This is a genomic window from Shewanella zhangzhouensis (assembly GCF_019457615.1).
GTDB classification, from domain to species: Bacteria; Pseudomonadota; Gammaproteobacteria; order Enterobacterales; family Shewanellaceae; genus Shewanella; species Shewanella zhangzhouensis.
This window is the reverse complement of record NZ_CP080414.1, coordinates 3,026,780-3,084,450: the sequence shown is the minus strand read 5'-3', so window position 1 is coordinate 3,084,450 and position 57,671 is coordinate 3,026,780. Positions and strand designations below refer to the sequence as shown.

47 protein-coding genes and 1 other RNA gene (2 of these 48 running past the window's edge) are annotated in these 57,671 nt (G+C 50.4%); 29 read left to right on the top strand and 19 right to left on the bottom strand.

Annotated elements, in window-relative coordinates; translation table 11 throughout:
- Together K0H63_RS13445 and K0H63_RS13440 are read left to right on the top strand one after the other, a co-directional pair.
- Positions 1-714: the final stretch of a S8 family serine peptidase gene (locus tag K0H63_RS13445; RefSeq protein ID WP_220065118.1), read on the top strand. Its footprint begins 867 nt before the window's first position; the window shows 714 of its 1,581 coding nt (coding positions 868-1,581); its start codon lies beyond the left edge, outside the window; it ends in the stop codon at positions 712-714.
- Positions 715-968: 254 nt separating this feature from the next.
- Positions 969-2,522, top strand: coding sequence for a POT-type proton-dependent oligopeptide transporter (locus K0H63_RS13440; protein ID WP_220065117.1), 1,554 nt, complete (start codon positions 969-971; stop codon positions 2,520-2,522).
- Positions 2,523-2,716: 194 nt separating this feature from the next.
- On the opposite strand, the gene K0H63_RS13435 is transcribed toward K0H63_RS13440, so the two are convergent.
- Positions 2,717-3,439, bottom strand: a complete 723-nt coding sequence (locus tag K0H63_RS13435) for a YebC/PmpR family DNA-binding transcriptional regulator (protein ID WP_220065116.1) — start codon at positions 3,437-3,439, stop codon at positions 2,717-2,719.
- A gap of 420 nt (positions 3,440-3,859) precedes the next feature.
- Here K0H63_RS13435 and K0H63_RS13430 point away from each other — a divergent pair, with 420 nt between their 5' ends.
- Entirely contained in the window at positions 3,860-4,036 is a 177-nt protein-coding gene (locus K0H63_RS13430; RefSeq protein WP_408733392.1) for a TIGR02922 family protein, read from the top strand.
- A 130-nt stretch (positions 4,037-4,166) separates the two neighbouring features.
- On the opposite strand, the gene K0H63_RS13425 is transcribed toward K0H63_RS13430, so the two are convergent.
- Positions 4,167-4,745, bottom strand: coding sequence for a TetR/AcrR family transcriptional regulator (locus K0H63_RS13425; RefSeq protein WP_220065115.1), 579 nt, complete (start codon positions 4,743-4,745; stop codon positions 4,167-4,169).
- Positions 4,746-4,874: 129 nt separating this feature from the next.
- On the opposite strand from K0H63_RS13425, the gene K0H63_RS13420 reads away from it, so the two are divergent.
- Positions 4,875-5,918, top strand: coding sequence for an alkene reductase (locus K0H63_RS13420; protein WP_220065114.1), 1,044 nt, complete (start codon positions 4,875-4,877; stop codon positions 5,916-5,918).
- 61 nt (positions 5,919-5,979) lie between these two features.
- Here the strand turns inward: K0H63_RS13420 and K0H63_RS13415 are convergent, their stop codons facing one another.
- Positions 5,980-8,355: a Lon protease family protein gene (locus K0H63_RS13415; RefSeq protein WP_220065113.1), complete on the bottom strand. Its 2,376-nt coding sequence runs from the start codon at positions 8,353-8,355 to the stop codon at positions 5,980-5,982.
- Between the two features lie 289 nt (positions 8,356-8,644).
- On the opposite strand from K0H63_RS13415, the gene K0H63_RS13410 reads away from it, so the two are divergent.
- The gene (locus K0H63_RS13410) at positions 8,645-10,900 is read left to right on the top strand and encodes a sensor domain-containing protein (protein ID WP_220065112.1); all 2,256 of its coding nucleotides are present in this window, start codon (positions 8,645-8,647) and stop codon (positions 10,898-10,900) included.
- A gap of 57 nt (positions 10,901-10,957) precedes the next feature.
- Entirely contained in the window at positions 10,958-12,181 is a 1,224-nt protein-coding gene (locus tag K0H63_RS13405) for a DEAD/DEAH box helicase (protein ID WP_220065111.1), read from the top strand.
- Positions 12,182-12,281: 100 nt separating this feature from the next.
- Here K0H63_RS13405 and K0H63_RS13400 read toward each other — a convergent pair whose 3' ends face one another.
- Genes K0H63_RS13400 through K0H63_RS13390 form a run of 3 tightly spaced genes read right to left on the bottom strand, consistent with a single transcriptional unit; the run spans position 12,282 to position 15,262 of the window.
- The gene (locus K0H63_RS13400; protein ID WP_220065110.1) at positions 12,282-13,337 is read right to left on the bottom strand and encodes a porin; all 1,056 of its coding nucleotides are present in this window, start codon (positions 13,335-13,337) and stop codon (positions 12,282-12,284) included.
- 13 nt (positions 13,338-13,350) lie between these two features.
- A complete protein-coding gene (locus tag K0H63_RS13395; RefSeq protein ID WP_220065109.1) occupies positions 13,351-13,719 on the bottom strand; it encodes a cytochrome c3 family protein in 369 nt (122 codons plus the stop codon).
- Positions 13,720-13,729: 10 nt separating this feature from the next.
- On the bottom strand, positions 13,730-15,262 hold the full coding sequence (locus K0H63_RS13390) for a flavocytochrome c (protein WP_220065108.1): 1,533 nt from the start codon (positions 15,260-15,262) through the stop codon (positions 13,730-13,732).
- 173 nt (positions 15,263-15,435) lie between these two features.
- Between K0H63_RS13390 and K0H63_RS13385 the strand changes: the two genes are divergently transcribed.
- From K0H63_RS13385 to K0H63_RS13375, 3 genes are all read left to right on the top strand, one after another.
- A complete protein-coding gene (locus K0H63_RS13385) occupies positions 15,436-17,250 on the top strand; it encodes a sensor histidine kinase (protein WP_220065107.1) in 1,815 nt (604 codons plus the stop codon).
- On the top strand, positions 17,243-17,848 hold the full coding sequence (locus tag K0H63_RS13380) for a response regulator transcription factor (protein ID WP_220065106.1): 606 nt from the start codon (positions 17,243-17,245) through the stop codon (positions 17,846-17,848). The genes K0H63_RS13385 and K0H63_RS13380 overlap by 8 nt, the downstream gene beginning before the upstream one ends.
- A 162-nt stretch (positions 17,849-18,010) precedes the next feature.
- Entirely contained in the window at positions 18,011-18,259 is a 249-nt protein-coding gene (locus K0H63_RS13375; RefSeq protein ID WP_220065105.1) for a DUF3297 family protein, read from the top strand.
- A gap of 65 nt (positions 18,260-18,324) precedes the next feature.
- On the opposite strand, the gene K0H63_RS20120 is transcribed toward K0H63_RS13375, so the two are convergent.
- Together K0H63_RS20120 and K0H63_RS13370 are read right to left on the bottom strand one after the other, a co-directional pair.
- A complete protein-coding gene (locus K0H63_RS20120) occupies positions 18,325-18,459 on the bottom strand; it encodes a hypothetical protein (RefSeq protein WP_258405580.1) in 135 nt (44 codons plus the stop codon).
- A gap of 29 nt (positions 18,460-18,488) precedes the next feature.
- A complete protein-coding gene (locus K0H63_RS13370; protein WP_220065104.1) occupies positions 18,489-18,641 on the bottom strand; it encodes a hypothetical protein in 153 nt (50 codons plus the stop codon).
- Between the two features lie 116 nt (positions 18,642-18,757).
- Here K0H63_RS13370 and K0H63_RS13365 point away from each other — a divergent pair, with 116 nt between their 5' ends.
- Entirely contained in the window at positions 18,758-19,483 is a 726-nt protein-coding gene (locus K0H63_RS13365; protein ID WP_220065103.1) for a hypothetical protein, read from the top strand.
- Between the two features lie 33 nt (positions 19,484-19,516).
- Here the strand turns inward: K0H63_RS13365 and K0H63_RS13360 are convergent, their stop codons facing one another.
- The gene (locus K0H63_RS13360) at positions 19,517-21,250 is read right to left on the bottom strand and encodes a cyanophycinase (RefSeq protein WP_220065102.1); all 1,734 of its coding nucleotides are present in this window, start codon (positions 21,248-21,250) and stop codon (positions 19,517-19,519) included.
- Between the two features lie 422 nt (positions 21,251-21,672).
- Between K0H63_RS13360 and K0H63_RS13355 the strand changes: the two genes are divergently transcribed.
- Genes K0H63_RS13355 through iadA form a run of 3 tightly spaced genes read left to right on the top strand, consistent with a single transcriptional unit; the run spans position 21,673 to position 26,881 of the window.
- Complete coding sequence (locus K0H63_RS13355) at positions 21,673-24,210, top strand: TonB-dependent receptor (RefSeq protein ID WP_434086767.1); 2,538 nt, start codon at positions 21,673-21,675, stop codon at positions 24,208-24,210.
- A 50-nt stretch (positions 24,211-24,260) separates the two neighbouring features.
- Entirely contained in the window at positions 24,261-25,709 is a 1,449-nt protein-coding gene (gene yfcC, locus K0H63_RS13350) for a putative basic amino acid antiporter YfcC (protein ID WP_220065100.1), read from the top strand.
- Complete coding sequence (gene iadA / locus K0H63_RS13345; protein ID WP_220065099.1) at positions 25,709-26,881, top strand: beta-aspartyl-peptidase; 1,173 nt, start codon at positions 25,709-25,711, stop codon at positions 26,879-26,881. The genes yfcC and iadA overlap by 1 nt, the downstream gene beginning before the upstream one ends.
- Positions 26,882-27,396: 515 nt before the next feature.
- On the opposite strand, the gene K0H63_RS13340 is transcribed toward iadA, so the two are convergent.
- On the bottom strand, positions 27,397-28,071 hold the full coding sequence (locus tag K0H63_RS13340) for a hypothetical protein (protein WP_220065098.1): 675 nt from the start codon (positions 28,069-28,071) through the stop codon (positions 27,397-27,399).
- A gap of 127 nt (positions 28,072-28,198) precedes the next feature.
- On the opposite strand from K0H63_RS13340, the gene K0H63_RS13335 reads away from it, so the two are divergent.
- Positions 28,199-29,623, top strand: coding sequence for a hypothetical protein (locus K0H63_RS13335; protein ID WP_220065097.1), 1,425 nt, complete (start codon positions 28,199-28,201; stop codon positions 29,621-29,623).
- 146 nt (positions 29,624-29,769) lie between these two features.
- On the top strand, positions 29,770-30,384 hold the full coding sequence (locus K0H63_RS13330; protein ID WP_220065096.1) for an inovirus Gp2 family protein: 615 nt from the start codon (positions 29,770-29,772) through the stop codon (positions 30,382-30,384).
- Positions 30,385-30,462: 78 nt separating this feature from the next.
- On the opposite strand, the gene K0H63_RS13325 is transcribed toward K0H63_RS13330, so the two are convergent.
- The 5 genes from K0H63_RS13325 to radC all read right to left on the bottom strand — a co-directional run bounded on the left by K0H63_RS13325 (position 30,463) and on the right by radC (position 33,703).
- Positions 30,463-31,188, bottom strand: coding sequence for a lecithin retinol acyltransferase family protein (locus K0H63_RS13325; protein ID WP_220065095.1), 726 nt, complete (start codon positions 31,186-31,188; stop codon positions 30,463-30,465).
- 212 nt (positions 31,189-31,400) lie between these two features.
- Positions 31,401-31,961 (bottom strand): tyrosine-type recombinase/integrase, encoded by a 561-nt coding sequence (locus K0H63_RS13320; RefSeq protein ID WP_220065094.1) that lies wholly within the window; start codon positions 31,959-31,961, stop codon positions 31,401-31,403.
- A gap of 155 nt (positions 31,962-32,116) precedes the next feature.
- Positions 32,117-32,536, bottom strand: coding sequence for a DUF2787 family protein (locus K0H63_RS13315; protein ID WP_220065093.1), 420 nt, complete (start codon positions 32,534-32,536; stop codon positions 32,117-32,119).
- A 62-nt stretch (positions 32,537-32,598) separates the two neighbouring features.
- Positions 32,599-32,961, bottom strand: a complete 363-nt coding sequence (locus K0H63_RS13310; protein ID WP_220065092.1) for a hypothetical protein — start codon at positions 32,959-32,961, stop codon at positions 32,599-32,601.
- A 268-nt stretch (positions 32,962-33,229) separates the two neighbouring features.
- Complete coding sequence (radC, locus tag K0H63_RS13305; protein ID WP_203324384.1) at positions 33,230-33,703, bottom strand: RadC family protein; 474 nt, start codon at positions 33,701-33,703, stop codon at positions 33,230-33,232.
- Between the two features lie 198 nt (positions 33,704-33,901).
- Here radC and K0H63_RS13300 point away from each other — a divergent pair, with 198 nt between their 5' ends.
- From K0H63_RS13300 to mads8, 9 genes are all read left to right on the top strand, one after another.
- A complete protein-coding gene (locus tag K0H63_RS13300; protein ID WP_220065091.1) occupies positions 33,902-34,111 on the top strand; it encodes a helix-turn-helix transcriptional regulator in 210 nt (69 codons plus the stop codon).
- 174 nt (positions 34,112-34,285) lie between these two features.
- The gene (locus K0H63_RS13295; RefSeq protein WP_220065090.1) at positions 34,286-34,435 is read left to right on the top strand and encodes an AlpA family transcriptional regulator; all 150 of its coding nucleotides are present in this window, start codon (positions 34,286-34,288) and stop codon (positions 34,433-34,435) included.
- A 612-nt stretch (positions 34,436-35,047) separates the two neighbouring features.
- Positions 35,048-37,102, top strand: coding sequence for a methylation-associated defense system DNA methyltransferase MAD2 (gene mads2, locus K0H63_RS13290; RefSeq protein WP_220065089.1), 2,055 nt, complete (start codon positions 35,048-35,050; stop codon positions 37,100-37,102).
- A complete protein-coding gene (mads3, locus tag K0H63_RS13285; RefSeq protein WP_220065088.1) occupies positions 37,099-38,394 on the top strand; it encodes a methylation-associated defense system AAA family ATPase MAD3 in 1,296 nt (431 codons plus the stop codon). Before mads2 ends, mads3 begins: the two co-directional genes overlap by 4 nt.
- 2 nt (positions 38,395-38,396) lie before the next feature.
- Positions 38,397-39,059 carry a methylation-associated defense system protein MAD4 gene (gene mads4 / locus K0H63_RS13280; protein WP_220065087.1) on the top strand — a complete coding sequence of 221 codons (663 nt, stop codon included), beginning with the start codon at positions 38,397-38,399 and terminating at the stop codon, positions 39,057-39,059.
- The gene (gene mads5, locus K0H63_RS13275) at positions 39,056-40,471 is read left to right on the top strand and encodes a methylation-associated defense system restriction endonuclease subunit S MAD5 (RefSeq protein ID WP_220065086.1); all 1,416 of its coding nucleotides are present in this window, start codon (positions 39,056-39,058) and stop codon (positions 40,469-40,471) included. The genes mads4 and mads5 overlap by 4 nt, the downstream gene beginning before the upstream one ends.
- A 9-nt stretch (positions 40,472-40,480) precedes the next feature.
- Complete coding sequence (gene mads6 / locus K0H63_RS13270; RefSeq protein ID WP_220065085.1) at positions 40,481-44,614, top strand: methylation-associated defense system protein kinase MAD6; 4,134 nt, start codon at positions 40,481-40,483, stop codon at positions 44,612-44,614.
- Positions 44,611-46,257: a methylation-associated defense system protein MAD7 gene (mads7, locus tag K0H63_RS13265; RefSeq protein WP_220065084.1), complete on the top strand. Its 1,647-nt coding sequence runs from the start codon at positions 44,611-44,613 to the stop codon at positions 46,255-46,257. The genes mads6 and mads7 overlap by 4 nt, the downstream gene beginning before the upstream one ends.
- Complete coding sequence (mads8, locus tag K0H63_RS13260) at positions 46,254-51,764, top strand: methylation-associated defense system ATP-binding protein MAD8 (RefSeq protein WP_220065083.1); 5,511 nt, start codon at positions 46,254-46,256, stop codon at positions 51,762-51,764. Before mads7 ends, mads8 begins: the two co-directional genes overlap by 4 nt.
- Before the next feature lie 230 nt (positions 51,765-51,994).
- On the opposite strand, the gene K0H63_RS13255 is transcribed toward mads8, so the two are convergent.
- The 3 genes from K0H63_RS13255 to smpB form a co-directional block, all read right to left on the bottom strand.
- Positions 51,995-53,212 carry an integrase domain-containing protein gene (locus K0H63_RS13255; protein ID WP_220065082.1) on the bottom strand — a complete coding sequence of 406 codons (1,218 nt, stop codon included), beginning with the start codon at positions 53,210-53,212 and terminating at the stop codon, positions 51,995-51,997.
- 184 nt (positions 53,213-53,396) lie between these two features.
- Positions 53,397-53,752: a transfer-messenger RNA gene (gene ssrA, locus K0H63_RS13250) on the bottom strand.
- A 96-nt stretch (positions 53,753-53,848) separates the two neighbouring features.
- Positions 53,849-54,331 (bottom strand): SsrA-binding protein SmpB, encoded by a 483-nt coding sequence (gene smpB / locus K0H63_RS13245; protein ID WP_203324372.1) that lies wholly within the window; start codon positions 54,329-54,331, stop codon positions 53,849-53,851.
- Positions 54,332-54,511: 180 nt separating this feature from the next.
- On the opposite strand from smpB, the gene K0H63_RS13240 reads away from it, so the two are divergent.
- Positions 54,512-54,946: an SRPBCC family protein gene (locus K0H63_RS13240; protein ID WP_220065081.1), complete on the top strand. Its 435-nt coding sequence runs from the start codon at positions 54,512-54,514 to the stop codon at positions 54,944-54,946.
- The gene (locus K0H63_RS13235; protein ID WP_220065080.1) at positions 54,936-55,274 is read left to right on the top strand and encodes an RnfH family protein; all 339 of its coding nucleotides are present in this window, start codon (positions 54,936-54,938) and stop codon (positions 55,272-55,274) included. The genes K0H63_RS13240 and K0H63_RS13235 overlap by 11 nt, the downstream gene beginning before the upstream one ends.
- A gap of 131 nt (positions 55,275-55,405) precedes the next feature.
- On the opposite strand, the gene K0H63_RS13230 is transcribed toward K0H63_RS13235, so the two are convergent.
- The gene (locus K0H63_RS13230; protein ID WP_220065079.1) at positions 55,406-55,897 is read right to left on the bottom strand and encodes an outer membrane protein assembly factor BamE; all 492 of its coding nucleotides are present in this window, start codon (positions 55,895-55,897) and stop codon (positions 55,406-55,408) included.
- 313 nt (positions 55,898-56,210) lie between these two features.
- Between K0H63_RS13230 and K0H63_RS13225 the strand changes: the two genes are divergently transcribed.
- The 3 genes in view from K0H63_RS13225 to K0H63_RS13215 are tightly spaced (at most 54 nt apart) and all read left to right on the top strand, a layout consistent with a single transcriptional unit that may run on beyond the window.
- On the top strand, positions 56,211-57,002 hold the full coding sequence (locus tag K0H63_RS13225; RefSeq protein ID WP_220065078.1) for an SAM-dependent methyltransferase: 792 nt from the start codon (positions 56,211-56,213) through the stop codon (positions 57,000-57,002).
- Between the two features lie 54 nt (positions 57,003-57,056).
- Positions 57,057-57,272 (top strand): hypothetical protein, encoded by a 216-nt coding sequence (locus tag K0H63_RS13220; protein ID WP_011760495.1) that lies wholly within the window; start codon positions 57,057-57,059, stop codon positions 57,270-57,272.
- Positions 57,273-57,671, top strand: partial view of a GGDEF domain-containing protein gene (locus tag K0H63_RS13215; protein ID WP_220065077.1) — the beginning only. 1,551 nt of this gene lie beyond the right edge of the window; 399 of the gene's 1,950 nt are visible here — the first part of the coding sequence; its start codon is at positions 57,273-57,275; the stop codon falls past the right edge of the window.

The window sequence follows — 57,671 nt, the reverse complement described above, 5'->3', positions numbered from 1 at the left end:
AGTCAGGTGGAATTGTCTGCGCCTGGCGTAGGCGTGCTTTCTACCCTGCCCATGGAACAGGCAGAAGTGGCCAGTGTGACTGTCGGTGCTACTGAATTTGAGGCCATCGCCATGGAGGGCAGCCCCTATGGCAGCGAGACCGCCATGCTTGCCGACTGTGGGATTGGCGACAGTATCTGTAATGCGTCCGGGCAGCTTTGCCTGATAAGTCGCGGCAATATCAGCTTTGCCGATAAGGTACAGAACTGCGCCGCAGGCGGTGGACTTGGTGCCATCATTTATAACAATGTCCCGGGCGATCTCTACGGCACCCTTGGAGGTGTAAACACCACAATTCCTTCTGTTGGGGTGTCGGATACCACAGGTGCCGCCTTGCAGCAGACCATAGGTGGGGTTGCCACCCTCAATGTCACTCAGGGGAACTACGCCATGTTCAGTGGCACTTCCATGGCAACGCCACATGTTGCCGGTGTGGCGGCGCTGGTTTGGGGGCTGCACATCAATTGCAGTAACACCGAAATTCGCTCGGCATTAAGGGCTACAGCTGAAGACCTGGGGCCAACAGGACGGGATGACGCTTACGGTTATGGCTTGGTTCGCGCTTCGGCGGCACATGACTACCTGATAGCCCACCCGTGCTCCGGTGACCAGGGGACTGGCGGAGGCTCAGGAACCGGTGGCAGTTGCAAGGGGAAAAACAAGCAATGTAACTGACAGCCACATAGCTGTATCAGTCTGCCCGATGTACTGAAACGGCAGCATTGCACCACCTTCTCCACATTGCGCGTGGCCCTGCAGCCACGCGTTTTTATTCGCGTTTACCTTGATGCCGCAGCACCCAAATTAGGCTTGGTTTGTGGTTGAATAATCGGGTTTTCTTAAGCATCACACACTGACCGGCAGCCCGGTGCATTCCATCTTTAAACCCTGTAGGATTGGGCAATTGGTAACCAATTTTAAGGGAAGAGATGACAACTACAACAGGGCAATGGCCAAAACAAATCCCCTACATTATTGCCTCCGAAGCCTGTGAGCGGTTCAGCTTTTATGGCATGCGCAACATTCTTACGCCGTTTTTGATGACGGCACTGCTGCTGTCTGTGCCTGAGCATCTCAGGGCCGGTGAGGCCAAGGATGTGTTTCACTCCTTTGTGATTGGTGTGTACTTCTTTCCACTGCTGGGTGGCTGGATTGGGGACAGGCTCTTTGGCAAGTACAACACCATCTTGTGGCTGTCACTGCTGTACTGCGTTGGCCATGCGTTTCTGGCCATTTTTGAGGACAGTAAAACCGGTTTTTATACCGGCTTGTTTTTGATTGCCCTGGGCTCGGGTGGGATAAAACCCCTGGTGTCCTCTTTTATGGGCGACCAGTTTGATCAGAGTAATAAGTCATTGGCCCAAAAAGCGTTTGACATGTTTTACTTCACCATCAATTTTGGCTCCTTCTTCGCCTCTTTGAGTATGCCCTTGCTGCTGAAACATTTCGGTGCCGCAGTTGCCTTTGGTATTCCCGGGGTGCTGATGTTTATCGCGACCGTCTTTTTCTGGGCGGGGCGTCACCGCTATGTGCATATGCCCCCAGAGCCTAAAAATCCCAACGGTTTTTTGCCTGTTATCAAAACGGCGTTACTCAGTCCGGGCGCAAATCGCTTTGGTCTGGCGCTGGCACTGATGGGCTCTGTGCTCGCGGTGATTGCCCTTGGGTTTATGCCGTCACTTGGACTGGTGACCTCTTTGTGTCTGGCGCTCGTGCTGCTGATGGGGTTTGTGGGCAGCGGCGCTTCCATGCAGCTGGACAGAGCCAGGGCTCGCCATGGCGATGAGGCTGTGGAAGGCGTCAGGGCAGTGATGCGGATACTTGTTTTGTTTGCGCTGGTTACACCATTCTGGTCGCTGTTCGACCAAAAGGCATCCACCTGGATTTTGCAGGCCAATGAGATGACCAAACCCGAGTGGTTTGAACCGGCCATGATGCAGGCATTGAATCCACTGCTGGTGATGATCCTCATCCCGTTCAATAACTTTGTGTTGTACCCGACACTCGAGGGCTGGGGTTTCAGGTTAACGGCGCTGGGCAAAATGGCGTCTGGCATTGCCTTTTCCGGCCTGTCCTGGGTGGTGATAGGCAGCATTCAATTGATGATGGATGGCGGCAGCGCCGTTTCCATTGTGTGGCAGGTGTTGCCCTATGCATTGCTCACCTTTGGTGAGGTGCTGGTGTCGGCCACCGGGCTTGAGTTTGCCTACAGTCAGGCTCCAAAGCCCATGAAGGGCACCATCATGAGTTTCTGGACCCTGTCGGTGACCGTGGGTAACCTCTGGGTGCTGCTTGCCAATGCCAGCGTGAAGGGGCAGGGCATGACCGACTGGATTGCCGGTACAGGACTGTCGGTAACGGCGTTTCAGATGTTCTTTTTTGCGGGTTTTGCTTTGGTGGCCGCGGCCGTGTTTGCCCTGTATGCCAGAAATTATCGAATGCAGGACCATTACCGCGAGGCAGCACAAGTCTCAGCGGTCTGAGCCTCGGCAAATCGATGAGGAAAAGCGCTTGTGACCTGACTCGCTTGCCTGGCATAGCGACAGGCTCACAAGCCAAGCGTAAACAGTGATATCACAGTGATTGAAGACACTGACGTCATTGAAGGCCTGGTCATCTGACAGGCATAAAAAACAAAAAACGCAGCCATCTGGCTGCGTTTTTCATGTTTGAGATCTTACTCGATGATATTGGCGTTGTGGTAAACGTTCTGGACGTCGTCACAATCTTCCAGGGCAGCGATAAACTTGTCGAATGTCGCCACATCTTCCCCGCTGACATCGGTTTGGGTTTGAGGTACGAAGCTGATTTCTTCGACTTCAAAGTTGATGTCGGGCATGGCATCGGTGAGGGCGTTTTTGGCCTTGAAGAATTCGGTGTGTGGGGCATAGACGCTGATCATGCCGTCTTCGCTTTCCACGTCGCTCACGTCTACATCAGCCGCCATCAGGATTTCGAGAATTTCTTCGTCGTTATCACCGGCAAATACAAACACGGCCTGGTGGTCGAACATGTGAGCCACAGTGCCCGGACCGCCCAGCTTGGCATCGTTTTTCACAAAGGCCTGACGTACTTCGGTAAAGGTGCGCTTACCATTGTCGGTCAAGCAGTCAACAATCACCATGCAGTTACCCGGACCAAAACCTTCATAGCGGGCAGTATCATAGTCTTCTCCACCGCCACCCCTGGCTTTGTCGATGGCACGCTCAATCACGTGAGCCGGTACCTGGTCTTTCTTGGCGCGATCGATCAGACGACGCAGTGACAGGTTGCCATCGGGGTCAACGCCGCCACTCTTGGCGCACACGTAGATTTCTTTCCCGTAGCGTGAATAAATCCTGGTCTTCTGAGTGGCGGTTTTCGCCATGGATTCTTTGCGGTTTTGATATGCTCTGCCCATCTTGTTTTCTCGTTAACGCACAAAAAAATTTTTCGGATTCTATCAGCTTTGTTGACAGTTGTGCACCCGCTAAGCTAACGAGGTGGGTGATGCTAAACGTTTGTTGCATCACGAATGCGGAATTTGATGTATCAGTCTGCTGTACAAGTATTGCGCTTGGTTAAAAATTGTAGTGATATGTTAATTCAACTGGTGGCTAATTTGGCCGCCGTCCATCAAAGACGGGATGCTTTGATGCCATACTCGGCCCTATTGAGTGCGCTGGAAAGCGTGACTCAGGAATGAAGGAAGTAACTCTATATGCAAGGCGGTACATTAGAACAACAGCTTGCCGATACGGCAAACGACTTGCTTGACCTGGAAGCCTCTCAGGGCGTCACTGTCACCGTGCTCTATTACGATGCACCGGCAGGCCTCATCATGCACAACGCTGTGCTGACGGGTTTGCCTGTGAGTGAGACGGGGCGTGTGATGATCCCTCAGTCTTTCAGAAACGGGAAATCCATCATCGTTGTGCTGGAAGGGGAGTGCAAAATACTCAACTCCCTCGGCGAGCGGGTGTATGCCCAAAAGAGCCTCGGCCTCGACGTGGACTGAGGGTTCGCTTCCAACAAAAAATCCCGGCAGGTCCGGGATTTTTTGTGTCTGTTATGCAGCAGTTTCAAGCGGTGATGCTGTTAGCCCCTTTTGTCACTGGTTGGGGGTGCCAATGAACCGTCCTCTATGTTCAGGCGCAGCTGTCCATCCGTAACTTTACCGCCAAGCGTTTAAGGGTTTGCGCCGAAGGGTGTGTTTGCGCCAGCGTGCGCAGGCCATAGATCCCCATCACCAGGTATTCAGCCCGTTCCATTGCCGTTTGGGTGTTGGGGATTTCACCGCTGTCCATGGCGCGCTGAAACTGGGCCGCCAACCCTTGCTGGCAACTTCCCAGACTTTTGCACAGGAGCGCACTTATCTCACTGTCCTGCTCGGCGAGTTCATTCAATGACTTGGTCAGCAAACAGCCCTTGTCGGCGCCGCACTGGCATTCGGCCACCAGGTTATCCAGATAGGCATCGAGCCCGGCAACAACGGAGCCTGACTCGGGGAAGAACGCCTGAAACTGTGCGGTGCGATCGGCCTGATACTGGCCAATGGCTGCCAACAACAAGCCTCTTTTATTTTCGAAGGCGCAGTAAATTGATCCCGGATGTAACCCGGTGGCGCGGGTTAAATCCTGCATGCTGGTTTTGCTGTAGCCCTTATGCATAAAGGCTTGCATGGCTTGGCGGAGCACTTGCTCGCGATCAAATTCGGCGCTGCGCATTCTGGATTCCTGTGGTTGGGATGAGGATAGGGTAACAGACTTTTTTGAATGTATGTTCAAAAAAGTTCTTGAATGTATGTTCAAGAATGATTATTTTGAATGCCTGTTCAAAAATAGGAACCTCCATCCATGACTGACATACTCTTTACTCCAGTGGCGCTGAATGAGCGCATCGAGCTGAAAAACCGCATCCTGATGGCGCCTCTGACCCGTTGTATGGCAGACGATGCGCTGGTGCCTACCCAGGCCATGGTTGACTACTATGCCCGCCGTGCAGATGCAGGGCTGATTATCAGTGAAGCCACCATTATTCGCCCCGATGGTCAGGGCTATCCCAACACCCCGGGTATTTTCACCCAGGCGCAAATTGCCGGATGGCGTAAGGTCACCGATGCCGTACATGAAAATGGCGGTAAGATTTTTGCCCAGCTGTGGCACACAGGCCGGGTGGCGCATCCTCACTTTTGGGGTGGCACAGAAGTGATAGCCCCATCGGCTGTAGGCGTAGAAGGTACAGTGCCCAGAATGCGTGAACTCACCTATTTGGTTCCCCGTGAAGCCACCGCGCTGGAAATTGCCCAGTTGGTTGAGGACTATGCCAAGGCGGCTGAAAATGCCATCGAAGCCGGATTCGACGGCGTCGAAATCCACGGTGCCAACGGTTATATGATTGATGAATTCCTGCATTACGACAGCAACCGCCGTGATGATGAGTTTGGCGGCAGCCCTGAAAATATGGTGCGTTTCCCGCTGCAGGTAGTGGATGCCGTTACTTCACGCATCGGGGCTGCACGCACGGCGCTGCGTATTTCACCGGCGGCTTACTTCAATATCCAGCCGGATCTCCGCGACCGGGCTGTGTTTGATCTCTTGCTGTCTGAACTGGATACCCGTGAACTTGCCTATTTGCACGGCGGTATATTCGATGACAGCGTTCACTATGACTACCTCGACGGCCGCGTCAGCGAGTACCTGCGTCGCCATAGCCGCCATACCCTGGTGGGAGTGGGTGGTTACGATGCCGAAACAGCTGCTGCCGCCATTGCCACCAATAAGTTTGATGTGATTGCCATCGGCAGACCTTTTATTGCCAATCACGATTATGTGGCCCGGGTGCGTGAAGGCGCTGAAATCAAGCCCTACAGCGATGAGCTGCTGCCAGTGCTTTACTGAGTTTCAGATTGCACCATAAACAAAAGCCCCGCAGTTGCGGGGCTTTTTTATGTCATTGGTGTTATTCGTTTTCCAGCTTGTGTTTACCAAGCACATTAAGCCTGGACACGGCCCGACCGAGCAGAGTATCGAAGCTGGCGTCATCCACATTGCCCACGTCTAGCCCGGTCAGCAGCGCCATGGCGTCGGTGACATGGTCAACGGCATAGATATGAAACTCGCCGCGGCCGGCTGCCTCCACTATGTCACTCCTCAGCATCAGGTTTTTCACATTGCTTGATGGAATAATCACGCCCTGGGTGCCGGTGTGGCCCTTGATGCCACAGACATCATAAAAGCCTTCAATCTTTTCATTCACGCCGCCGATGGGCTGAGACTCACCAAACTGGTTCATGGACCCTGTGATGGCCAAATCCTGACGGATGGGTACACCGCTGATGGCTGACACTATGGCGCAACATTCCGCCATGGAGGCGCTGTCACCATCCACGCCGCTGTAGGATTGCTCGAACGTCAGATAGGTGGTGAGCGGAATGGGCCTTTGCTTGCCCAGCAGCGACGACAGATAGGCGGTGAGGATCCACACGCCCTTGCTGTGGATGCGGCCACCCAGTCGCACCTTGTGCTCGATATCCAGCACTTCCCCTTTGCCATAGGCCGTGGTGGCGGTTATGCGGTTTGGCGCGCCGAACTCATGATCCGTGGTGGAAATCACCGACAGGGCATTCACCTGGCCGGTAACGGCGCCTTGTGCACTGAAGAGGGTTTGGCCGCTGTGAAACTGCTGCATCACCATGTCTTTGAGCCGGCACACCCGGAGTTCCTGATTTTTAAGCGCCATCTCCACATGCTCGCGGCCTATCTCGTCGGCGCCGACACTTTTGGCGCAGTAGTTGGTTTCTCTGAGCAGGTTGGCGATGTTGGCTGAGTGCAACGACAGGCGAGTTTGATCGTCTGCCTGACGGCTGGAGTACTCGAGGATGCGGGCCAGTGCCGAGCGATTGCAGTGCAGCATATTGTTATCGTGCACAATAGACGAGATAAAGCGTGCATACAGGGCTTCAGACTCATCGTGCCTTGGCATCACATCTTCAAAGTCGGCCGTCACCCGAAAGAGTTCGTTGAAGTCGGGGTCGTATTGTTGAAGCAGTTGATAGGTCTGGTAGTCGCCAAAGAGAATGATCTTCACATCCAGCGGGATGGGCTCGGGCGCCAGTGAGATGGTGCCCGAGAGGGTCACTTCCCGCTCCAGGCTGTTCAAATCCAGACTGCGGGAGCGCAGCGCTTTTTTCAGGCCATCCCACACGTAGGGCCGCTCCAACACCTTGATGGCATCCATCAACAGCACACCGCCGTTTGCCTTGTGCAGCGAGCCTGGGCGTATCAGTGAAAAGTCGGTAAATACTGTGCCCTTGAAGGTGGCATTTTCGATGTAACCAAAGAGGCTGTGGTAGTTAGGGCTTTCTTCCACCACCACAGGAAACTTATGCTCGTCCTGGCATACCAGCACATTGATTTGGTAGCGGCGGGGCATTTTCTTATCCAGCGCCGCGTAGGCCAGCCCCAGTTGCTCTTCGCTTTCTTCCAGAAAAATATCCAGATTGTCGAGGATGTCTCGCTGCATTTCACCCAAAAAGGTTTTGATATCATCCTGATCGCGATACTTGGCCTTCAGGGGTTTAAAGAAGTGAGCCAGCACTTCCTTGGCGACTTGCTCGTCGTGCTCCTGTTGCTTTTCTGAGAATTCTTCTTCCCACTCGGTGAGCTGACGTATGATGCCCCGCAGGCGCTTTTCCAGCCCTTTGATGCTGTTTTCAAAGACTTCACGTTCTTCATCCGTCAGGGCACTGTAGCTTTCTTCGGTGTGGGGCTCTTCACCATTCATGGCCATCAGTTGGTAATCACCCTGTACCGACAGCGACAGGCTGATGCTCTTGTTTTTGGCTTCTTCGGTGAGTGCCGTCAGGGCGGCTTCCTGCTGACGTGACAGCTCGGTTTTCAGTTTGTCGGCACGGGAATAATACATCTCGTTGTCAAAGGCCAGCGGCAATGCCTTAACGAGCCTGAGTGACAGCTTTTCAATGTCTTTTTTAAAGCCATTGCCCTTACCGGCGGGCAGACGCAGCACCCGCGGCACCCGGTTGTCATCAAAGTTGGCCACATAACACCAGTCAAAGCGCTGATTGGCATCAAAATGATGACGTTTGAGGTACCTCAGCATCATGGTGCGCTTGCCCAGGCCATTTTGGCCAATGGCGTAGATGTTGTAGCCCTTTTCGTGGATAGACATGGCGAACTCGACCGCACTCTGGGCGCGTTCCTGGCCGATAATGTCATCCAGTGGCGGCAAGGTGGCCGTGGAAACGCAGTCCGGTGCCAGCCCGGCCAGGGTCGATACCCGGTACAGCTTGTCGGTGGCAAGAGTTGTGATGGCCATAGGATCCCTTTGAGTACCAAATTAATATTTCTATTACCGACAATAAGATAGCCGGGAAGCTAAGGCAAACCCCAAGCAAAACGACTGTCTAAATTTCAAGCAGGTATTTTGGGGCCTTTTTGTGCGGCCGGCGGCCCGGTGCAACAACAAGTCATTGGCAGACGTAAGTTTCCATTCTCGGCATCCACACTTGCAGCTACACTATTTAGGTAGTTATTTGGAATGGGAGCGGGTATTGAACAGTCGGGCTCAAGGCAATCATCAGACAGCCATAAAAAGCGTATCTCCCATGCTTGAATGGTTTGTTGACCATACCCGATTGGGGGCAGGGCTTTGGACCAGTCGCGGTGTATGCCTGTGGCAAAAGCACGCCGATAGTCAGCCCATTCGCATCCTGACGGTCAGTGGTATCGGTGGCGAGCTTCAGCTCTGTTTACATGGCGATGCAGTCAGTGACAGCCATCAACTACTGGCCAGGGCCCTGCTCGAAGGTGTGGCTGCTGTGCTTGGTGGGGGAGAGTCCGGCTTGCTGCAAAGCTTTATGGACGCCTTCGAAGAACATATCTGGATAAAAGATGCCGAGGGGCGTTACCGGTTCATTAACCAGAGCACACTGGTGTCCTGGGATTTAAGCCCGGCGCAGATACTGTCGCGAAAGGATGCCGAGGTCTTTCCTGAGCGTTTTTCCGAGTACGCAGACACCGATCTCAAGGCGGTGAAAGAAGGGCATCCTATTGTGGTCGCCGAATGCATCGACCGTAGCCTGGATAAAGGCAACATCTGGCTGGAAACCATCAAGGCTCCCATGTACGGTAGCGATGGCAGACTGCTTGGCGTCATAGGTACCACCCGGGATATTGCACGGTATAAAGCCGCCGAAGAGCAATTACTGCTGACCTCCAAGGTATTTGAAAATGCCATTGAAGGGGTGATGATCACCGACTCCAACGGGGTTATTACAGAGATAAACGGCGCCTTTGAAACCATCACGGGTTACAGCCGTGATGAAGTGATTGGCAAAACCCCCAAACTCCTTAACTCAGGCCGCCACGAGCGGGACTTTTTTGAAAACCTCTGGCGGGCATTGAAAACCCAGGGACACTGGCACGGTGAGATTTGGAATCGTCGCAAAAACGGTACCCTGTTTGCCGAGCAAACCAGCATCAGCGCCGTGTACGGTGAAGATGGGCAAGTCCGCTGTTTTGTGGCGGTGTTTTCCGATATCTCCCTGCTCAAACAAACTGAGGCGGAAGTCGCCCAGCTGGCCTGGCACGACCCACTCACCCGTTTGCCCAATCGCTCTAAACTCACCACCATCAGCCAGCAGCAAATCAAGCTCGCCGCCAACCGCAAAACCCGGTTGGCGCTGCTGCTTATCGACGTGGACCTCTTCAAACACATCAATGACAGTTTTGGGCATCTCGCCGGCGATAAAGTGTTGCTGTCGTTATCCGAGCGCCTCGCAGCACTGCTTGGCGCCGAAGACACCCTTGCCCGAATCGGGGGCGATGAGTTTGTATTGCTGACACAGGTGAGGAGCCGGGAAGATATTCCGATGATCCTGTCAGCCATACAGCGGGCCTTTGATACCAGCTTCGATACCAGTGAGGGTGAGTCGGTTCGTCTCAGTGCCAGTATCGGTATCGCAGTGTATCCCGACGATGGCGATAACCCGGACACCTTGCTGAAAAACGCCGATGCCGCCATGTATCGTGCCAAGCAGCAAGGCCGCAATCGCCATGCCTTTTACACAGAGCAAATGACTCAAAGTTCCATGCAGCAGTTGCGGCTGCAAACGGCCCTTAGAGGCGCGGTGAAAAATGCTGCACTGTCGTTGGTTTATCAACCCAAAATCAATTTGCGTACCCGTAAATTGATTGGGGTAGAGGCCTTGTGTCGCTGGACCGATCGTGAACTTGGGGTGGTATCCCCGGCGGAATTTATTCCGGTAGCCGAGTCCATCGGCTTGATGCCTGAGATTGGCCTGTGGGTTTTGAAAGAGGCCTGTCGTCAGGCGCGAATTTGGCGCGACCAGGGGCTTAACCCAGGCCGTATGGCGGTGAATGTGTCGGGCTCTCAACTTACCGGCGATAACTTTGCCGACAGCGTCGCCAAGGTGCTCAAACAAACCGGTCTCTCCCCTGAAGCTCTTGAGCTGGAAATCACCGAATCCGTGGTGCTGGATAATCCTGCCGGTGCCATCGACACTATGGAAAAGCTCCGTGGCATGGGGGTCAGTCTGGCGCTGGATGATTTCGGCACCGGGTATTCTTCGCTGAGTTATTTACGCAAGCTGCCCCTTAACAAGTTGAAAATTGACCAGTCATTCGTCAGGGAACTCCCCGCCGATCAGGACAGTGGCGCCATCGCCATGGCCATTATCGCCATGGGGGAGGCATTGAAACTGGGCGTAATTGCCGAAGGGGTAGAAAACGAAGCCCAGGCCGAGTTTTTGCAGCGTTTGGGTTGCACCGAGGCCCAGGGTTATCTGTTTGCCAGGCCGTTATTGGCGTCAGAGTTGAAACAGCTGCTGCTTGGTGAGTGATCCTGCGATTAAGCCTTGTTACTATAGCGCCCTTTAGTTTGTGCTCCGGAGTTTCCCGTGTCTTTTGCTGCTTTTACTCTGCCGTCTCCCTTGGCTGACAATCTCGCTAAACTGGGCTTTGCCAAGCCCACTGAGGTGCAGTCCGGCGCTATCCCCATGATGCTGGCCGGGGATGACCTGATGGTGAAAGCCGCCACAGGCACGGGTAAAACCGCCGCCTTTTTGCTGCCAATGCTAGCCCGGCTGGTTACAGAGGACGTGTCAGGCCGCAATCTGCCCGCACCCAGAGCCTTGGTGCTGGTGCCCACCAGAGAGCTTTGCCAACAGGTTTATGATGCTGCCAAAGCGCTGGCAAAAGGCAGTGCCGTGCGTATTGCCCAGGTCTATGGTGGTGTGCCCCTGGAAAGCCAGCTCAATGCCATCAAGGGCGGTGTGGACTTGATGGTCGCCACGCCCGGGCGCCTGCTCGACCACCTGAAAAAACGCACCCTCAGAATCGATACCGTCAGCCAGTTGGTGTTTGACGAGGCCGACCGTATGTTGGACATGGGTTTTGAGGATGAGATCCGGGCGCTGGTGAAAAAGCTTGCCAAAGCCAGGCAAACAGCGCTGTTCTCAGCCACCCTGGGGGACAATGTCTGGCAGTTGGCCAAGAGCCTGATGGACTCGCCCAAGCTGCTGGAAATCGCAGCGGGCAAAGATACCAAGCCACTGATTGAAGAGCAGGTTTATCAGCTCGACAGCGAGCGCAAATTCGATTTTATCTGCCACTTGCTGGGTAAAAACAGCTGGTCTCAGGTGCTTGTTTTCAGCCGAACCAAAGAAGGGGCCGATAAGCTTACGGCTAAACTGGTAGCAGCCGGACACAGTGCCGTTGCCATGCACGCCGACCTAAGTCAGCGTCAGCGGGAGCAAAACCTTGCCGACTTCAAGGCAGCCAATGCGCGGGTGTTGGTGGCCACCGATGTGGCTGCTCGCGGCTTGGATATACAGGCGCTGCCCTGCATTATCAACGTCGAACTGCCCTTTAAAAAAGAAGATTACGTGCATCGCATCGGGCGTACTGGCCGGGCAGGCAGCGCCGGGCTTGCCATCAGTTTACTGGATGCCGCCGACGAGCCTTTGCTGGTGGCGCTTGAGCACTACCTCGACCGACGCTTGCCTCAGCAGTGGTATCCGGGCTTTGAACCGGATTTGTCCATCCGCCATGAGCGTCCCCGCAGTCTCAGTAAAGCGGCACAAAAGCAAAAAGCCCGCAAGCGGGCTTTGGCGAAGCGCTGAGGGCGCTTTTCAGAGGCGACCCGGCCAGATAATCAGCCAGGCTGTCAGGTCCGGCGAAGATACTCATCCACCGGACCTGAACCTGGATAGCGCAGCAAGCTTAAAAGTCGTATCGAATGCCTATGCTGGTTATCGTGTCATCAAACTCAGCATATTGTTTGGTGTCGAACTGCCCCGCCTCCAGGTGTACCCGGGTAGACTTGGAGAAGAAGTACTCCGCGCCCACTCCCCACTGGCTGACCTGTGGAACCTGGGTCGCGGCCTCACCCATGGCCGAATAGACGCGGTTGGCGATAAGGCCGGTGCCGGACTCGTCTTTGCCATACTGGGCTTTAAACAGCCACTTGTCCCACTTGTAAGAGCCACTGACAATAAAACCCAGGCCATCTCTGTCCTGCCAATGAGGTTTGGCGGGGTTGGCCAGTTCTGATTGTTGAATAAGGGTGCCGAGTTTCAGGTTTTCAAGCCCAAGGGCGGCCAACTTCCAGTGACCCACAGCGCGCCAGGCCTTGATATCTTCAACACCATCTGAGTAGGCCGCTGCAAAATACAGGTCGCTGTTTTTTAACTTCTTATCGCCATAAGTCAGCGCCAGTTGGAAGTTGCCATTCTCCTCGCGCTTGTCGCTGTCCTGATAATAGTTATCTTCCATCAGCAGGCTGGCGCCCAGTTGCCAGCCGTGCCATACAGGGGTCTTGTATTCGAAAGAATCGCCCCAGCGTTTGTCACCGGCCATCAGGCGGTCATGCTTCATGCTGTAGTTGTCAAACACATCCACAAAGCCCTTGGTCATTTTGAATACGGGCTCCATGCGCCCCGCGGCCAGCGAGCCCCATTCGGCATGACGAATACCGATAAAGGTGGGACGAGCGGTAAAGGGTTTGCTGTTGCCGGATTCGCTGGCCGAGTCGACACCCATTTCAATCTGATAGAAGAGGGTCAGATCCGCCGTCAGCGACTCAGTCCCGCGAACACCCAAACGGGTAAAGTTGTTCTCAAGCACTGTGCCATCAAGTCCCTTGTGGGTGGCGGCGCCCGTGTCTGAATGGGTGACCGAATAATCTATCCTGCCATAAAAGTCGGGTGTGGCCTGTGCCTGCTGACTGAATCCAGCCAACAGTGCGGCGCTTAACAGGGAGAGACGAAAAACACTCATAGGTTACTCCGGATTATTTTGAAAAGTTTGGAAAGGCAAACTGGTGGCAGTCGTTGCAAAGCACCTTGGCTGGCTGATGCTCGCTGTGGCACACGGTGCAGGGCACATCTGCTCCCCAGTGCGGAGCATCGTGGGGATTGGGTGTTTGGTTCTGGGTGGAGGAGGCAATCTCATCGTAGCTGCCATGGCAGTCGATACAGGCCGCTTCAGTGGCAGGCCCCCTGGGGCTGCCCTGATGGCAGGTTTTGCAGTCTTTTTCATCGTACATAAAGCTGTGGTTGCTGCGACCTTCACGCTTGCCCATTACCTTGTAGAGCTCCCCTGCGTGTAAGGGAGATGCCACAAAACTCAGTGCCAACAGGGATAAAATCAGGGTTTTCATGTGTGTCTCCTCAGGCCTTGGCCACCTGTTCACCGGCTATCACCCCAAATGCGAACGCATCGGGGCAGGAGCAGGCAGTTAATCGAATACGGCCAAACAGACCGCCCGTGGCTTCGCCGCAGGCGTAAAGGCCTTTGATGGGCTGGGCTGTGTCCCTGTTGATGACCTGGGCATTTTCATTGATTAATACGCCGCCCTGGGTGTAGTTGAATTTCGGACGGGCCTTGATGGCATAGAAAGGCGCTCGTTTGACGCTGACTTGCTTCAACGCGGCCATGTCTTTACCGAACTGGCTGTCTTTGCCTGCCAGGGCATCCTCGTTATAGCGCTTGAGGGTGGCGTTAAGCCCGGTAAGGTCGATGCCTTCCCCGTTGGCCAGGGCCTCGATGGAGTCGTACTTCACCATCATGCCTTCTTCCAACGCGAGGTGCAGACGCTGCTTGTCGTGGAAGTTGTCGATGCCATCCTGATCGTAAATATTCAGCGGGAAGCGCCCCTCATTGCGGTCCATGATGTTGCAGATGGCTTCTGCCACGACCTGACGGTTGTTCTTTTCGCTGATAAAGCGCTGACCGGTTTTCGGGTCAACCAAGGCTCCCCACTGCAAATCTTCGGTAGGAATATCAAAGGCAAAGCGCATTAAAGATAGGTGGACTGTCTGGGCACCGGCGGCAACCAGAGTCTTGAGTGCACCAGCGGTTGCGCCCCTGTGCGTGGTGGTTGGGATGTAGTCGCGAATATTGGGAAACTCCATGGCACGGAACTCCACATCGCGGCTGTAGCCGCCCACGGCCATGACCACACCCTTGGTCACCCGATAGTGTTTGATGGTGCCGGTGGTGTTTTCCCGGTCGTCATTTCCCAGATTTGGGTCGAAAAAGTACTGCTCGCGTACCTGAATGCCCATGACCTCGCCTTGGGCATTCAGATGCAGCTTGTCAAACTTCACTCTGCGACGGATTTCGCCCTGTAAGTCCTGGGTATAGAAGCGACGCAGTGGGCGCAGTATGCCTTTGCCACCGCCATTGACCGGATAAAGGGTCCGCGGCACCGAATGGCCGCCGAGGCTCTTTAACTTGTCATGGAAGCGGCAACCCCGCTCAATTGCCCAGGGCAATACGCGGGTCGTGGTATCGGCCATTTTCAGGGTCAGGTCTCTGTGGTTCTGATAGCCGCCCGCCTTGGAGATGTCTTCGGCAAAAAGCGCGGCAGAATCTTTAATCCCCTGTGCTGTTTGCAGGTGGCTGTTTACCACTGAAAAGTTCAGACCTGAGATGGCTGACGTCCCGCCGAGTACCGGCATTTTTTCAATAATAATGGTGTTTTTGGCACCATTTTCTTTTGCCCGGATGGCGGCGCAGGTGCCCGCCAGGCCGCTGCCTACTACAACAACCTCAAAGGTTTCATCCCACACAATGGCGCTGTTGTCGTCGGACTTGGCCTGTACGGCAGGAGCCAGCACAGCAGGGGCCAGCCCAACGGCTGACAGTGCCAGACCTCCCTTGAGGAAGGCGCGGCGGCTTTGTTTGATTTTCTCGTTCATAGTGGCCTCACTTCATGATGACAAGGCCATGGAATCAAAAAGCGGGCAGCGGCTATATAGTGGTTTTCCGAAAGGCACATCAGGCTGTGAAGCGGATCAACTCCCGGGAAGTTAAAGATGCGGGCTGCTCGGCCAGGGCCGATAATCCCGGTGTAATCTAATCGGGGAACATGATGAGTCAGGTGTGGCGGCTTTTAGTAATGTTGGCGTTGCTGCCAGTGGCGATGGCCTTTGCCGGGGTGTCTGCCAGCGAAATAGGGCAGAACAGACAGACTGTGCGCATTGGTATTCTCACCTTTGCCGAGCGCTCGGACACCCTGAGTGCCTGGCAAGCCACCGCCGATTATCTGGCCCGGCAGACAGGGCATGGCATCCGCATCGAACCGCTGACACCATCGGAGCTTGACAGGCAGGTTAAGGCCAGGGCACTGGACTTTATTATCTCCAATCAGTTTGTTGCCGTGGGCTACAAAAAAGACTGGGGCGCCAGTCAATTACTGACACTGATCCCTGCCGACGGTCGGGATCCTGCCCGTGCCATGGGCTCGGCATTGGTGGTGCGCGCGGGCGCCCCGGTCACCCGTTGGCAGCAGCTTGCCGAGCTTAACATTGTGTCCACTGATCCCCGGGCCTTTGGTGGCTTTCTGATTTTTGCCGGCGAGATGGTGAGGCGGGGCTTGGACCCTGTCGCAGATTTGCCCGGACTGACCTTTGAAGGGTTTCCTCAGACCAAACTATTGCAAAAGCTGTGGCTGCATGAGGCAGATATGGCCATTCTGCCCGCCTGCGTATTGGAGCAGGCCATTGCCCGTGGCGAGTACCCGGAGGGAGCTTTTGATATTGCCCTGGCGAAATCGACACCCGGATTTGCCTGTGGTGTCTCGAGCGAACTCTATCCCTATACCGCACTCTCCAAGCTTGGCCACACCAAAAGTGCCCTGGCAACCGAGGTGGCCAGGGCGTTGTTGTCGATGGATGCCAACACGGCGGCGGCCGTCACTGGCGGCTATCGCGGCTGGTCTGTGCCGGTAAACGATAATCGGGTATTTGCGCTCAAACACACCTTGAGAGAATGGCCATTTCAAACCAACTGGCAGCGGGTCGCCTCTGCCGCCATGCCCTGGTTTGGGGCGATAGTTCTGTGTTTGCTTTTGGGGTATCTGCATCACCTGCGGATAAAGCGGCTGGTGGTTAAACGTACCCGTGCACTGGAGACGGAAATTGAACAGCATCGGGAGACCCAGCGGGCGTTTAACGAGCAGCAGCGCCAGTTTTATCGAGCTCAGCGGGTTTTGCTTACCGGAGAGATGGCGTCGGGGATCTCCCATGAATTGAAACAGCCGTTGGCGGGGATCCGCTATCTTGCCCAGGGCTGTCTGTATCGGCTTAAAGACCATGAACCCGAGATAGCATCGGCCCTTGGCGGGGTACTGACACAGGTCGACAGGGCCCAGGAAACCATCAGCCGCCTGCGAAGTTTCTGCCAGCAGCCCAGTCGCAGTGTGCCTTATCGGGTGGATACCCTGATTGAAGAGACCCTGGCGCTGATCTCGCCGGAGCTTAAACGGTTGAAACTTGAACCTTCATTGACCCTCGCTGAGGTCGAGGCCAGGCTGGATCCCGGGCTTATGACCCAGGTGTTGGTGAATGTACTGCTCAATGCCCTGGACGCCATGGCCGGGCAGCCAACGCCGTGGCTCGGTATTTCCCTTGAAACCACTGACTCGGGTTGCCTTATCCGGGTGTCTGACAATGGTTGTGGGTTAACGGAGGCGCAGCTGTCCAGGCTGTTTTTCCCATTTGAGTCGGCCAAGGCCGACGGATTGGGACTGGGCATGGTCATTTGCAAACGTATTGTTGAAGAACATGGCGGCAAAATCTCGGCCCATAATCGTTTTGATGCCCCCGCAATCGCCCCCCAAATCGAGAGCAGCCCCAGTGGGCTGGAGATATGCATAGAGATGCCCCTGGGAGCTGAAAATGATTGATGTGTATCTGGTGGATGACGACCCCGATGTGTTGGCGTCACTGAAATGGATGCTCGAAGGCCTTGGTATCAAAGCACGGGGCTTTGCATCGGCAGAGGATTTTTTGGCGGCTGTCGACTTGTCCCGCCCCGCAGTTGCTGTGCTGGATGTGCAGATGCCCGATATGGACGGGATGAGCCTGCTGGAGGTGCTGTTCTCCCGGCCAGGCCCTCTGGTTTCCATAATGCTTACCGGCCATGGCAATATCTCCATGGCCGTGAAAGCAATACAACAGGGCGCCATGGATTTTATCGAAAAGCCGGTGGATGGTGACAAACTGCTGGCCTTGCTGCGCCAGGCGGCAAGGGTTGCCACAGAGCGAGCTGCCAGCCTGCAGCTGTCGGCCGACATTCAGCAGCGGCTCGATAGCTTGTCCCCAAGAGAAACCGATGTAATGCATCGGGTGCTTGAGGGCAAACTCAATAAAACCATTGCCGCAGAATTATTTATCACCCAAAGAACGGTTGAGATCCATCGCCGTAACCTGCTGGAAAAAATGGCCGTGAGCAATGTGGCCGAGCTGGCGTTTGTTCTGTCGAAGCTGCGTCTTCAGAGTTAGGGAATCCTGATGCTTGTTGGGCTTACGGGAAAACACGCACTAGTGGCCGCGGAGCAGCTCACTAAGGTCACAGGTAACCAACAGCGCCTATTGAGCCCGGCCGGGTGATTGCCTACAATGGCGCACGATTTTCATATTGCAATTGATGAGCAGATAACGAGTATGAACGACACTAAATCACAGCCAGCCTTGCCGGACCGCCTTTCCATCAACCCCCGCAGCCCACACCATGTCGCTGCCGTGTTTGAGTACGATATCGGCATCAAGATCAACGGCAAAGAGCGTTTTGACGTTGAAGAATACTGCATCAGCGAAGGCTGGATTAAAGTGGCCTCCCGCAAAGCACTGGACCGCCGTGGTCAGCCACTGCTGATGACCATCAAGGGCGAAGTGGAAGCTTTCTACAAGTAACGGCCAAGCCGCCCGGTATTCCGGATTCAGGTTGGAATAAAAAAGACAGGCAGCCCTGTCTTTTTTTATGAATACGGGTCAGCGACCAATAGGAAAAGCTTTACTTCGGAGTCGATAAGGCCCGCCAGTCCGGTGGCTTTGGCGACTTCATCCACAACCCTGTCCAGCTCCTTATTGTTGTCATCACTGATTTGTCTCATGCTCAATGCGTTTTGACTTATTTCCCTGATTACTGCATTTGTTCGGTGGTCGACCTGGCAATTTGACTGCTGATTTCCACAATCTGCTGCAGGCTTGCTGGCGGTATTTTTCGTTCTCTGGCTTGCCCCACCGCAGTGCCTCTTTTTTGGGAAAAATCCACATGCCGCTTGCCTGAAACCATGGGGACTTTCTCTTCAAATCAGGACAGGTTTGCCGTTGCCTTACGGCGAGTGAATCGCGCGATGTAAAAGACAGCACTAGACTCATAGAGGCTTGGCTATCAAAGGAGCGCTTGTTGTGAAGACCGCTGGAGGCTGTGTGTCCGTCATGTCGTTGGTATTCTTGCTTGGGCTGGCGTTTGCGGCCCAATCTGACGTGGCACTAAAAAGTGGGGCGAGAACACTGGCGGTTATCGCCCTGGAGTATCCACCATTCACGACGGAAACACAGGCAGATAAAGGTAGCAGTTTCAGAGCATTGCAAAAGTATCTGCTCTCAAACCAACTTGAATTTGAGCTGCAACCTCTGTTCCTGCCCTCTGCGCGTGCACAGAGTGAAATTGTTGCAGGTAGCTGGTGTGCTTCATTTTATCCCCCTCCAGATATCGTCAGGGATCAATCCCGCTTTGTGCTTTTATCCGATGTCAAAGTGGTATTGGGCATATTTCGTCGTCGTGGGCATGACCCTTTTGTATGGCGGGACTTATCCGAGTTGGGCGGGGGAACCATTGCCTTGCTTCGCTCAAAAGTAGACGGCAGCTTTATTCAGCAATTCATTGATGCTGGACTCACCATCGAGTTTGTCAGTGATATCTCAACAGGATTAAGGATGCTCAGTAAAGGACGGGTGGACTACGCGTTCGGCGACAGTGACGCATTAAGTGTGCTCACCTTGCCAAAAGCGATGCGGGAAGACCTGCAGTTTTCTTCCACTCACCTGATGGAGGTGCCTGTCGGGGTGTTCGTCAACCCAATGTGTCCTGAGGCCGCTGCCGTGTTGGAGACAGTGCCGGCCCCAGACTGACGGAATAAGGCCCAGCTTGCTATTTGTTATTGGTTATTGAGTCAGCTTATCTGACGATACCCCTGTGCTGTGTTCAAGCCCCAATGACTGGTAATAACCCAGTGAATGACATTGGCTATATGGCTGGTGGATAAGGGTGAATCCATCCCTTGGCAGCCAAGCGGGTATAAACCCAGCGCAACTGACCTCGTGTAATTCTCCCTGTGGTTCTTCAACCCTGATCTTATCGCGACTTAACCTCAGTCGGGTGCCATGGGGCAGGTAGTGGATGATGTGGCTGTGAGCCGGGCTCTGGTGTGTTTGCGCTTTATCGGAGTTCGGGCCATGGCTTTTCGCCGCATTTATTTCAATTACCCCCTGTGTTTCAGATGCAGGCTCACTGAACCAGACGCCGCCTTCACCTTCGATAACACCGTATTGGCCATCTTTGGATAGCCAAAGTGCGGTGTTTTCATCGACACCCACCGCAAGGCCGGTTTGGCTTTTATCCTGCAGCAGTAGCAGTCTGATTTGTCTGTCGCGTTCACTGAAATGGGTATCTGTCACGCCGAACGGGTAGAGTCCCAAACCGCCACCGGGCCGGTAGGTGAGGGTGTTGGCAGGATTCAGCGCCTCGCAGCTGAGCTCTTCGCATCGCTCGCTGACAGGGGCTGATGCTACCACGCCAAAATCCAATGCTCCCTGACTGGTGCCGCCGGTGATCATGGCACCCGATGCCATCACGGCAGTACCGGCGCTGGTGCCGCCGATTATCAATTCACCGTTTGCAAATCGTTGTTTTACCAGTTCAAGTGCTGCGCTCGGTTGACCATCGGCTCCCAGCCAGGCCGCCAGAGTGAGGGATTGATCGCCGCCGGAGAGAAAGAGGCCATCCAGGGAGGCCAGGGTGTGCAGCAGTTGCTCTGGGTTAAGACAAACCTGATTGAATTTGTCCCACAGCGCCGGGTATACCCGCTGCCTGTCGTGGTATCCCTGATAAGTCTCACCAAGCGCTGCCAGCTTATTGCATCCAGCCTCTTTATCATCAAACTCCCAGGCTTGCTGCAACGCGCTGTCTAACGGTAGCCATTGGGCTATCGCGCCCGCCTGAGTAAAGGCTTGTTGATAAAAACTGGCGGCTTCAAACGGATCCCGCGCGGATGCGGTGACTATGCCGATTTTCGGCGGCTGGTTACCGGCTCGCCGCGCCGCGCGGCTGACAAAGGCACTGAAGTGTGAGGCGCCCTGGGCATTTTTGCCCTGCGCCAAACGTACTTGCTCTGTCTTTGGCTCACCTTCCGGGGTGAGCTGTACCCACTCGAGGGTGTCGAGCAGGGCAAAATAGCTGGCGTCATTGAGTGTATTGCCAAGTGGGCCCAGCAGATCATGAAGAGCCTCGACATCGAGAATGTTGCTATCTGCAGAGCCCAGAGCCCAGAGCCCAGAGCCCAGAGCGCTGAGCAATGCCCTTTGGGTATCGACGTTGAGTCGTGCCCAGGCCGGGGTGGCCTGAAAGCGGGCCAGACTTTGCTCGCTCAGCTCATACAAATGCCGGGTTTTGGCCTTGTCCGGGAAGCTTGTGTCAGCCGTGCAGTGCTTTGGGCTCAGGGAGCTGCACACGGATAAAGCGCCACCCGCCAGCATCAGCGACAGTGTTGGGATGGGTTGCTTGTCTTTTTCCGGTGTATTGTCTGGGTTATAGGGTTTGGCCGCAGCGGACGCAGCAAAGGGCGCGATTGACATCGACAGGGCAACAGCACCGATAAACGAGAGAAATTTTGAGGTCATGGCTCTGCTCTAAAAAATTTTGCATGCCACGTATTGACTGGTCGCCACTATAACGGCTAGCTTGTTTACCGGTCAATAACATTGATTTCACATTTGGTGGATATGTTTCCAGTATCAACTTCTCTTGAAAGATACCATTACCGTACCTGGTATCTGTCCGAATGGTGGGACGAATAAACCACTGAACTTTAAGGTTCAGTGGGCTGTCCTGCGTCATCGCTAAGGCTCCCACGCCTCATTTTTTGCTCAGCTGCACGCCTGCACCGTGAACGCACAACTTTTTTGTGCCACGTATTGACCACGTCCGGTGGCTTAGGCGCGCGCCTGAAAAATTATTCGTTTATTTTTGGGAGCTTCTCATGAAAGTTTCAGTATTTGCCTGCGCCATTTCCGGTTTTGCCCTGTCAGCCCTGACCATCGCCATGGCCCATGCGGCCGATAACGACAAGGCTATTTCAGCCGAATCCAAACTCGAAAAAATTCAGATCACCGGTTCACGTCTGAAAGGGGTGGATATGGAAGGTGCCAATCCGCTGCAGTCGTTTGATCAGGAAGAACTTATCAAGCGTGGCTATGACACCATTGCCGAATTCCTCAAGGATCTGCCCCAGGCGGCAAGTGCCGGCACCTTCACCGAAACCGGTGGCGTTGGCGGCGCCGATGGCGCACCGGCCGGTGCAGCCGGGGTGAGTTTGCGTGGCCTGGGTTCAAGTTCGACTCTGGTACTGGTGAATGGTCGCCGGGTCGCGGTGGACTCTTTCTCCAATGGCTCAGACTCCTTTGTAAACGTTAATGCCATTCCCATGGCGGCCATTGAGCGCATCGATGTACTGACCGATGGCGCCTCGTCTATTTATGGCTCAGATGCCATCGCCGGGGTGATTAACTTCATTCTGCGTAAGGATTTTGTCGGGCATGAACTCACGGCCCAGTACGGCAATGACACCAGTGACCACGATGCCAGTCGCACCGGACTGACCTACGCGGGCGGCTTTGCCACCGACAACACCAACACCACAGTGGTGCTGGATTACGCCAAGCGCAACGCAATTTTTAACAGCGATCGTCCTATCAATGTGACTTACACCTCTTATACAGAGATGGTGATTGACGGTAATTACTATGCCGAAGACTGGTGTGGTGATGACACCCGCTGGGGCGGCGAAGCCTGTAATTATGACTATGTTATCCAGCGCGCCATTCAACCCGATTTCGAGAATATCGGTGCAACACTCAATCACCAGTGGCAGCTTGGCAACGATATGACCTTCTTTGCCGAGGCCATGTATCAGCAAAACACCGGCCATGCCTATGAGGCGCCAGCTGGGTACACGGTAACGGTTCCCGGTGACGCCGCCTACGTGCCTGACTATGTACGTGACATCAATGCCGCAGATGGCGATGACAGCAACAGCATACGGGTACGTACCCGCATGCCAGAGCGCAGAATTCAGGAATACGATACCGAAAGCTATCGTGTACTTGCCGGACTTCGTGGTGAGTGGGGCGACTGGGGTTGGGAGTCAGCAGCAAGCTACGGTAAGTCCAGCAACGAAGTGACCCATGTGGCGGGCTATATGAACCGCAATGCGTTGGCCGATGCCATTGCCAGCGGCAGCTTTAATCCGTTTAACCTGGGGATGGACAACAGTGAAGAGGCGATAGCGGCGCTGCGTGACAGTGCCATTCGCCGCGGCGAGTCTGAGGTGATGTCGCTGGATGCCAACATCAGTGGTGAACTCTTTGAGATGAATGCTGGCCTGGTAAGCGCTGTATTTGGCGCCGAGCTTCGCAGCGAAGAAATTGTTGATAATCCGGCCGCATCAGCGGTAAACGACGATGTGATTGGCCTTGGCGCCAGTGATGCCGCCGCCGACAGAACCCAGTACGCCCTTTATGGTGAGGTCAATCTGCCGCTGTTTGAGAATGTGGACCTGATAACCGCACTGCGTTACGACCACTACAGTGACTTTGGTGGCGACATCAACCCCAAAGTATCGCTGCGTTATAAGGCCACCGAAGATCTGGTACTCAGAGCATCCTGGAGCACGGGTTTCCGGGCTCCTTCGCTTTCACAGCTGGGGGCAGGCACCTCCCTTGGCAGCCAATACATCAACTGCGGCGCAGGTGAGCCTTTCAATGCCCTGTGTGGCAGTAACGGCGCCATCGATGGTGAACTGGAATTTGATCAGGAAACCATAGGTAACAAGGGGTTGGATGCAGAATCCTCTGAAGCCATCAACGCCGGGCTGTCGTGGAATTTGACCGACAATTGGCAGCTTACCGTGGATTACTGGCGCTACGATCACGAAGACATAGTGGATATCGATGCCTCCACAACCCTCAATGCATGCGTACAAGGCACTGCGCCTGTTGTGGGTTCGGTGAGCGAGCTTAAGGGCGAGTTCGGTTGCGTGGTGGATGGCAATGGCGACATCAGCTTCCTGCGCACCGGCTACTTTAACGTGGGCAGCCAGACCACAGATGGCCTCGATTATCGGATGACCTATCGCCTTGAGACAGAGGCGGCAGGCGAGTTCAGCTTCTACGTCAGTGGCACAGAAACCTTCAGTTTTGAGCGCCAGGTGACTCCGGATGCCGACGTAGAGGACCTCCTTGGCCGTCTGTCAGGTGCCAACGAAATTGCCCGACCTGAGCGGGTGCTGGATGCCGGTACGGACTGGAGCCTGGGTGACTGGAGTGCCAGCCTCAGCGCCCATTATGTCTCGAGCATGGGCGATGGTGACTTCAAGTTTGATAACGAGACAGTGGACAGTTGGCTTACCTTCAGCGCCAGCGTGGGTGTGACCCTGATGGAGAATCACTCGCTGATGTTGTCGGTTCGTAACCTTACCGATGAGGAGCCACCGTATGCCTCGTCGCCCACCAATGGTTACGCCAGCTCAGCCCATGACTGGCTCGGCCAGCGCTGGAACCTGCGTTATAGCCTGCGTTTCTGATGCACTCCCTGGCCGGGCTTGCCCGGCCTTTTTTCATTGTGGGAGGACATATGTCTTTATCCAAACGGGAAATGCCGGATGCCTTCGTCATCCTGATGTTGATGATGCTGCTGGCATGGGGCCTGACCTTTCTCGTGCCCGCAGGCCAGTTTATGTGGGTGGCAGAGCAGGGGATCCGGCTTGAAAACTTCAGCCTTCAGGCCTCCGAGGGGCTTGGCAGTGCGCTTTTCAGTGCAAACGGAACGCCTGGGCTGCTCAACTCAGCATTTGATGGACTCACCTCGGGAGGGCGCGACAGCTCTGCCGTTGGTGTGGTGGCCTTTATTCTGATTGTGGGCGGTGCTTTTGGTGTGCTGCTGGCAAGTGGCGCCGTGCATCAGGCGCTGACACTGCTGATAGCACGTCTCAAAGCGCGGGAAGCCCTGTTGTTGCCGGTGCTGTTTTTGGTGTTTTCCTTAAGCGGCGCCGTGTACGGTATGAGCGAGGAGGCGATTGCATTTTGCCTGCTGCTGATGCCGCTTTTCAATGCCCTGGGTTATCATCCTGCGGTGGTGGTGCTGGTAACCTACGTCGCCACCCAGGTTGGCTTTGCCACTTCCTGGATGAACCCGTTCAGTGTGGCCATTGCCCAAGGAATAGCGGGCTTGCCATTGATGTCGGGGGCTTGGCTTCGGGCACTGTGCTGGGGGATTTTTACCCTCTGCGCCCTGGCATACACACTGCGTTTTGCCAAGCTCACGCGACGCACGGCTGCTGGTCCGGCAGAGGCAGCGGATGCAAAGGTTGCTCAGCCCCTGATAACAGAGCCTCAGCTTCAGCAGACACGACTTGGTAAGGTGAATATCGGCATTTTGCTGATTTTACTGCTGACATTGGTTTGGGTGATTTGGGGCGTGGTGGCTGGGGGCTATTATATTGCCCAGATTGCCAGCCAGTTCTTTGCCATGGCGATGGCAATTGGCTTGCTACTGTGGCTCAGTGGCACCATGACCTTAAATCAGGTGTCCGGCGCTTTCCAGCGCGGCGCTGCCGAGCTACTTCCTGCCGCGCTGATAGTGGGTTTCGCCAAAGGGCTGGTGATATTGCTTGGCGGCGACAACCCGTCTGCGCCGTCGGTGCTCAACACCTTGCTGTACTCAGCGGGTGGCAGTATCGGAGACTTGCCCGACTGGCTCTCGGCGCAAATGATGCTGGTGTTTCAGTCGGTATTTAATGTGTTTGTATCGTCAGGCTCCGGCCAGGCTGCCCTGACCATGCCGTTGATGTCACCGCTGGCAGAGCTTGCCGGGCTCAGCAGGCAACTGGCCGTGCTGTGTTTTCAGCTCGGTGACGGACTGACCAACCTGATTATTCCAACCTCTGCGTCCCTGATGGGCTGTTTGGGCGTGGTCAAAATCTCCTTTGGACAGTGGCTTAAATTGATTTGGCGATTACAGCTGTTGCTGATGACCCTGGCGAGTGTTGCTGTGGGTATTGCCGTTTATACAGGATATAGCTGATGTTAACTTTGATCAGAAATGCCAACCTTTTTACGCCTTCAGCGGTTGGTTTACAGGATGTGCTTTTTGGCACAGGTGGCGTTATCGCCATCGCTGAGCCGGGCTCGCTGCATGTCGCTTCTTTGCCCTGCCATGAAATCGACGCCAACGGGCGTGCACTGGTGCCTGGCCTCGTTGACCCGCTGGTTCACATCAGTGGCGGCGGCGGAGAAGGCGGCTTTCATACCCGCACCCCTGAGATGCAATTGACGGAAGCCACACTGGCGGGAGTCACAACCCTGGTGGGGGCACTGGGTACAGATGCTGTCAGTCGCAGCCTGGAAGACTTGCTTGCCAAGGCTCACGGCTTGGCCAATGAAGGCTTAACGACTTATATCTACACAGGCTCTTACGAGTATCCGGTCAAGACGCTCACAGGGGATATCACCCGGGACATGATGCTTATCGACAAGGTGATTGGTGTAGGTGAAATCGCCATTGCCGATCACCGTGGCTCGCAGCTTTCTGCCGCCGAACTGGCTCGGGTCGCCAGTCAGGCCAGGGTGGGGGGCATGTTAAGCGGGAAGGGCGGCATTGTGTTTGTGCATGTGGGGGATGGCAAACGCGGGCTGGATATTCTGTCTGAGGTTGCCAGCAGCACCGATATTCCGCTGTCGCAATTCTATCCGACCCACATCAACCGCTCCCAGGCATTGCTTGAGCAGGGCGTTGAGTTTGCTCTGGCGGGTGGTGTAATTGATTTTACGGCCTCTGAAAACAGCGCCACCTTAAACAGCGACGAAATCAGTGCGATAGATGCAGTAAAGCATGCGCTGGCAGCTGGCGTGGCGGTATCACAAATCACCTTAAGCTCCGACGGCAATGCCAGTTTGCCGGTATTCGATGCCGCTGGTCGCTTAACCGGCCTCGAAGTCGGCCGGGTCGGCAGTCTGGCAAAGGTATTTCGTGGCCTTATCAGCGAAGGTATTGCCGTGGCAGATGCCCTTGCCATGACCTCCGCCAATGCGGCCCGGATATTGGGGCTTGCCACCAAAGGGGTTATTGCTGAGGGGAAAGATGCTGATCTCGTGCTGCTGAATGACCAATATGAACCAGAGTTTGTCTGGTGCCTTGGCAAAGCCATGGTGGCCAATGGCCAGCCACTGGTTCGGGGGACCTTTGAGAGCGCTTGAGTGACGGGGGGCGGACTGTGCACAGACGGAGGGAGCGCTGGCCGCTCCCTCATATTTGCGTTAACCCCTCGGTTCGCGGTCTTTATGGGCAGAATATCAGGCAATAAAAAAGACGTCCGAAGACGTCTTTTTTATTTTAGGTTTGGTGGGGCGGCGGGACTTGAATTGGAGTAATAATTCATTGTTATTTAATTGTTATATGTGATTCAGTTTTTGTGTGGAATACCATTTTGGATACTGTAAAAAATGGTGTTTATTTCTATTTTTATATCAAAAACTTGCAAAACTTTCAGTGTTGTTGGTTAAGTTACCGATTTGTCAGTAAAACTGGCGTCGGCAAATATTATCAACAGGTGTTTTTTTTGGGTTTATTTTTCCAATAAGTTTTAGATTAATAAGGTTTCCGCTATGGTTTTTTATGATGTTAGATAAATTTCAAAATCGCAAGTTTTGCTTGCTAAGATTGAATGCTGCAGGAAGTTTGTGTGCTATGTCCATGCAATATAGGGGCGTTGCTACTCAGTATGCTTTGAAAATGCGCTGTAGTAGACCTTGGTAGCTTCAATAAGAAGGGCGTCATCAATGGACTGGCCTCGTTCATTTGCTGAATAGATAAGATCGTACAGCGTGGCGATACAGTGCCTTAAATCGTCATTTTTTGCTTGGAGATTTTTATAAGCAACTGATTCTTTGGGGTTGATTTTGCCTTTGAGGTCGAGTAACCGAATTTTGTTTAGCTCTGAGTTCTTAATGCGCCGGTTATCGTCCAATTTCTTTCTGATCTCACGGTCCGATTCCAAAAATGCCTTGTAACCGTCCTCAATAAGTAATGAAACAATTTTGGCTTTTTTCTTTCCTTTGCACATTGTCTTAAGTTGAGCTAGCACAGCCTTGTCAAGGCTTACAGATAAATTACCAATCCCTTTTTCCTTTCGATGCTTCATGACACGCCAGGCACTTCCCATCGTTTTGGAAAAGTTTTTGATTACGTCGATATCAGTCAAGCGAGCCATAAAGTGATTTGCCAGCGCTACTTTAAGGCTTTGCATAGTGGGCGTTGGTTCTGAAAGCAAAATAGCTTTACGAGTCAGGTAGCCCCTTACCCAATCTCGAGCGTTGGGGGTTTCCAAGTCGAGAAAATCAAACAGCTTAATTAGTTCAGGAAGTTGATGGCGGTTTCCTTGGCGCATATCTCTTCTGTCTTTCTGTAACAAATAATGTAACGTAACATGTTTTATTGACTTGTAGAAGCCGCTGTTTTATTGCGTTTTCTGTGGTATATCTGAGCGATATGACTGCAATTTAAAAATCCAGTTAATGTATCTCTTAAGCTCAATGACCGGTGCTTCACCAGAAACCAGATTCATCCTGTTCGCTTCGGCACAACTTATGGGTGATGGCTGCCTCTCCGACACTATGGACGGCTACGCAGATCGCTTGTTTGTTTCCAAGCGCTATCTTGGTGTGGCGGTGGATTACCTGGTTCGGGAGGGATACCTATGGAAAATCAAAAGCTCTCGGGAGACGCTCAAGGGGAAACATAGAAATACTCTGTTCGACTTTTATCTCTCGCCTGAAGCGTGGCGGATGTGGTCTGAGTGGGTTGCTGAGAAATGTAGTTGGAAGGATGAAATTGACCATGTGCTCAGGCTGCCACAATCAAACGAGGTAGTTGGATCTAAAAAACGGTCAGCCATAACAGCGCAAATGCGTTTGGTCTGGATATCACTATGGATGGCGTCAAATAAGGCTGGATTTGTTATTGGTTGTGACTTCGCGGTCCTAAGCAGAATGCTGGGGATGTCGGAAAATCAGTTTCACCGAGGGGCACGAGCGCTAGCTCGTGAAGGCTTAGTGTCAATCGCAGCAAACCACACAGCGCGAACTCACCTGTTTGAACCAATGCCTCCTGTATACAAACTCCAACCTCAGTCGAGGAAATGGAAAGTCATAAAGCTGGGTGTTTCGCTCGGGGATAGTCAGTTAATCCCGCTTAGATTTTTATTTAAGCTTGGGGACTTCTATCGGAAGGCGGCAAAACGTTCACGAGCGGGACGACTGCCTTCTCATTCATCTTATCTGACTGATGAGCAGTATTTTGAACTATCGAAGATTTTCCATAATAAGAAGCTTCAGGCTTTGGTGCAGCAAGCGTGTCTGTCGACCATTTTTTCATTGTCTTCAGGTTGTTTATTGAATCAGGCTAGGGCTAATGAATCGATGAACTATTCGAATGAGGAACTACGGAAGCAGGTCAAAGGGGTATTATCTTCAGTGTTGCCATTCTCGGATTTGAAGGGTTTCCCAACGGCAAAAAAGCCGCAAGGAGTTGAAGATGTCTCTGATGTTGGCGGCGCAGAAGTGCTTAGAGAGTGCACTCTCAGTGAGTTGACGTTAGAGGTGGTTGACTTAATAGAGATGATCTCAAGGCGGCTGAGAACTTTTGCTGATTGCTTCGGTGCTGACGCGCGCGTACTGAATCACGACCCACGTATGATGATGCGCACCATGTTATCGCGTCAGGACAATCCAACCGATGGCAGTCAGTTAAAGGGAATGACGGGACAGGAATCCGATTATGTTGTGAACAGCGTGCTGGATTTGTTGGTACCCAATGATAAAAAATTCACTGATTGCCTGATATTGAAAGATGTCTTGTATACGGCTAACTCCAGAGTAACACATCCCAATATTAGCCAGGTTGAGCAGTTGATTTGTTTTGGTGGGCATACCAAATCCTGAGAAACGTGATTCGGATTAGTAATATACTTATGTACAGTGCTGAGCTGGTGGTTCTTGCGAGCTCTCAGCAGAGGTGGTGCTGTTGATAGCAGTAAAACATTACTGGCTTCAGTCATCCTGTGAATCAATCACAAAGGATGACTATCATGTTCCATTTAAACTTCCGTGACACAGCTAATTACTCCACTTGGGTTCCTGGGTACCTTCAAATTATTGAAGGGATGCTGGGGTTGTCTTTGGCGCAATTTAATCGAGTGTGTGTGCTGAGATTTGACCTGAGGTTTCCCGAATCAAGTCAGTACAGTGACCCTAGAGCAATCTCCCGTTTTATAGATTCATTCAAAGCCCACTTAAGGTCATGGGATCTACAGCGAGCAAGCGAGCATCCAGTTGGCTTTGGTTATGTTTGGTGCCGCGAGCAGGATTCGTCGATGAATTGGCATTATCACTTAGCGTTTTTTTTCAATAAGGATGCAATCTGTGGCTTTGGGCAGACGGAGTTTGGCATAAGCAATACCTATAACCGGATCCTAAGTGCCTGGGCCAGTGCCATCGGTATCCCTGTGGAACAGGCTATTGGATTGGTGCATGTGTGTAAGAACGGCGTGTATTGGTTGGATAAAAATTCCGTTGATTATGAGCGGGATTATGAAGCCGTGATGGAGCGTTGCAGCTACCTAGCTAAATCAGCTACCAAGGACATCAACGACGGTTATCGCAACATAGGCGCGAGCCAGCAGCTGTTTATGGGGCGAGTTTAGGCTAAGAAGCACCGGCTATAATTGGCCGGTGCGATATGCTTGCGATAGTAGACCCTTTGAAGGGGGGATTGCCACGGTTCAGTAGCGCAGCCACCACCAGATATCCCTGCCGATCTCAGCAACGGATTTGATGGCATGTCCGGTGACTTTTGCTGGCGTCACGATAGCGGCGTTGACTACCGTTTTGGCACTGCCTGTAACCAATGCCTTTGCCGCTTCGCCAAGTTCGCCTTGCTGCAGATGGTGGGCGGTGTCATCGAGAGTATCTCGGCCACCGTTGATAAGGCTCTCAATCGGTTTGGCTACCATATCACCAGGATAGCCAATCAAGGTGCTGACCTTCTTCGGTGCACCCAGATAGTCGGCAACCAGTTTGGCACCGGTAGATACCAGGGCGGTGGTGGCAAGTGGCCCACCAGCCGCCCGTTTGACGACTTCACCTGCCAGGCCGCTGCGGGCAATGCCCTGGGCGGCAAGGTGGGTGAGGTTACTGACTTGATCGGACGAGTAGGGCTTATCCAGGCACCAGTTGACGAAGTGCTCGCAGTTGTTATGAAACAGCTGGTAATTGTGCCGCCCGACCATGCTGCGGGCACGGCTGACGGCAAGCTCGCTGTCATCAGCGGTATCGATACAGCGTACCGTTTGTGCTTCGGCAAAACTCACCAGTGATATTTCGCTGACAAAGCCTTCCTTACTGAGGTGGATGACGGTCCCGTGGCCAACATACAGGCCATGGTGTTCGGTGATGCCTAATGCATCGATGTTGGTGACCAGATGATCTCCGGGGTAAAACGCAGGCATAAATGCTCCTTGGTCCGGCGACAAATGCCAGACAGTGTTTGGGTTGCTCGGTGCGAGTTGAGTGAGTTAGTGGGGAAATGGGGAGGTAACAGTGGTACTGCTGGTGGTCGAACTCAGTTGCTGCGGTGGTAATAGGTTGGTAGTGGAGACTAGAGTGGCCGCTATACACGACAGAGCTGCGGCGAGTAACCGCTGAACTCAGATGTACTAGCTCAGATCTCCAGTTGCAGGAAATCCTGATCGACCTGCTGTTGGCTGATCCCTATGTACCTTAAGGTCACGGCTTCGGATTGATGGCGCAACATGCGCATCACCCGGCCCAAGTCCTTGCACTGCTGATACAACCAATAGCCCCGGGTCTTACGCATTGAGTGGGTACCGAGATCGAGCTTAAGTTCTTCACCCACCAGCATAAATGCCTTGGTCACGGCGCGGCGCGTCAGTGGTCTCGGTGGCCGGTTAGCCGCTCCCGGACTGCGGTACGACTGAAACAGATATACGTGCTCGGGATGTGCTGCCCGAATGGCCGCTATCCGCTCGCGGGTTTTGGCGTTGAGCACTATCCTGGCGTGTTTACCGGTTTTACGCTCCCGTATCCGCAGGGTATCGCCTTCGATGTCGCTGAAACGGATAGCCAGCAAGTCGCTTATCCGCAGCGCCAGGTTGAGGCCTATTTCCCACACATCGCGCATCTGCTCGCCACACTGGCGCTCCAGCAGGTAGCTGATAAGCTTGATGGTGTCGTGGCTTTTTACTGCATCGACTTCCTTCATAAATGACTCCTTAGGCCCTATGGGCTCAGGTTCCTAAAAAATGCTATTTCATCATTGTGAGCACCTGCCTTTGTGAAACCCGCATCGGACGGGCCTTGGCAGGTACCCACAATAGTTTTTTGAGCACCTGACGGCGGTGCCCTTAGCTGGCAGGCTCAATGCAGCTTCAGTTCCACCTCAAACACCTCGCTCTGTACATAGCCGATGAAATTCTCCAGGTAGGTTTGCAGCAGCTCGTTGGCCTGGGTGAGATGACAGCTGCCGATAAAGCTGTGGTAAAGCAGGTTATCGCTGAAGCAAAAGTCGATATCCTTCTCCAGCTCCGGAAACGGTCCGCCTGACCAGGCAAAGTCGGTGAGGTAACTCAGCTGCCAGTCGTTACCCTGGCGCTCCAGACCAATCTCGACCGGATGAAAGCCGCCATCTTCGGCGCTGTAGTCCGGGTCCCGAAAATGCAGGGTCAGCATCTCGCTGGCACTGTCCTTGATATCTTGTGCACGCTGATGAAGGTAACTGCCCAGCAGCTGATAGAAACGTGCTGGCAGCGTCAGTTGGGGGTAGGGAATGATGGTCATATAAGCTCCGTTGCCCAGTGGGCTGTTGATGGGTGATGTGTTACCAATGAGGATGAGAAGCCTCAGGTATGGCAGCGCCAGTCGGGTGATTCGTTACTGCCGTGGTTGTAGTAAACGCCGTTGATGATCCGCTGCCACTCGCCCTCAGGCTGGCCGTAGTCGTTACAGCGACACAGCTGGCGCACAAAAGTGATTTCTTTAGGTAGATGCCCCACCAGATCGCGCTCGGATACCCACAGCACGGTCTTACGCAGGCTGCTGAGCGGCTTAATCTCCGGCGCGCCTGTTATATGCCCCTCGTCGTCAAACGGGCGGAAAAACACCGGTAGCGTGAGCTGAATGGCTAACAGGTTCAGCAGCTGCGGCGAGGCGCTGCAGGCCTCTGCCACTGCTGCCTGGGAAAAACTGTCGGTAAACTCGATCATGATGACTCCTTAAGGGAATTGGCTCTGACTGGGAGCTCATGTCCGTAGATGTGTGTCGATAACTTTTAGATGTGTGGTTGCCGTGCTCTGGTCCCGCTTGGGGTACCAGAGCGGGCAGGGGGTATGCGCTAGGCACTTGGAACTTGGAACGCTCTTACCAGCTGGAACATTGCAGTGAAGAAACCAGCAGTAGGTGGGGTTCAAACCACGCCTGCTTATTAACTAAACAGCAGAATGTGAGCTTGCTGGTGGACGGCAAACCCAGCCGTTACAGCCAGCCGCGTTCTGCAAACGAAATACAGTCCTGGCCGATGACGATGTGGTCCAGTACGGGTACATCAATCGTCTGCAGTGCAGCCACCAGCCGCTCAGTGATCTTGCGGTCGGCCTGTGAGGGTTCCGGTGAGCCCGAAGGGTGGTTATGGGCAAAGATCACAGCTGCGGCATTAGTCTCCAGCACAGCCTTAACCACTTCGCGGGGGTAGACACTGGCGCAATCGATGGTGCCGAAAAACAGCTCGCGAAACGCAATCAACTGGTGCTGGCTATCCAGCAGCATCACTGCGAACACTTCGCGCTCATGCTGGTTGAGTTTGAACGACAAGAATTCCTTGGTGCTTTGAGGGTTACTAAAGGTGCCTTCGCGGACAAAACGTTCGGCGACTATGTTGGCCGCTGTTTCGAGGATCTGCTTGGCGGTCAGTGACCAGCAGTCCTTGGGCGTTGATAAGGATTTGTGCATAGGGCCTCCATGGATGTGGCGAGATGCTGGGTATATGCACAGGGGTGATATATATCTGGAAAATTTTCGAGACCTAGGCTGGAGGTAGACGAATAGGGGAGGAGGGGGCTGGAAGGGGGAAGTGGAACAGTGTCTGGCATCGGACAGTTAAAAATTACTGCCACTGCATATGTGATGACTCAATAACCGGAGCTCATCATGAGACTTATCAAATTGAAAGAAGTTCTTAACCTTACTGCGTTGTCCCGTGCCAGTGTTTACCGTCTGATGAACGACGGCAAGTTCCCGGTCTCGGTATCCCTAGGGGAACGCTCTGTCGGCTGGGTTGAAGAGGAAGTTCTGAACTGGATTGAGGAGCGAATCGCGGCCAGAGATGATGACCTAAAAACATCTAAAGCGGCGGCATAGATGGCTTTTAAAGCCAACTGAGCAAGCCTTTGCAGACATTATCAATTACTCAGACTTGAATGGCACATCTCTTCCGTTTGATCGATACATTCGCCTCTCGCTTCACTCACAAACCATGTTGGCAGACGACATAGTCTGCCAACATGGGGCACGGAGTCTGAACTGGAGCAAAGCATGAAACTCATCCGATTGAAGCAAGTCACTGAACGTACCGGTTTAGGCCGCTCTTCCATCTACAGCTACATGGCTGCGGGCTACTTCCCCAGGTCAGTGAAGCTGGGCCCGAGGCTGGTGGCCTGGGTTGAAGAGGAAGTCGATGAATAGATTGAAGATAAAATCAGCAAACGAGACGCAAGTAGTGACCAACTAGTCAAACCTGCTTTGGGATTGGGTAAGGCTTAACCATAGTGCGATTCTGTGGTCCGTCGCACTGGATACGGTTCGCAGACTCTGGCACAATCATTCTCATGATTGCTGGCGATGTAAGTGTCTGGTGAGCATAAAAATTGTGAGATTTATCCGGAGTGTAAACCAGTTAGTTAGCAGTTGCCTCTTTCGGTTTAGTAGACATGGTTGTTAAGGATAAAGCGAACAGTCGACCTTTAATTTGCGCTCTAGAAGTAGATGCCAATTGCGGTAGCGTGCTCGATAGGATTTAGGTAGATGCATACCTTAGCGTCGTGTAGCGTGTAGCGTGTAGCGTGTAGCGTGTAGCAAGTAGCAAGTAGCAAGTAGCAAAAGCGGCCCCGGAAATATGAACATTGCTATAAGTGGATGATCTGCCTGCATCTACACTGCGCCTGTGTAACTTATTGATTTTTAGGCGTTTTAACTTGATTGGCTGCACGTGGAAATGTATCTGAATATATAGCCGATTGGTTTTTAATTTATTTAAAACAGTCACTTAAGTGTTAAGTGTTAAAAGAGTTTCCGATTATGACAACCACCAACGATATTGAACAACTAGAAGTACTCGCCATCGAAGACGGCATGATGCTGGATTACCTAACCAATAATCCAATCAAAGAAACGCCTAAAGAATTGGTTCGTCAAAAAACCTTAAGGGCTTTGTTCCATGAATATGGCATCAGTGCTGAGGACATGGAGCTCGATGTAAAAGTTAAAATTGGCGGCAAGCAGCAGAAAATTGATATCGCCATCTTTGAACATGGCACTGCACATGAGCTTAAGAACATCCGTCGTATCGTTATCTGTGATAAAGAGCCGAAGAAAGGTAAAAAGTCAGCTGTAAAAATGCGTGATCATGAGCAAGCGCATAAAGATCTTCAGTTGATGGAAGATATGATGCGAGAACAGGTAGGCGATCAGTATGTACTAGAAAAGTGCCTGTGGGGCCTTTGGACCAATGGTATTGAGTTTTTCTTCGTGGAAAAAGAAGAATCGCGTTTTGATACCAAGTTCAACGCAGTTGGTGATTGGCCACTAGCAGATGAGACTCTGGGGAGTCGAGATGTTGCCTCAAACGCACAGCTAAGAACCGCTGACCGTGAGATGCTACTCACTGCGTTTCGTCGTTGTCACAACTTCATTCATGGTAATGAAGGGATGCCTAAAGATGCAGCATTCTGGCAGTTCTTATACCTCATCTTCTCAAAAATGTACGATGAGCGTATCGGCAATCGTGATCGTGAATTCTGGGCGTCACCGACTGAACAGTTTGACGACGAAGGCCGCAAGAAGATCAGAGCGCGCATCAACCCGCTATTTGAAAAGGTCAAAAAATCCTACCCAGAAATTTTTGCAGGTAATGAAGAAATTACCTTATCTGATCGCGCTCTGGCATTCATGGTGTCTGAACTTGCTAAGTACGATTTTACCCGCACTGAAATGGACGCCAAAGGCGCCGCTTATCAAGAAGTTGTAGGTGATAACCTGCGCGGTGACCGTGGTCAGTACTTTACGCCTCGTGGTGCGATCAAACTCATTGTCGAAATGATGGCACCACAACCACATGAGAAAGTGCTGGACCCATCATGCGGTACAGGTGGTTTCCTAGAGCAGACTTTGAGCTTCATCAATAAGCAATTGCACGAAGAAGAAAAAGTTAAATTGGGCGCTGAAACCACAGAAGAGTTCATTTCTATTCAGCAACAAATTAAAGAGTTTGCAGAAAACAATCTGTTTGGCTGTGACTTTGACCCCTTCCTGTGTCGCGCATCGCAAATGAACGTGGTGATGGCAAGTAACGCTATGGCTAACATCTACCACATGAACTCACTGGAGTATCCGCACGGACACCTGAAAGGCGTAGAACCAGCTAAGAGAAAGATCCCCGTTGGTGATTCCAGTGGTAAAGACGGCAGTATTGATGTCATCTTAACTAACCCACCGTTTGGTTCCGATATCCCAGTTACCGACAAACAAATTCTTGAACAGTTTGATCTTGCTTATGTATGGGAACGCACGGAAAACGGTGGTTTCAGAAAAACAGACCGTCGTAAAGATGCTGTATCACCGGAAATTTTGTTCATTGAGCGTTGCGTTCAGTGGCTTAAGCAAGGCGGCCGTATGGGTATCGTGTTGCCTGACGGTATTCTAGGTAACCCAGGTGACGAATATATTCGCTGGTGGCTGATGCAAGAGTGCTGGGTGCTTGGTTGTGTCGATTTACCGGTTGAGTCATTTATCGTTGAAGCTAACGTAAACATCTTAACTAGCCTGTTGTTCTTGAAAAAGAAAACTGATACTGAAAAAGATGCTATTGCCATCGGTGGAGAGCCAGAATACCCGGTATTTATGGCGGTTGCAGAAAAAGTAGGTTTTGATCGCCGTGGTAATACACTCTATGAGCGCCACCCAGACGGTGAAGAAAAAGTTATCGAAGAAGAAGTTGAAGAGCGCATTCGCATTAATGGTCAAAATGTGGTGCGTAAACTGAAGCGTCGCAGCAAAATTTTAGATGACGATCTACCAAAAATTGCTAAAGCCTGGAAAGAGTTTCGCGCTAAAAATCCGGAGCCATCAGTATGATCTCAAGAATAGAGGCCTACAAATACCGCTGCTTTAATACACTGGATCTTGCATTAGAGCAGCAGCATGTATTTGCAGGCTCTAATGGTTCAGGTAAAACAACGTTACTTGATATCCCAGCTTTGTTTGGTGATTTACTGAATGTGTCGGATATAAACGATGCGTTCTTTAAACCAACCAATGGCAGAGAGCGTGCTCGCGCAGAAGCAGCCAAAGAAGTCGTTCATCAGCTTCGAGGCGAGTACTTTATCTTGGCACTGGAAGTGAGCTTGCCTCCTTCAGTTATTGAGGAACTGTTAAGAGGCGCTAGTGATGCCTGGCAGAGTAAGTTTCAGAAAATAGAATTAAGACCCGATACTGCGCGATACGAAATATCGTTCAGAATCAACCAGGATAAATTCCAAGTTACAGAAGAGCACTTAACGCTTTTTCCTAATAATGAATTGCGCCCAGAACATGGCATGGGTCTTATTGGCGTAGATGATTTCAGGCGCAGTGCGCCTTGGTTTAAAGTGTTATCGCGCAGATTAGGTACCAAGGTTAAATACCAGGCAGAGTATCAAGCTGGAAAATCATCCATCCTTGAATTTGGCCTACGCGATAACCAATTGGCTTTGGCAGCGCTACCTGCAGACCATGATTTATACCCCGCAGCGCTATGGCTTCAAGAGTTTCTTATACAAGGCTCACATTGCTACGAGCCACAATGGCCTGCAATGCGATTAGCTGCATCGCCAAGAGATAAGCACGCCTTTAAAGCAGATGGCAGTAGTCTGCCTTGGCAGGTACACGCCTTGCAGCAGAGCGATCCAGAAGGCTTAAACGAATGGCTAGAGTTGGTGCAAATGGCACTGCCCTCTATTGCCAAAATTGAAGCCAAGCAGCGTATCGATGATAGCTTTTGTTACTTAGAAGTAACCTATAGCAACGGTATGGTAGTGCCTTCGAGCGGCTTGTCGCACGGAACTCTGCATATCTTAGCGTTGACCATTATTCCGTATTTGCAAAATGCACCTAAGATCATCACCTTAGAAGAACCTGAAAACGGTATTCACCCTAAGGCAATCGATGCGGTGTTAGAAGCGTTAAAGCTCACCTCTGATACGCAATTGTGGTTATCAACGCACTCTCCAGTGGTGCTCGCCAATACCGAAGTAGAGCAAATCATCACCATGCGCTTTAACCAAGACGGCGCAACAGAAGTATTAAAAGGCCATGAACACCCCCGCCTTAAAGCATGGAAGGGCGAAGTGGATTTAGGAACCCTATTTGCGGCCGGAGTGTTGGAATAATCATGAGAGATATTGTTTTTTTAGTAGCCGACGGTGAAATGCAAGCCACCGTAGAAGGCTTTTTCGAAAATCCGGCGTTTGATGCACGACTGCAATGCGCCAGATTTGAATTTGATACCAAGCAAGATTTAATTAAACATCCTGGAAAGGATCCTGGCGTATATCAAACGGGCCACAACCTGCTGAAAAGCTATGTTGATACCCATAACTACGCCGTTGTTATGGTCGATTTTGCGTTTAATGACAACCTACAAACAATGGATTACCAGCAGTTCTGTGAAAAGATTAAAGCCAATATGCGTGCCGCAGGTTGGCCAGAAGATCGCTTTTTTGTCATGGCGATAAACCCTGAGCTGGAAGTATTAATGTGGCAAGCGGATACCAGCCGCATTGAGCCTATTTTTGATTACCCAAGAGATAGAGGTGCAGGCACCTTAAGAGCTTGGCTGCAAGCTAAAAACCTTTGGGATGCGGATGCACTCAAACCTGCCGATCCTAAAGCAGCAATTGATGCGGTAAGAGGTCAAAACTGGGGGCGGAAAAAGACCCACTCTCAGCTGTTTAAGCGCATTGCCAAAGACGTGTCTTTTCGTGGCTGTCAAGATGAGTCATTTAATGGCTTATTGCATCAGATTCAGGCTTGGTATCCGAGGGTTTACGCATGATTATTAAAAAGGTCCTTAGCACTTGGTTTCAAGAAACCGGATTGCGTTTAGATTGTGCTCCATATGCCACTGGTGCTCTAGAGGCGAAGCAAGCTCTACGTGATTTGGATTCAGAATGCGACCACTTGGGAGAGCTCACTGCTGGTTATAAAGGTGGGATCTATAATGGCCCAGTATTTAAAAGGAATTATGTTCAACACGAAGAGTATGGGGTTAAATTCTTAACAACGAGTAGCATGATTCAGGCGAGGATGAACAGAGTATCTTTGCTAAAGAAAGAAGATGCATATTCAAAGAAACTATCCTATTTGGAGCTGAAAAAAGGCATGACGATGATTTCATGCTCTGGAACCATTGGTCGTATGGTTTACACGCGCAGAACAATGGATGGTACTTGGTCATGCCAAGATATGCTCAAGGTTGTATGTGATCCAGATAAGGTCCAAAGTGGTTATGCCTATGCATTTTTGGCCAGTAAGTTTGGTGTACCAATAATTACATCCAGTACATATGGGGCAATTATTCCCCACATTGAGCCGGAGCATATAGCGAATCTTCCTATTCCTAGATTTACGAAATCGCTAGAAAATGAGATTCACGAGAAGGTAGATAAAGCTTCAGAGTTTAGAAGTGATAGCGAAGAATTGTTAGATAAAGCTGGAAAAATGGTAAACGCGAAATTTTCCTTTCCGGAAAGGCTTGCTATTTCACACCGTATCTTTACTCATTCGGCAGCTTCATCGTCGTTAGTTCAAAAACGTATGGATGCAACTTATCACGACCAAATTGCCCAAATGAGTGATGATTTGATTGAGCAGACTGGTGCTGCGAAGACCTTGACTGAGTTAGGTGTGAAGACGGGCGAATCTGGTCGAATGAAGCTGATTTTTACCGAGAGTGATCACGGTGTTCCATTTTCGACGAGCGGTGAAATTTTTCGTGCTCGTTACGAGCCAAAGCGATTCTTAGCTAAATCGAAGCTTGGCGATGTTGCGGACTGGGGAGTTCGCCAAGAAGACATTCTATTGGCTCGTAGTGGGCAAGTAGGCGGAATTATTGGCACAGGTGTTTGGGCTGATTCCCGCTTTGTAAACGCAGCAGTGTCTGTCGACGTTATAAGAATTAAAGCTCAAGAATCGGAGGTTTTGCCAGGTTATCTGTATGCCTACCTGATGTGTACAGACGTCGGTTACAGACAGCTTATTCGGTCAGCTGCGGGAAGCTCAATCCCACACTTATCTTCCGACGATGTTTTGAAACTAAAGCTGCCTCGTATGGGGGCTATGGAAGAAAAAGCAGTGCATGAGCTGGTTCAAAAAGCTGGTGAACTGGCTGCAGAAGCACAAAAGCTCGAAGATGAAGCTGTAAAAATGGTCGAAGATGCAATAGAAGCTGCAGCACCAAAGCATTAAGGAAAAGTTATGGCACAGGTATTTGCAATTGGTGATGTGGTTAACGATGAAGAGCGCAAAGCCATCGCCTGGTTAAGGGAAAAACTACCCGACGATTACTATGTGATTCATAGCTTTGAAGTTGAGCAATATGACCAACTGTTTGAAGTGGATATCTGTGTTGTTGCGCCCCATGCCATTTATTTAGTGGATGCCAAAGGCATCCACGGCCAAGTTGAGGTGGACGGCACCATGTGGCATAGCGCCCACAACAGCTATCGCTCGCCATTGCCAAAATTACGAGGCAACGCTAAGTCTTTATCGGGACTCATTTGTAAGCAAAATCGCGCAAATAGGGATTTGAAAAACATCTATGTAGACACTGCGGTGGTGCTCACTATAGATGATTGCGACTTCAAGGATCCTGAAGATCGCGAGCGCGGCCATGTAGTGGCACTAAAAAACAGCACCCGTTTCTTCACCGACAGTGCCCGTATTCCAGAGCGCTTTGAGCGCAACGTGACTAAGTACATCCAGATTATCGCAGAGGCCTTGGGTAAATCGGCCAAAAAGCGCAGCCATGGTGAGCGCTTTGGCAACTGGGAAGTGGCTGAAACCTTGACCGATAATCAGTACTTTACGGAATACCGAGTATTTAACATTACCGCTGGCCGCAAAGGTGGAACTGTGCTGGCTAAAGCCTATAAAGCCGACCCTTACCTGCAAGATGAAGAACGCAGCAAGCAAAAGCGCCTGATTGAAAACGCTTATCGTGCCATTGCAAAAATGCCCTCGCATTCTGCCATTATTGGTGTGAAAGACTTCTTTGTTACCGAAGCGCAAGATAAATACTTGTTATTAACCGATGACATTCCTGGCGAAATCCTTAGCAATAAGCTTAAAGATGCAAGCTCACTGCTCACATTGGATCAGAAAAAGCGCATCGTTAATGACCTGTTGCTGGCGTTAGCGCATTTATGCCGCAATGGCGTAGTCCATCGCAACATAACCCCTGAGCATATCTTAATGGGGGCCGACGGTCAGCCAAGGCTGATTGATTTTGACTACGCTCGCATAGGGGCTGAAAACACTACCACCATTGCCGACGAAGTACAGCAACGAATTTCTAATCGTTATAAGGCACCAGAGCTATGGGCGGATAGCCATGCAGCGAGCTGCGCCTCGGATATGTACAGTTTAGGTCTGGTTGTTTTTGAACTGTTTAGTGGTGATGCGGCTTTTGATTCGGTCACCCAAGCTATCGAGAAATCGTGTCTGTTCAGTACAAAGTTAAGTGAGCGATATAAACAGCTACCAGCAGCATTTGATGATTGGCTGCAAACCTTATGTCACAAAGAGGCACAGCAACGGCCAAGCCCTGAAGATGCGCTGGCGCAATTTAATGCACTCTGGCAACCCAAAGCCGCAGTAGAAATTACTGAGCCCAGTAAACCAGAACAACAGAGTGTTAAATCGTTAAATACCCATGAGCCTTCAGTCAATTACAAGCGCTTACCGAGTGGCTACCAGCTAACTAATAAATACGTCGTACAGCAACCGCTGGGTAAACCTGGCGGTTTTGGTATCGTTTATAAGGTAACGGATACCTTTGGTGATGTTTCGCGCGCAGTGAAACTGATTTTGAATGATAGAGAATCGGTATTAGAGCGCTTAAAGCAGGAATACCGCACCTTGGTTAAACTGCCAGAGCACCCTTATGTGGTAAAGGTGTACGATGCAGACGTATTACCTAACCAAGGCCCGCCTTATATTGTTTTTGAGTACCTTGAAGGCTTAGATGTCAGTGAGCTGATCCAGCAACGCTCATTAACGGCACACGAAGTGTGGACCATGGCTAAGCAGGTAGCGGAAGGTTTACAGCATTTACACGAGCACAATATTTTCCACTGTGACATCAAGCCACAGAACCTGATTTGGAAAGACGGCAAAGTTCGTATCATCGATTTTAATGTATCGGTAGATGCTGAAGATTTAACCTTGGGGGGCGGTTCACGGAAGTATTTACCACCAGATTTAAGTATTACCGAAACACCGCAAGCCTCTGATTTAGTTGACAGGGACTTATATGCCTTGGGCATTACCCTATATCGTGCCATGACCGGTGAATACCCATGGGCCAACGTGCAGTGCCCACCTATGGACGAGTTAGCTCGTCACCCTAGTGAGTTTACCCAGAGCTTTAATTTAACCGATGATGTTTCGGCGGTCCTGCTAAAACTGATTGCCCCAAAACGAGTTGACCGTTTTGAATCTGCCGAACAATTGCTGAAAGCACTGAATAAAGTCCAGCAATTGAAAAAGGCGCAAACTTTATCGGAAGAAAGTACTTCGCAGTTTCATTTGCCTCCTCTAGCCGACGGTTCTAACCCAAGTAAATCTGCGTTTCATGATTTTATGCTAACGCTGTATAGCCAAAGTCGGCATTCAAATGCGGGCACCCGTGGCTTAGATGATTACGCAAAGTTAATTTACGTTGAAACCGCCTTAGATACCGAGCTTGCTCCTGCAATTCTGGCTGGGCAACTGCGCTTGGTACTGATTACCGGTAATGCAGGTGATGGCAAAACAGCATTTTTGCAGCAATTGGAGTCTCAAGTTGAAGCGCAAGGAACAAGCGTTCACTTAAACCCACAAGGGAATGGCAGCTGGTTTGAAATAAATGGTCATAAATACCTGACCAACTACGATGGTAGTCAAGACGAAGGTAACAAAGATAATGACGCGGTACTCGAAGAGTTCTTTAACGTCTATCAAGGTAACGATTCAAATACATGGCCACACAATGAGACACGTTTAATTGCAATTAACGAAGGGCGTTTGGTCGACTTTTTAAGCCAACACTCGGAAGGCTTTTCCGCTCTAAAAGCCGTAGTTGAACAAAGTTTAAAAGATGGCTCGGTGCAAAATGACGTAGCGGTAGTAAACCTAAATATGCGTGATGTGCTGGCTTCGACGCAAAGTCAACCTGAGTCTATTTTTGAGCGAATCATCGGAAAAATGACCTCGGCCAAGGTTTGGCAAGGCTGTGATTATTGTGCGCTAAAAGACAAATGCTACGTTAAGCACAATATTGCTACCTTTCAAGACGAGCAAACTGGCCCTAAAGTCATCGAGCGTTTGAAGTATATTTACAAACTGACCAGTTTACGCAATCAGCTACATATCACGATGCGAGATTTACGCTCGGCACTGAGTTATACGCTAGTCGGTGAATACTCCTGTAACGAAATTAAAGAAATCTATGCCAATGGCGAAGCCGACAAAATTCTTCACGGTTATTACTTTAACGCTTGGTGCGGTAACGACAATACCCAAGATAGATTGTTAAAGCTGCTGAGGGAAACCGACATTGCTCAAGGGTCTGACGTTCGCTTAGATCGCGGACTGGACTTTTTAGGCTTAGATGCAGTTGATTGGTTGCAGTTTGATCAGCGTAGTGAACACGAAACTCAGCTGCTAGCCAATGCTCATCAGAGCTTACCTAATGGCACAGCACTAAGTGAGAGTAAGGAACGCTATCTATCTCATCGTAATGTGGTCGGGATGTTACGCAGAAAGGCCTACTTTGAGCGCCGCGGAGAAAACTGGCAAACATTACTGCCTTATCGTTCAGCGAAGTTATTAGTACGTTACCTCGAAGACAGCGCATTACTGAATGAAGCGAAATCGCTTGCCATTAATGCAATTAACCGTGGCGAAGGTTTGCATAATCCGATGTATTTTAACGGCCAACTGGCGATGCAAGTACGTAAGGTACACTTAGGCACTATTAGAAGTTATCGCTTATTCCCATCGGATGTTTTTTCCATTGAAGTGAAAGACTCAGCGATGAACTCGTCATTTGTGGAGCATAGTCCGCAGTCACTATTGCTTAAGTACCAAGATGCAACCGGCCTTACGGCTGAGTTGGAATTGGACTTGGATTTGTTTGAAATGCTGTATCGTCTTAATCAAGGCTACGTGCCTTCGGCGCAAGCGGAGCAGAGTTTTTATTTAAGTTTAACCGTATTTAAGAACGTATTGGCTTCAGCTCCTTATCAAGAGGTTTTGCTCACTACCAACGGCCAACAGTACGAAAAAATAACCCGCGACGAAGGTGGTGTGTTGCAATTAGAACGATTGGTAGCGGAGGTTCAGCCATGAAGTTAGGTAAAAAAGATAAGGCTTTTCGCACCAATAAAGTGAGCTATCTTGATTACAAAATTGTCGAAATGGATAGGGTCTTAACTCATCTATTCGCCCGGCTAAAGCACAATGGCGCTTCTAGTAAATTAAGTGCTAAAGGTATGACGGTTGAGTTGTTTAAAGACGAGTTTCTAGACTCTCGTAATGGAACACATTTTAAAAACTTCTCTCAAGCCCCTATTACTATTGAAAAGTGGATTGAAACCCACTTGGTGGATTTAATTAATCGTGGCAAGGCTAACGAAGCGGTTGCTGCGCCGAGACCACTTCACGGCAATACTTATTTGTTTCGAAATCCTAAAAATTGCCGGGATTATGGTGCCTCTAAGCAAGTATATGAGTTGCTTTACCATGCCAATAATGGTCAGACTGCGATTAACCGACTCAAACAGTTTTTCTTTGCTGGTGTCGATTCTACTACAGGTCAGTATGATAGTTCGTCGCAAGTAGATGTTGAAACGCAGGCAATATTAAGACTGTCTGATCAAGTAAAGTCTGACGCGCCTGATCACGCAGACTTACAAGAACGTTTTGCGCCGCTTAATCAACAGGCTGCGGATATTCTAGCTGAAGATATCATTAAGTTGCTGACGTATCGCCAGTATATTCCCCGATCAGTGATGGTTGAGTACATAAAGATATTGTTAGCCTTTCACTTGGCGCTATACCAATTGAAATTGTTTAAGTTGCTACCGGCTTTGGCTAAGAGTAAGGGCCGTAATCTTCAAGAGAGCAATAAACAAAAGACGGCGCTCTATGTGGACATGACAAATGGCGCTAATGGCTTGAGTGAATCGATGGCTGAGCAAAGCGCGATGTTACACTACAAGCGTATACCTGCTTTTATTAAAGCCTATTTCGGCGTTAAAAAACTCGATGAATTTGCAGAGTATCTATCGAAAAAAGGTAAATTATCGGGGTCAAAATCGATAAAACAAATGTCAGTGCCTGATTTGTTCACTCTGCTGGAGTCGCCGTTAGAGCAAGAGCGCGATCAGTTTTTTGGTCAGCGCAACGCTGGAATTTTAGATGCGTCAGTATCATCTGCTCATGAGTCAGAGGAAATTCCGCCAGAGATTCATGCTATTACCCAGCTCGGCTTACCTGAGTATGAAACCTACATAGAGATTTTGTTATTTGTCCAAGGTAATGCAATTCGCTCTGGTCTAGTCAAAAACCTAGATAGTTTTATGCTCAAGAATAAACCTGGTGCTTTGTTAGAACAACAAAGTGGTAGCACTGGTGGACGTCGATTTAGCGTTGATGGACGACTGCTAGAAGTGTTGTTACAGCTGGCAGTACTCACCAAAGGTGGTGACTTGGGTTTTCACACTAAGGAGTTAAGAGTTGATGAGCTGTTAACTTTCTTAAAAGAACGATATGGCATTTTTATTGATTCGTTACCCGATACAGATGCTTTCTGTGAGTCATCAATTGATGTGAATAAAGCGCTTAGAGATAACTTATCTGGTTTTAAACGCCGGTTACGAGAAATTGGTTTTTATCGCGATCTTTCTGATGCGTATGTAACACAAACGGTTACTCCCAGGTATCAGATAAATAGTAAGCAAAATGAGAGTATGAAAGGACATAATGCATGATTAAGGGAATTCAAACCGTTATTAAGTCAGATATTGACGGCAGCTTAATCAGCGTCCTTGTACCTAAGTTTAAGTTGTTATTAGAAACTCGCGGTGCGGGCCACTGCATGAAGGTATCTGATTTAGAGACAGAGCTGATGTATCAGCTTAGTGAAGTCGTATCAGGTGCGGTTGAGTATGCCCAGGTTGCCGTATTGGCAGAGAAAGCGACGCGTAATTTTTCGGTTACCAGTACCAAGCTTGTTGAACTGCGAAACCCTGATGAACACGGCCAGCTTCGCCAGCCATTACTGATTTTTGTACCCAATGAGTTAAAAACGTCCTCTGAAGACTCTTTTGGTGCTGCGACCTTTGAACAAATTGATATTTCAGATGCTTATTGGCTAGCGTTTAATCAAGTAAAAGCTGAATCTCCCGATCAGATTAAGCGGTTGTTAGACGAAATTTACTTCATTCTTCAAGAAAAGGCGGCGCTAAAACTCAGTGCTTATCAATGGTTGCGATACGCGTTAACGATTAAGGTTAATGGCTTTGATCCAAGTGTTTCTGGTGCTGCTCTTTACGAGCTGGGGTTGATTCCTGATCTTGATTTGCATCAAGATCATTCCATGTTGGTACGCAGATTAGTTAAAAATCGTGAGTGTGTACAGATTATAAACCGCTCTGAGAAATCAGCGATAGCAACCGTTTATGACCTACAGCTAGAAGGTGAAGATTTTAACAAGAGATTAGCGCTCTTTTTAAATGATCAGGAAAATCTGCTCGACAGCAGTTGGCGCAAGCAATTAGTGGTGGATAGCAGCAACTGGGCACTCACTTTTGATAAATGGCGCTTTCAGTATGAGGAAGATGCCACTGATGCAGTTTGTTTAACGGTGACAGAGGTTGGTTTGCCGCTTATTCCTGATGATGAAACAGACCCAAACTTGCAACAACTGATTGGCCAACAAGTATTAACTACTGGCCAAGGTGGTTTGAAAAAGTTTTCTGTAACTTTTTCTGTTTCACCAAAGCCTAGTGAAGTTAATGGTTTAGCGAAATATAAAGCTCAGGTGTTTACTCAACAAGGTGATTTTGTTGGGTTAATTAAGGTAGGTAAAGCTACATCAAAATCCACAGTTACAATCACGTTTAACAAGCTGACTGGAATCGAATGGGAAGAAGGTTGGCATTACATTCGAATTCAAGCGTTTGATGAAAACGATCAATTATTACCTTTGGTTGATGACAAACTGTGTCCAATACCGTGGGGTACGTCCAATGCGGAGGAAGCTGGCTCACGAATTAATGAAAGTGATCTGTTTTATGTGTTGCCAGCAGCAGATGCAGAGGTTGAGCCGATTGAGGGGCGAAAAGTCAGAGAGGCGTCATTAGCTCATGCGAAGATTAAAGCGGAATTTGCCAACGTCATCGAAACTGAAAAATTTGCCAATGCTGAAGTAATGGAAACGACTTGGCAAGATAGTAAGAGTAAGGCTGAGTCGATCGTCAATGTGAAATTCAAGAAAGGAAGTGGTATTCAAATCCCCGTTACCACTTACTTAAAAAACTTTGAGCAAAAAATTCTAGCTAACCCAATGGCCGCTTTGACTTGGCGTGTAGAAATTCGCAACCAAGAAGCAAGTGAATCTGGTGCCGATGCTGTAGATTGGCCAATAAAGGGTGTAGAAAGCCAGTTTGAAAAGTTTAAAGTGGCGCGTGAAACGTACTTTCAAGTTATACATCAAGATGAGAAAGAGCTAGTTTCTGTCGCTCATGATCATGTGTCTTCATCACATGAGGCCTACTTGTATTCCAGCAGCTATTTAGAATACCTAGCAGCGGTATTTCAGGAAACTGAAAATGGACATGACTATTCGACTGAATTAGCCGCGTTACTTCGCTTGGATTCAATTTCAATTGTGATATGGAATTATGACGGTAGCTATAAAAAGGCCATGTTACTGGGGCCTACACATCCACTAAGGGCTTTATGGCTAGGTGGATGGGCTTCTCTTGCGGAAGCTTGGGCAAGACAGAGTGAGAAGGTTGGAAAGGAAATCGCGGTAGGGACTAAAAACAGTTTATTAGAAGAACTCGCGTTAACCAATTCTCCTTACGTACTGCCAGACTCTCAGGGGCAGTTGATGGTCGCACTTGATAGTATTCATCCATTTTGGAGTATTCTGTCGTCAGCGCAAGAAAAAGAGCCACAAGCACTCATTGATAAAATTAAAACTGCATTTGGTATTAAAAATGATTACCAGCAAGTTGGTAAGCAAAGTAGTACCTTTCTCGCCACAAAAGTCGAAAGATATCTGATACAACATCCCTATGTGAACTGTTTATCGATCAATGTTTTTAACGCGGGGTCTGCGGGAGCCGTAGCGGGTATGTTGTTGGCTTTGAGAAAGAAATCGGAGCTAAAGCATATTAGTTTTGATATTCGTCTATTCGTAGCTGACCCATATGCGACAGAAGTAGGTGCTGATTTATTTAAGCTAATCAACAGCGGCGAAGACAGTGAGAATGAAAACCAGCTATTTCATTCAGCTGAAAATCACTTGCAACCGAAATTAAGTATTTCGCTCAGGGCGAGCTCTGAGTTTGAGCAGTCGCCTGATGAGTTTCAGTCTCATCTAAGCATGTTATTCGATGTGTTCCCTGCTCAGGAGTTATCGGTAGTAAAACCGCAGGCTGATGAACAAGTTGCGCCTATATATGGGTTGTATCAGGACTATTGCATTGATTACTTCGATGAGAATGGGGTTGTTGCCTGGGATCGCCACACGAGACATGGTGCTGCAAAAATGCTTTTTGGCGGCCAGATATCGGAGACGGTTGCTAAACTCCCTAAAATAATGTCGGCTATAACAGCTTCGTTGGCTACAGGAGATTTTTCTCTAGAGCAGGTACCAGTGGTCAGGTTGGCTCTTGATAGTGCTGAAAGAGCTCTGTTAAATCAATTACACGAAGTCAGTGATTGGGTGTTCACGGTGGATAGAAATTTGGGTATTGAATTTTTTGATCACGGTGGTAAAGATGGTCGTCCAGATTATCTGATTGATCACAGCCCTGAAATGGCTTCTTCAAACACGCAGAACTTTGTTATTACTTCGCGTTCTACTACAGAAATAGAAGCATTATTGAGAGGGACCTTAGAACAACATCAAATTGTTCCTGATGTTAATAAGGCGACGAGGGTTTTAGACTCACTTAGAGCGTTGTCAGGCAGGCTTGCACTAAAACTGGCTTCAAATAGCGCTTCAAAGTCGGAAGCCTTAGGGTTGGCCTTATCCAAACTTTATCTTGAGTATCAAGGAGTGTTTAAGGACCAGATCATAGTTCCTTTAGATGCTCATCTTGAGCTTTATTCTGAACTGCAAAAGGCCGATGGTGAATTAGGTGCAGACATTAGCTTTAAAAGAACAGATTTAGCATTGTTCGATTTGGATGCTTCATCGCGCACAATTCGTTGTAATTTAGTCGAAGTTAAATGTTATTCAGAAGTCGGCGATCTGACGAAGTACGAAAGCTTAAAGAAGAGTATTGCCGAGCAAATCTCCGAATCTGAACGTGTTATTCAGCGTCATTTTGATTTGACGCGTACAACACCGGATAGACCTGATCGCCTGGTGAAAACTCAAAAGCTCTGCGTCCTTCTTGAACATTACCTTAAACGATCTGAGCGTTTTGGTTTATTGAGTTCTGAGATTGTCGAGGAAGCAAAATTTTTGCTTCGAACTTTGGAGGAAGGGTACAAGCTTTCAATTACCCGAAGTGCTGTTATTTTCGATTTTGGTCAAAATAGTTCCGGCGTTGAAAAAGAAGTTGGTATCGAGTTTCATCGTGTTGGGCGAAACCATATTGACGAATTGCTCTCCGCTAAAGTGCCTGAGGATAATGAACACAGTGAAGGAACGTTGGATTCACTTGAGCTAACGCTGCCTAAGTTAACTTCGGCCGGATTTTTACATAAAGAACGAGATAGAACCGTATCTTGGGCTGAATTAGTATCTCAAGCGGCGATCACTTTACCTGAGCGGCCAGATACTTCGAAAGATGAAACGATTAAAGTACTGCCTTTTAATGATGATGAGCCAGCTACTGTTTCACCGTCGATTAATCAGGGCGTTGAAGAACTTAAACCTGTTGGTAATCCAGCTCCTGCAATAACTAATACTGTAGAGCCAGAGCCAGAGCCAGAGCCAGAGCCAGAGCCAGAGCCAGAGTCAGAGTCAGAGTCAGAGTCAGAGTCAGAGTCAGAGTCAGAGTCAGAGTCTGGCGAAAATTTGCACATCCCTAACATCACAACGGGTAATAAAGTTGAGGTCGTTCACCACGATATTGTTCTTGGTGTCAACGGTGACTCTGCTCAGTTTGGCCTATTGGGAGAGGTCCATGGACGGAAAATAGCTTTAGATTTAAACCATACACACACACTTAGTTTATTTGGTGTTCAGGGTGGGGGCAAAAGCTATACATTAGGCTCAGTTGTGGAGATGGCAACTAAATCAATTCCATCGATCAATACGCTGCATAAAGAGTTGGCCAGTGTAATATTCCATTACAGTGCTACTCAGGACTATAAACCTGAGTTTACGTCGATGATCGCTCCAAATGATGATGCCTCACAATTAGCTAAACTGAAGGCGGTTTATGGAGCTGAACCAACATCGTTGAATGATGTTGTGTTACTAGCACCAGAAGACAAATTAGAAGAAAGGCGCGTTGAGTACCCAGGTATTGAAGTTTATCCTTTGAAGTTTTGCTCTTCTGAGTTACAGGCTGGACACTGGAAATTTTTGATGGGGGCTATAGGTAACCAAGCTGCGTATATTCGCCAACTTGGCAACATTATGCGTAAAAATCGAAATAACCTCTCGATCCAAGCGATAAGGGATGGAATACAAAACTCTAGTCTTTCGGATTCACTTAAAGACCTAGCAGACATGCGTTTGGATTTTGCTGAACAGTACATTGATGACCAATTAAACGTTGGTTCGCTGATTCGACCAGGCAGAATGATCGTTGTAGATGTTCGAGACGAATTCATCGAAAAAGATGAGGCATTAGGCTTATTTGTGGTGCTTCTGCAAATATTCTCGGAAGCCAAGTACCAAGGGCAATCTTTTAACAAGCTAATTGTGTTTGATGAATGTCATAAATACATCGATAGTCCAGACCTAGTAAAAGGGCTTGTGGAAACGGTACGCGAAATGCGCCACAAGGGCACCAGTGTCATGATTGCCAGCCAAGATCCACCGTCTGTACCGGTGGAACTTATTCAGCTTTCATCACAGATTATTCTGCATAAGTTCAACGCTCCGGACTGGTTAAAGCATATTCAAAAAGCCTGTATCGGTTTGAAATCACTAACGCCTGAGAAGCTTGGAGCGTTAAAACCAGGTGAGGCATATATTTGGTCTAGCAAAGCCAGTGATAACGCATTTGTCAGCGACGCAATGAAGATTCAGTGTCGCCCAAGAGTAACTAAGCATGGTGGGGATACCATAACGGCTGTGTGAACCGGGCGGCGAGAACTGCCCCTCACAGTTATTACAGGTGGGTGGGGCCTCATGAAGAATGTATCGCTAAGTGGATCATCGCTTAACTTTTATATTGAATATTGAATGCATTCATTGTTTTTTAGATTCAAATTTAAAGAATCGGTCAGCTTAAAAATGATGTTTTAGTATAAGCACAGAGGCCCCAGTCAGGGGCCTCTGTGCTTATACATGCATGAGTTGCAATCAACTCATCCCGTTCGACGAAACGAAACCGACAAACTTCCCTGTGAAGCCTCTTCAATATGCTTGCTCCACCATTCCATCATGGCGCGGCGGCGCTCGAGGTAATCGGTGCGGTTGTATGCTGCGCGAACCTGGTTGGAATCGACGTGGGCTAGGGCGGCTTCGATAAGGTCGGGCTCAAAGCCTTGGGCGTTGAGGGTGGTACTGGCCAGGGCCCGGAGTCCGTGGCTGACCAGTTTGTCTTTAAAGCCCATGCGCTTGATGGCCATGTTGGCCGTTTGTGTATGGCTATGGGACTTGGGATCTTTGTCTGACGGAAAGATGTATTCCCTGTGGCCACTGATTGGCCTCATGGCTTCCAGAATACCCAGCATTTGTGGTGTGAGAGGGATAGTGTGCTCGCGTCGCCGTTTCATCTTCTCTGCAGGAATAGTCCACACGTTCTTTTCCAGATCCAACTCTTCCCATCTGGCCGTTGCCGCCTCTGACGGGCGTGTCATGGTGTGCAGTTGCCACTCGATAAGTGCGCGTGTAGTGATTTTAATCGAGGCCTGCGCCACAGTTTTAATAAAGTTAGGTAGCTCACTGGGGTCGATCGTGGCCATGTTCTGCTTTTTCGGTTTTTTGAACGCAGCCCGGATCCCGGAGAGCGGGTTGGAATGCACATAACCGCAGTTGACGGCATAGGTCATGATTTCGTTCAGGCGCTGATTAAGACGCTTGACGGTTTCCAGGGTACCTTTGGCCTCGAGTGGACGGAATAGGGCGATGACCTTGGGCGCCGTGATATCAGCGAGTGGTGAGTTGCCTATGGATGGGAAGACATAGCGTTCTAACGAGCGCCAAATGTCGGTGGCATAGTCCGCTGTCACATCGTGCTTTTTCACTTCGAGCCATTCGGCGGCAATCTTCTCCAATATGTACTCGGATTGCTGCTTGCGCTCTTCAAGCTTGGCTTCTCGGTGAGCTTTGGGATCTATGTCCATGGCAAGCAACTCTCGCTGCTCCATAGCGAGTTTGCGTGCCTGGGCCAACGACACCGCCGGGTAACGACCTAAGCCGATGTTAACGCGCTTTTTTGTGACCGGATGGTAGTAGTTGAAATTCCACTGTTTTGTGCCGTTCACACGCAATCTGAGCTGCAGACCGTCACCGTCAGAGATGACTTGGTCTTTCTCTCCTGGCTTTAAGTTTTTGATTTTAGCGTCGTTTAACTGGCCCATAAACACCTCGCACCGAGTTTGGTATTCCAGAAATGTACGACACTTTGCTCTGGAATACCAACTGGTATACCAATTGCCTAAGATGTGGTGAGATGTCTTGAGATTTTGTGAGACGCTAAGTTATTGATTTATATAAATTTAAGGCAAGAAAAAAGACGTCCTGGGACGTCTTAGTTCAGAGGTTTGGTGGAGGCGGCGGGACTTGAACCCGCGTCCGAAAAACCTACGCTCAAGGCGCTACATGCTTAGTCTCTCTTTTATTTAACCGCTCGAACTCCGAAAGACAGGATTTCTAACGGTGAGCCTGGAACTGTTTCGCGGTTCACCCCCAGACAAGGTTCCCTCGCTAGCACGATGTAAGGTGACCATCATATCCACTGCCCATGTGCGAGACCTGTGGTAGATGGCTGGCGCTAATTAAGCAGCCAGAGCGTAGTTATCGTCGTTTGCAACTATAACTTTGCGGCTTTTTACGAGGCCAACCGCCCCTCGGCATGCTCCCGGAGTTTCGCGAATCCCGTCGAATCCAGAATCGCCCCCAAGATGGTTTGATTGTACTCCCATGCTGCCCCGAATTCCAAGGCATTATTTGGCAGTGACAATCAACTGTCTGTTTTACGTTCGAAAACAGACAGCTTATTTGTTCTTCATCACCCGGGCTTTTTCAATGGCCCAGTCGCGCTGCTTGATGTCATCACGCTTGTCGTGGGCTTTTTTACCTTTACCCAGACCAATCTCTACCTTTACCCAGGCGCCTTTGCGCCAGTACATGGAGATAGGCACGATGGCATAGCCCTGGCGTTCGACCAAGCCGGCCAGACGGTCTAGCTCACGGCGATTAAGCAGCAGCTTGCGCGGACGGGTAGGGTCGCAGACCACGTGGGTAGAGGCGGCGTGCAGTGGGGTGATATGGCAGTGGTGCAAGTAGGCTTCACCGTTTTTCAGCATCACGTAACTGTCTGAGATGTTGATTTTTCCGGCGCGGATAGACTTAACCTCCCATCCCATCAGGGACAGGCCTGCCTCGAATTTTTCATCGAATTTGTATTCGAAGGTCGCGCGCTTGTTGCGGGCGATCGTGGCCGGCTGGGCGGCCTTTTTTGCGTTTTTCTTTACCATAGGCGGGCTATTATAGCGTGGGGTATGTAATTTGGAATTGACCACCTGCGAATATTTACATGTTTTGCCAAGCGAATGTTTTTGTTGATGAGTTTTTAATCGTTTTGGCGGTTGCAGCGTTTTAGGCAAGCCGTGTTACAATCGGCGCCTATCCAATTTCAAGAGTTTGAATACACACGAATGCCTAAGGTTACCCGAAGCGCACTGGTCAGATTCAGTGCCCGGCAGATGTACGATCTGGTCAATGATGTTGAGTCTTACAAGGAGTTTTTACCGGGCTGCGTCGGCGGTAAGGTAATTTCATTTGACGGACAAACCATGGTGGCCTCTGTGGATGTGGCCAAGGCGGGTATCGCCAAAACCTTTACCACCCGCAACCAGGTGATCCCGGCCAGGCAAATATCCCTGAAGCTGGAGAACGGTCCGTTTAGACATCTGATTGGCGAGTGGCGTTTCACCGAGCTGACAGAAGATGCATGCAAGGTGGATTTTGAGCTGGACTTCGAATTTTCCAGCGGTCTTGCGGACTTTGCATTTGGCAAGGTATTCAAAGAATTGGCATCTTCTATGGTGACGGCCTTTACCAACAGGGCCAAGGTGATTTATGGCCAGTGAGACTGAAAAATTTGGGGTGGATGTGGTGTATGCTTTGCCCCACAAGCAAAAAGTGATTCATGTGATGGTGTCACCGGGCACCACCTTTATTGAGGCTGTCCGTCAGAGCAATATCTGCAGTTTTTTCCCAGAGATAGAGCTCGACTCGGTGAAACTTGGCAGTTTCAGTCGCCTGGTGAAACATGATGATGAATTGCAACCAGGAAACCGGGTTGAGATCTATCGCCCCTTGATTGCCGATCCTAAAGATGTCAGACGCCAGCGGGCGGAAAAAGCCAAGGACGAGGGGCGTGCCAGCAAGGTAACGGGTGGTAAAATCCAATCCTGAAGTGGTGAGTCCCGTATCACGGACAAAACGAATTCGAAGGTCTGAGTGACCATGGCAGGCTCATCACTGAGCAACAGCCAATAAAAAAGCGCCTCTGGGCGCTTTTTTATTGGGCGAATCACACCTTCATATCAGAACTTGCGAATGGCCCTGGGATCGTTTTCCTCGCCTTCTTCCACCAAAGGCTTTTCATCGCCGCGTTGTTCAGGCACCTGAGGCACGGCTTCGGCGGCATTCACACTCGGCAGCTTACTCTGTTCCAGTGGAGTATTGAACTCGCTGGAAAGTTCATAATCACCCGTTACTTTAACCAGTTGATTATTTTCAAAATACAGCACTAATTCCTTGTGAATGACACTGGCGTCACGACCGCTTTTGAAATGATACACGTAGTACCAGGTATCGTCGGCGAAGCTGTCTCTGAGCACGGGACGGCCCAGTACATATTCGGCCTGCTCCTTGGTCATCTCGATTCTGAGCTTTTCAACCTGCTGTGGCTCCATGTAGTTACCCTGAGGAATATCAGGCTTATACACCAGCCAATCAAAAACACTGCAGCCAGAGAGAGACAGTGAGAGGGCTGCGGCCCCCAGCAGGGTAAGACTTTGCTTCTTGTTCAACATCGTGAGTGCTTATTCCTTAAAAACTGCGGGCCATCATACCCAAGGCTGGGTCAAACTGACAAGGGCGGTTGCCGAAAACCCTTCATTTGCCGGATTTTGACCATGGTTGCGCCGGAAGGTTCGCTGGTTTCTATGTTGTTATCACTCATACTTAGGGTTGATAAGTCTGTCTAATTAAGAGCATTCTTAAAAAATGATTGATTATCAATAGGGTTAGCTCGATGGTTTAGGGTGAAAAAGAGTGCCCTGTGTATTGCAATACGCCCGGAAAGTTATAAAAATGTGACTTTTGAGCAGGAACTCGGAGTAGGTCTTGGGTAGTTTGGTCTGTGTGGGCACAGGGATAGGGTTGGCAGGACAGATCAGTGTCCGGGCCAAGAGTCACATTATCAACGCTGAACTGGTATTCAGTTTGTTGCCTGATGGTTTTGCCCAGCATTATCTCGAGGAACTGAATCCCAATGTGGTCAATCTCCAGCAATTTTACGCTCAGGGGGATGAGGTAAAGAGCCGGCGGTTAACCTACGAGCAAATGACAGAGGCTATGCTGGCAGCGGTGCGAGCGGGTAACAAAGTGGTAGGGGCGTTTTATGGGCATCCGGGCGTGTTTGCCTGTGTGCCACACATGGCCATAAGCCGTGCCCGCAGCGAGGGGTTTGATGCCTGGATGGAACCCGGCATTTCGGCCGAAGATTGCCTTTGGGCCGATCTGGGTATCGACCCCGGGCAAAGTGGTCACCAAAGTATGGAAGCCAGCCAGTTTTTGTTTTATCAACATGTGCCTAACCCATGTTGCCATTTGCTGCTTTGGCAAATAGCCCTTGCCGGCGAACACACGCTGACCAAGTTCCATACCAGTTCAGACAGATTGCAGGTGTTGGTGGAACATCTGATGCAGTGGTATCCGCCGGAGCATGAGGTTGTGCTTTATGAAGCTGCATTTTTGCCGGTGCATGAACCCAGTGTGCACCGGGTAAAACTTAACGAGTTACCAAGCGCCCCCATGGGCCCTGCGACAACCCTGTTGGTGCCGCCTGCCAGGCGGCTTGAATACAATCTTGAGGTATTGGCCCGGCTTGGGCTGAGCCCGGAGGATCTTGCCTGACGGGGCAAGTGCTTTTGCGACAAAACCACGACAGCGGAAAATAAGGAGAACCAGGTGTCAAAACTGACAGATTTTTTAAAGCAGCTTGGGGAAGATGCTGCCCTGCTGGAGGCATATAAAAAGGACCCCGAAGGCGTGATGCGCCAGCACGGCCTGAGTGAGGATGAAATTCAAGCCATCATGAGTGGCGATAAAGCCAAACTCAAGGCCCTTGGCGGTGAAGAGCAGTACCAGTCCCTGGTTGTGATTTATAACGGGAATGATGCGTAAATGACCTGTTACCGTGCTGCACTTGTGTTAGCGCTTTGGCTCTTTTTGCCATGGCTTGCCATGGCGAATGGAGACTATCGCGCAATGCTGAATGAGCTTATAAACATGCAGCACGGTCCTTCTGAGAGAAAAACAGAGCTCATTAATGTTTTAAAAACAGCCGAAAAGAAGCTCGATGCGGAAGAACTCGGTCAGTTAAAGATGATTCTGGGCAGAGAGCAATTGTACGAAGGGGCCTATCAAGCCGGTGTGAATGATCTGAAAGTGGCTGAGTCACAACTGTTCTCATCCCGTCATTTGCACTTGGTTTATGGCTACCTTGCCACAGGTTATCAGCTGCTTGGTGATTACGAATCGTCCCTTCGTTACCTAAAGCTCGGGCTTGAACTGGTAAAAACA

What these genes read in the sequence shown, in the direction of transcription:
- K0H63_RS13360 (WP_220065102.1), bottom strand. Translation starts at nt 21,250, where the DNA reads ATGACCTCAAAATTTCTCTCGTTTATCGGTGCTGTTGCCCTGTCGATG.
- iadA (WP_220065099.1), top strand. Translation starts at nt 25,709, where the DNA reads ATGTTAACTTTGATCAGAAATGCCAACCTTTTTACGCCTTCAGCGGTT.
- K0H63_RS13380 (WP_220065106.1), top strand. Translation starts at nt 17,243, where the DNA reads ATGATTGATGTGTATCTGGTGGATGACGACCCCGATGTGTTGGCGTCA.
- K0H63_RS13255 (WP_220065082.1), bottom strand. Translation starts at nt 53,212, where the DNA reads ATGGGCCAGTTAAACGACGCTAAAATCAAAAACTTAAAGCCAGGAGAG.
- mads6 (WP_220065085.1), top strand. Translation starts at nt 40,481, where the DNA reads ATGGCACAGGTATTTGCAATTGGTGATGTGGTTAACGATGAAGAGCGC.
- K0H63_RS13295 (WP_220065090.1), top strand. Translation starts at nt 34,286, where the DNA reads ATGAAACTCATCCGATTGAAGCAAGTCACTGAACGTACCGGTTTAGGC.
- mads2 (WP_220065089.1), top strand. Translation starts at nt 35,048, where the DNA reads ATGACAACCACCAACGATATTGAACAACTAGAAGTACTCGCCATCGAA.
- mads4 (WP_220065087.1), top strand. Translation starts at nt 38,397, where the DNA reads ATGAGAGATATTGTTTTTTTAGTAGCCGACGGTGAAATGCAAGCCACC.
- K0H63_RS13370 (WP_220065104.1), bottom strand. Translation starts at nt 18,641, where the DNA reads ATGGTTTCAGGCAAGCGGCATGTGGATTTTTCCCAAAAAAGAGGCACT.
- K0H63_RS13420 (WP_220065114.1), top strand. Translation starts at nt 4,875, where the DNA reads ATGACTGACATACTCTTTACTCCAGTGGCGCTGAATGAGCGCATCGAG.
- K0H63_RS13415 (WP_220065113.1), bottom strand. Translation starts at nt 8,355, where the DNA reads ATGGCCATCACAACTCTTGCCACCGACAAGCTGTACCGGGTATCGACC.
- smpB (WP_203324372.1), bottom strand. Translation starts at nt 54,331, where the DNA reads ATGGTAAAGAAAAACGCAAAAAAGGCCGCCCAGCCGGCCACGATCGCC.
- K0H63_RS13330 (WP_220065096.1), top strand. Translation starts at nt 29,770, where the DNA reads ATGTTCCATTTAAACTTCCGTGACACAGCTAATTACTCCACTTGGGTT.
- K0H63_RS13395 (WP_220065109.1), bottom strand. Translation starts at nt 13,719, where the DNA reads ATGAAAACCCTGATTTTATCCCTGTTGGCACTGAGTTTTGTGGCATCT.
- mads8 (WP_220065083.1), top strand. Translation starts at nt 46,254, where the DNA reads ATGATTAAGGGAATTCAAACCGTTATTAAGTCAGATATTGACGGCAGC.
- K0H63_RS13335 (WP_220065097.1), top strand. Translation starts at nt 28,199, where the DNA reads ATGTATCTCTTAAGCTCAATGACCGGTGCTTCACCAGAAACCAGATTC.
- K0H63_RS13430 (WP_408733392.1), top strand. Translation starts at nt 3,860, where the DNA reads ATGCACAACGCTGTGCTGACGGGTTTGCCTGTGAGTGAGACGGGGCGT.
- K0H63_RS13385 (WP_220065107.1), top strand. Translation starts at nt 15,436, where the DNA reads ATGAGTCAGGTGTGGCGGCTTTTAGTAATGTTGGCGTTGCTGCCAGTG.
- mads7 (WP_220065084.1), top strand. Translation starts at nt 44,611, where the DNA reads ATGAAGTTAGGTAAAAAAGATAAGGCTTTTCGCACCAATAAAGTGAGC.
- radC (WP_203324384.1), bottom strand. Translation starts at nt 33,703, where the DNA reads ATGCACAAATCCTTATCAACGCCCAAGGACTGCTGGTCACTGACCGCC.
- yfcC (WP_220065100.1), top strand. Translation starts at nt 24,261, where the DNA reads ATGTCTTTATCCAAACGGGAAATGCCGGATGCCTTCGTCATCCTGATG.
- K0H63_RS13300 (WP_220065091.1), top strand. Translation starts at nt 33,902, where the DNA reads ATGAGACTTATCAAATTGAAAGAAGTTCTTAACCTTACTGCGTTGTCC.
- K0H63_RS13355 (WP_434086767.1), top strand. Translation starts at nt 21,673, where the DNA reads ATGGCCCATGCGGCCGATAACGACAAGGCTATTTCAGCCGAATCCAAA.
- mads5 (WP_220065086.1), top strand. Translation starts at nt 39,056, where the DNA reads ATGATTATTAAAAAGGTCCTTAGCACTTGGTTTCAAGAAACCGGATTG.
- K0H63_RS20120 (WP_258405580.1), bottom strand. Translation starts at nt 18,459, where the DNA reads ATGAGACAAATCAGTGATGACAACAATAAGGAGCTGGACAGGGTTGTG.
- K0H63_RS13400 (WP_220065110.1), bottom strand. Translation starts at nt 13,337, where the DNA reads ATGAGTGTTTTTCGTCTCTCCCTGTTAAGCGCCGCACTGTTGGCTGGA.
- K0H63_RS13235 (WP_220065080.1), top strand. Translation starts at nt 54,936, where the DNA reads ATGGCCAGTGAGACTGAAAAATTTGGGGTGGATGTGGTGTATGCTTTG.
- K0H63_RS13340 (WP_220065098.1), bottom strand. Translation starts at nt 28,071, where the DNA reads ATGCGCCAAGGAAACCGCCATCAACTTCCTGAACTAATTAAGCTGTTT.
- mads3 (WP_220065088.1), top strand. Translation starts at nt 37,099, where the DNA reads ATGATCTCAAGAATAGAGGCCTACAAATACCGCTGCTTTAATACACTG.
- K0H63_RS13390 (WP_220065108.1), bottom strand. Translation starts at nt 15,262, where the DNA reads ATGAACGAGAAAATCAAACAAAGCCGCCGCGCCTTCCTCAAGGGAGGT.
- K0H63_RS13310 (WP_220065092.1), bottom strand. Translation starts at nt 32,961, where the DNA reads ATGATCGAGTTTACCGACAGTTTTTCCCAGGCAGCAGTGGCAGAGGCC.
- K0H63_RS13410 (WP_220065112.1), top strand. Translation starts at nt 8,645, where the DNA reads ATGCTTGAATGGTTTGTTGACCATACCCGATTGGGGGCAGGGCTTTGG.
- K0H63_RS13325 (WP_220065095.1), bottom strand. Translation starts at nt 31,188, where the DNA reads ATGCCTGCGTTTTACCCCGGAGATCATCTGGTCACCAACATCGATGCA.
- K0H63_RS13230 (WP_220065079.1), bottom strand. Translation starts at nt 55,897, where the DNA reads ATGTTGAACAAGAAGCAAAGTCTTACCCTGCTGGGGGCCGCAGCCCTC.
- K0H63_RS13375 (WP_220065105.1), top strand. Translation starts at nt 18,011, where the DNA reads ATGAACGACACTAAATCACAGCCAGCCTTGCCGGACCGCCTTTCCATC.
- K0H63_RS13320 (WP_220065094.1), bottom strand. Translation starts at nt 31,961, where the DNA reads ATGAAGGAAGTCGATGCAGTAAAAAGCCACGACACCATCAAGCTTATC.
- K0H63_RS13315 (WP_220065093.1), bottom strand. Translation starts at nt 32,536, where the DNA reads ATGACCATCATTCCCTACCCCCAACTGACGCTGCCAGCACGTTTCTAT.
- K0H63_RS13435 (WP_220065116.1), bottom strand. Translation starts at nt 3,439, where the DNA reads ATGGGCAGAGCATATCAAAACCGCAAAGAATCCATGGCGAAAACCGCC.
- K0H63_RS13425 (WP_220065115.1), bottom strand. Translation starts at nt 4,745, where the DNA reads ATGCGCAGCGCCGAATTTGATCGCGAGCAAGTGCTCCGCCAAGCCATG.
- K0H63_RS13240 (WP_220065081.1), top strand. Translation starts at nt 54,512, where the DNA reads ATGCCTAAGGTTACCCGAAGCGCACTGGTCAGATTCAGTGCCCGGCAG.
- K0H63_RS13440 (WP_220065117.1), top strand. Translation starts at nt 969, where the DNA reads ATGACAACTACAACAGGGCAATGGCCAAAACAAATCCCCTACATTATT.